The organism is Actinobacillus pleuropneumoniae, from assembly GCF_003290385.1.
In the GTDB taxonomy this organism is placed as follows: domain Bacteria; phylum Pseudomonadota; class Gammaproteobacteria; order Enterobacterales; family Pasteurellaceae; genus Actinobacillus; species Actinobacillus lignieresii.
Map to the genome: position 1 here is coordinate 403,701 of NZ_CP030753.1, position 57,671 is coordinate 461,371.

Genomic DNA, 57,671 nt, shown 5'->3' on the forward strand with positions numbered 1-57,671 from the left:
TTTAACCGAGCAAAAAGGTGCGGATTTTATTCTGGATCGTATCGATGAATTAATGGAAGAACGTGTTCAATTAGTCGTTTTAGGAAGCGGCTCGCCTCATTTGGAATATTTATTGAATGAAGCGCGTAGTCGTCATCCGGAACAAATCGGTATTTACATCGGCTATAATGAAGCGCTTTCTCATCAAATTATTGCCGGCGGGGACGTTATTTTAGTGCCGAGCCGTTTTGAACCTTGCGGATTAACCCAGTTATACGGTTTAAAATACGGTACGCTTCCTTTAGTGCGTCGTACCGGCGGATTGGCCGATACGGTGGTGGATAGTAATAAAGAAAGTATTGAACAACGTACTGCAACGGGGTTTGTGTTTAATTATCCGAGCAGTGACGATTTCCTTGAGGCTTTCCGACGAGCGGTCAATTTATGGAAGAAAAATAAATTATGGTCAAGCGTTCGTCAAAATGCATTGGCTCAAGATTTCGGCTGGGCGAGAGCGGCGGCTTCATATCAGGCGATTTATCAAGAAATCGTATAACGGATTTTATTTATATTTAGGAGTGACAAATGGGCAATAAGGCTTTAAGTCCGGAGAATATTCAACAAGTTAAAGACGCTATTTTATATAAAATGGTGTTTGCGTTAGGGGTCGAGCCGCGTGAAGCGAGTAAACGTAACTGGCTGAATGCAGCATTACGTGTCGTACGTGATCTCTCGACCGAATCATGGTTACAAACTCGCCGCAGTCAAGTGGCGAACGGTAGTCGTCGCGTATATTATCTTTCAATGGAATTCTTAATGGGACGTACTTTCTCCAATGCGATGATTGCGGAAGGCGTATATGAGTTGATTGACGCGGCGTTAAAAGAACTCGGTCAAAATTTGGAAGATATTATTAACGAAGAGGGTGATCCGGGTTTAGGTAACGGCGGTTTAGGTCGTTTAGCGGCTTGTTATATGGACAGCCTTGCTGCAATGAAAATTCCGGCGATCGGTTACGGTATTCGTTACGAATACGGTATGTTCCGCCAAGAAATTCGTAACGGCGAGCAGGTAGAACAGCCGGATCAATGGTTGGAAAACGAATTTGCGTGGCCGTATTTACGTTCCAGTAAACGTTTCCCGATTCGTTTCGGCGGACGAGTATGGAATGAAGGTTCAAAAGTCGTATGGCAACCGGACGAAGAAATTGTTGCCCAAGCACACGATCAATTGATTCCGGGTTTCGAAACTACCGCAACCAATAGTTTACGTTTATGGTCTGCGCATGCTTCAGGTAAGGGGTTCGGTTTAGCGGACTTTAACCGCGGTGATTATTTCTCTGCAATGAGCCACCAGAATCTTTCAGAGAATGTCTCTCGCGTACTTTATCCGGACGATTCAACTTATAACGGACGTGAATTACGTTTACGCCAAGAGTATTTCCTCTGTTCCGCTTCCGTGCAGGATATTATCCGTCGCCATGAAACGGAATGCGGTTCTTGTGTTAATTTAGTCGATAAAGTGGCGATTCATTTAAACGATACTCACCCGACCCTTGCCGTGCCGGAACTCATGCGTATTCTGATTGATGAAAAAGGTTATAGCTGGGAGCAAGCGTGGAGTATGACGCGCAAAATTTTCTACTATACCAATCATACGCTAATGAGCGAAGCATTAGAAACATGGCCGGTAGAAATGTTAGGGCGTATTTTACCTCGTCATTTAGGCATTATTTTTGAGATCAACGAATGGTTCTTAAACGAAGTACGTGAAAAATTCCCGGGCGATGAAGATTTGGTGCAACGTGTATCATTAATTGATGAACACGGTGATCGCAGAGTACGTATGGCCTGGGTGGCGGTAGTCGCTTCAACCAAAGTAAACGGTGTAGCGAAAATTCACTCGGATTTAATGGTCGAATCCATTTTTGCCGACTTCGCGCGTATTTATCCGGATCGTTTTACTAACGTAACAAACGGGGTAACGCCTCGCCGTTGGTTAAGAATTGCCAACCCAGGCTTAGCGAATATCTTGGATAAACGTATCGGTACGAATTGGCTGACAAACCTGAGCGAATTAGAAAAATTCAACGTATTTATCGATGATGCGGACGTCCAAGCCGAAGTTGCGGCGGTAAAATATGAGAACAAACGTAAATTAGCGGAGTATGTTGAGAAAAACTTAGGGATTACGCTTAACCCTGAAGCGATTTTTGACGTACAAGTAAAACGTATTCATAAATATAAACGCCAACAGCTAAACGTATTACACATTATTACGTTATATAACCGTATCTTAAAAAATCCGAATGCGGATTGGACGCCTCGTGTGTTTATCTTTGCCGGTAAAGCGGCAAGTGCTTATTATGCGGCGAAGAAAGTGATTCGTTTAATTAATGATGTCGCAAATGTCATCAATAATGATGAACGTATTCGCGATTTAATTAAGGTAGTATTTATTCCGAACTACGGCGTATCACTGGCGCAAATGATTATTCCGGCGGCGGACGTTTCAGAGCAAATTTCATTGGCAGGTACCGAGGCATCAGGTACTTCGAATATGAAATTCGCACTTAACGGCGCTTTAACTATCGGCACGTTAGACGGTGCGAACGTAGAAATTCTTGATTGTGTCGGTAAAGATAATATCTTTATTTTCGGTAATACGGTTGAGCAAGTGGAAGAATTGCGTCGTAACGGCTACTCGCCGTATCATTATTATGAAACGGACGGGGAGTTAAACGAAGCGGTTTCACAAATCTTAAACGGTAAATTCTCGCCGGATGATCCGTATCGTTATCAAGATCTGATTCTCAATTCGGGCGACTATTACCAAGCTTGTGCGGATTTCCGCAGCTATGTGGAAGCGCAGGAAAAAGTCGCGGCGGCTTATCGTAATAAGAAAGCTTGGACGCGTTCGGCAATTATCAATATTGCGAATATGGGTTATTTCTCATCGGATCGTTCGGTGCTGGATTACGCTCGTGATATTTGGCATATTGAACCGATGGACGAATTACAGCTTAAAGATAATGCCGATCTCAAAAGCATTCTTGAAAGTTCGAATAAACTGTTAGGTTCTCGTAAATAGCAGATATTTAAGCAGTCTGTTTTTGTAAGATTTTGGGGATAGTGGACAAAATTGAGTCTACAAAATGGGTTAAAACCTTGTACTATAAGGCTTTAACCCACTTTTTATAAAAATGACTAAAAAATTGTATTTTCTGCTCATCTTTTAACCTCAAAAAATATGGCAAAATTAATGGTGTTCAACGCTATAAATGTCTCGATTGCCATCGTAATTTTGTTGCATCCAAACGACTTAATTCACAAGAAATTTGGTTTAAGTATACCTCGCTAAAACAAACCATTCGGCAGCTTACTATTGAATATCAATGTTCTGAAAGAACCATCAGAAGGCATCTTCAAAAATCCATAAAAGCTGAGCAACAACCTTTATCCGAAACCATTAACATCGTGATGGATACCACACATTTTAAACAGCGTTTTGCCGTATTGGTTTTAGTGGATTCACTCTCTTCCAAACCGGTCTACTTTCGTTTTATTCCCGCTGAGAAAAATCAGTATTATTTCGAAGCTATATCAGAATTAATGGAAAAAGGCATTAAGATTCAATCGATTACCTGCGATGGTAGGAGAGGATTACTCAATGCATATCCTGATATTCCAACTCAGATGTGTCATTTTCATCAAGTTGGGAGAGGGATATTTTATTTAACGAAATCCCCCAAATCTCCGGCTGGGAAAGCGTTATTGGAGCTATACTATTCACTTAAATCTTATACAAAAGAGACGCTTAATCAAGCATTACTGCAATGGCGGAATGAGTATAAAACTTACTTTAACGAACGCTCGGAGCATAATGCAAAACGGTTTAAACACAAACGATTAAGAAGTGCCTATTGGAGTCTAAAACGTAGCATAAATTATTTATTTACCTATCAAGATTATCCTGAACTGCATATTGCACATACGACGAATTTAGTCGAGTCATTTTTTAAGCTGATGAAAGCAAAATTAGCCCCTCACCAAGGATTGACTGATGAACATAAGATGGTGTTTATAAAGGATTTTATTTGCCAGCGAAGTTAAAAATAAAGCCATAACAGACTCAAAAATGTCCATTATGGCTATATCATGGGGAAATTAGACTCAATTTTGTCCACTATCCCAGATTGCAAGAAACGGACCGCTTGTATAAGTGATAAAAAAGCCGTTTGTGTAAGGCAAACGGCTTTCTTTTTAGCTATCGTTTAGAGAATTTCATTCGGCGTGAAGAAATAAGCGATTTCACGTTTTGCCGATTGCTCGGAGTCCGAACCGTGTACCGAATTTTCACGTCCGCTGATAGCGTAAAGGGCGCGAATCGTACCGGCTTTACGTTGTTCCGGATTGGTTGCGCCCATTAATTCACGGTAGTGAGAGATTGCATTTTCGCCTTCAAGCACGACCGCGACAATCGGTGCGGAAATCATAAATTCCACGAGCGGAGCAAAAAATTCCTTACCTTGATGCTCGGCGTAAAAACCTTCCGCTTGTTCTTGATTAAGCTGTACTTTTTTAAGTGCTTTAATAGTTAAACCGGCTTCTTCCAGATGGCTAAGAATTTTACCGATAAGATTGCGTTGTGTCGCATCGGGTTTAATTAAACAGAGTGTTTGTTGAATCATTTTTTCTCCTTGTTCGCAAAAAAAGCGGTAATTTTTACCGCCTTTTTTACTATAGCTATTATTTTACTTGCATACCCGGGCGGATACCTTCATCCGCTGAAAGTAGGAATAAATCCGCACCGCCTGTGCCTGCGGATAAAATCATCCCTTCCGATACGCCGAATTTCATTTTACGTGGTGCAAGGTTTGCTACCATAATCACAAAACGACCGACTAATTCTTCCGGATTATTGTAAGCCGCTTTAATACCGGATAATACTTGGCGTTGGTGATCGCCTAAATCCAATTGGAATTTCAATAATTTGTTTGATTCCGGTACGGCTTCACAGCTAATTACTTTTGCCACACGTAAATCTAATTTTGCGAAATCATCAATCGTAATTTCCGCTGCGATAGGCTCCACAGCCGTATTTTCAGTATTTTCCACTTTTTGTTTTCCTTTTTCTTTATTTTGTGCTGCAAACAGTGCTTTGGTTTCTTCAATCACCGCATCAATTTGTTTTTTCTCAAGACGAGAGAACAATGATTTAAACGGCGCAACATTTTGACCTAATAACGGTTGCTGAATGTTATCCCAGGTTAATTCCGTTTTTAAGAAGGCTTCGGCACGTTCCGCTAACTGTGGCAACACCGGTTTTAAGTAACTCATTAACACACGGAATAACTCGATACCCATTGAACATACCGCTTGTAATTCCGCCTCACGACCTTCTTGCTTTGCGATCACCCAAGGGGCTTTATCATCGACATATTTATTCGCTTTATCGCAAAGATCCATAATTAAACGAATCGCTTTGTTAAATTCACGATTTTCATAATGTGCGGCGATTTGCTCCGATTGTGCGATAAATTCTGCAAAAAGTGCTTCGTCTTCTAATTGATCAGCCAGTTTACCTTCAAAACGTTTGGCAATAAAACTCGCATTACGTGAAGCGAGGTTCACTAATTTATTGACGATATCGCTGTTTACACGTTGTACGAAATCTTCAAGGCTTAAATCCAAGTCTTCAATGCGCTCGTTCAGTTTTGCCGCATAGTAATAGCGTAAACATTCCGGATCGATATGTTTTAAATAGGTGCTTGCTTGAATAAAGGTACCGCGTGATTTGGACATTTTCACACCGTCCACCGTCACATAACCGTGTGCAAATACATTAGTCGGCTTACGTAATTCACAACCGTCCAGCATTGCCGGCCAGAAAAGACTGTGGAAGTAAACGATATCTTTACCGATAAAATGATAAAGCTCGGTTTCTGAATCTTTTTTCCAGAATTCGTCAAAGTTTAAACCGTTGCGATCACATAAATTTTTAAATGACGCCATATAGCCGATTGGCGCATCAAGCCATACGTAGAAGAATTTATTTTCCGCATCCGGAATCGGGAAACCGAAGTAAGGTGCGTCACGGCTGATATCCCATTGTTGTAAACCGCTTTCGAACCATTCTTGCATTTTGTTGGCAATTTCCGATTGTAATGAGCCGGAACGCGTCCATTCTTTCAACATACCTTCAAAACTCGGTAAATCGAAGAAAAAGTGTTCGGATTCTTTCACGATCGGTGTTGCACCGGAAACTGCAGAACGAGGGTTGATAAGATCCATCGGACTGTAGGTCGAAGCACAGACTTCACAGTTATCACCGTATTGATCTTCCGCTTTACATTTCGGGCAAGTGCCTTTGACAAAACGATCCGGAAGGAACATTTGTTTTTCAGGATCGAATAATTGAGAAATCACACGACTTTTGATAAAACCGTTAGCACGTAATTTTTTATACATTTCGGTAGTAATTTCACGGTTTTCTTCACTGTGTGTCGAATGATAGTTATCGAAGCTGATATTAAAGCCTTTGAAATCCGCAATGTGATCGGTTTTTGCTTTTTCAATCAATTGTTCAGGGGTAATGCCTTGTTTTGCCGCATTAAGCATAATCGGCGTGCCGTGTGCATCGTCCGCACAGACAAAGTAAATTTCGTTACCGCGCATACGTTGGAAGCGAACCCAAATATCCGCTTGGATATGTTCGAGCATATGACCTAAATGAATTGCGCCGTTAGCGTAAGGCAAGGCACAAGTAACCAGCATTTTTCTAGACATTATTTGTTTCTCTGCAATCGGAAAAAATCCCCCTTTTGTGTAAAGAGGGGGAATAGGAAATTTAAAAATATTCTTTTAATTTTAGCTCAAACGGGCTTTTTTTTCCAGTTTCAATTATATGCGGCAAGCGGTAGAATTTAGGCAAAATTTTACAAACGGACAGAAAATGAGAAAAGCCGAACTTTACCGCTATGCGATTCCTTGTCAAACCGGCGTGGTATTACGCAAGCAACCGCTCATTCAACGAGAAGGGCTGATTCTTAAACTGGAAGAAAACGGCAAAATCGGCTTAGGCGAAATTGCTCCCTTGCCCGGTTTTAGTCAAGAAACATTAACCGATGCGGAAATGCAAGCGAAGATGTGGTTAGCGAATCAAACCGATGATTTGGAAGGATTATTTCCTTCGGTTGCGTTTGGTATTAGTTGTGCATTGGCTGAATTGCGTAATGAATTGATTACTCAGGGAAAGTTTGCTTCGGCAATTTTATGCGACGGTAATTTTACGCAGTTTGCGCAAAAAATCGCACGAATTCCGCAGCCGCTCGGCAAAATCAAAATCGGTTTCGAGCCGGAAAAGGAAGGCGAGTTGGCAAATAGGTTGTTGGAACAATTCCCACATCTTACCTTGCGTTTGGATGCCAATCGCAGTTTTTCGTTGGCGCAAGCGATCGAATTCGGTAAAAAAATTGCAAAATCGAACCGCTTGCGTATCCAATTTATTGAAGAACCCTGTTTTACCCCCTCGTTCTCTCGTCAATTCGCACAAGCAACCGGTATTGCGATAGCGTGGGATGAAAGCGTACGTGAAGCGGGATTTAACGTAAAAGCGGAAGATTATTTGAAAGCGATAGTGATTAAACCGACCCTTACCGGCTCGCTTGCCAAATGTGTGAATTTAATCAAGCAGGCACATACGCAAGGATTGAAAGCGGTTATCAGTTCCAGCCTTGAAAGCAGTTTGGGATTATCGCAGTTGGCAAGAATTGCCGCACAATACACACCGGAAACGGTAGCGGGGCTAGACACGCTCGGCTTAATGCAAGTGCAGCTGGTTCGAGCGTGGCAGGGGTCGGATTTACCTTTAACGGGATTACAAAGTCGGTTTTTGCAAAAAATTGCTGAAATTTGACCGCTTGTTTTATATAAGTTAAGACCGGCCTAGTGTTATTTTTTCAACACGGTTTGAATTAACAGCAAAATTGCCGCCGCATCATCAACCAAACCGAGCGGACCTAATACCGCCTCGGGCAGAATATCAATCGGGCTGAACAAATAAATTAAGATGATTATAATTTTAATCCATTTTTGTTTCGGCATATTCAACATTGCGAATCCTTTTACTTATAAGAAATCAAGTGCCAATTAGGTTATTTTCTGCGGAAAAAGTTCACGCTTCACCACGCTAAAGCGTATAATAAAACAGTATAACAAAAGAGGAAAATATGCGTTTAGATAAATTTATTGCCGAAAATACGGGATTAACTCGTTCTCAAGCGGCAAGAGCCTTAAAAAGCGGTTTAGTTACCGTAAACGGAAAGTTAGAAAAAAGCGGTTCGGTCAAAATTGGTGATACGGATGAAATTTGTTACGAAGGCGAACGTTTGGAATGGGTCGATGAAGGTCAATACTTTATGCTATATAAGCCGCAAGGCTATGTGTGTTCGCATGATGACGGCGAATATCCGACCGTATTCCAATTTTTTGACTATCCGCTGATGACCAAACTGCATACCGCAGGGCGTTTGGATGTGGATACGACCGGTTTGGTGTTATTAACCGATGACGGTAAATGGTCGCATCGCATCACCTCGCCGAAACATCATTGTGAAAAGACCTATTTGGTGACGCTTGCCGATCCGGTGGAAGATTTTTATGCGAAAAAATTAGCGGAAGGCATTTTATTACGTGGTGAACGCGAGCCTTGTTTACCGGCACAAATGGAAATTATTGACGATTACAATGTGAATTTAACTATCAGCGAAGGGCGTTATCATCAAGTAAAACGTATGTTTGCCGCTTTAGGCAATAAAGTAGAGGCGTTACATCGCTGGCGTATCGGTGATGTGGTGTTAGATGAGAGCCTCGAAGAAGGGGAATATCGTCCGCTTACCGAGCAAGAAATAGGGAGCTTTTAATGGTAACAGCAAGACCGCATCCGTGCTTTTTTATCATCTTAGGAATGATGGCAATGCTGCCGCCTTTGGCGATTGATATGTATTTGCCTTCATTCCTTGATATTGCACGAGATTTACAAGTATCCCAAGAAAAAGTGCAAACCACATTAGCGGTTTTCACCTTCGGCTTTGCCGTAGGGCAACTTTTTTGGGGGCCGATGGCGGATAGTTTCGGACGTAAGCCGATTATTTTGTTCGGTTTAGCGTGTTCCGCATTAGCAGCATATTTCTTGACGCAAGTCATGACCATTGAAAACTTTTACTTACTTAGGCTGATTCAAGGGCTTTGCGCGGCGGCACCGGCGGTAGTATTAGGGGCTTTAGTACGAGATCTGTTTGATCGTAATATGTTTGCGCAAATGATGTCGGTCATTATGATTATTTCAATGCTTGCGCCGTTGTTAGCTCCGATTTTAGGCGGCTATATTGCCAAATATTTTCACTGGCATTCGATTTTTTATACCTTAGTTTTTATGGGCATCAGTTGTGTGTTGCTCATTAGTTGGAAGATCCCGGAAACACTTGCTAGCGAAAAACGCCAACCGCTTAGATTCGGTATTGTCTTTAAAAATTTTTGGACGCTTTTATCGGATAAAGCAACCTTAGGTTATGTTTTAGTCGGCGGCTTGACCTTTGCCGGGATGTTTTGTTTCTTAACTTCCGGTTCATTAGTGTATATTGGCATTTATGGGGTTTCCCAAGAGTATTTCGGCTATTTCTTCGGCTTAAATATGATTGTAATGGTGTCTATGACGGCATTAAACGGAAAAATCGTAGTCAAAGTCGGCTCGGAAAAAATGTTGAAAATCGGATTACTTGTTCAACTGTTAGCCGGTATTTGGTTGGCGTGTGTTGCTATCTTTAAATTAGGTTTTTGGGCGATGGCGATTGGGATTCCGTTTTATGTCGGTATGCTTTCAACTATCGGTAGCAATGCGACTGCGGCTATTTTGGATCGTTATCCACAGATGGCTGGGACGGCAAACGGCGTTGCCGGTACCGCCCGTTTCGGTATCGCCTCTTTAGTCGGCGCGACGCTTTCTCATATTGCCGTCACAAGCGAACGACCAATGTTATATGCAATGGCGATTTGTACGATAGCCGCTTCGACAATTTATTACGTATTATGTAGAAATAGTACGAAGCAAGTGGTTTGATTTTATATGAAAATAGAAAAGTGGACACCTAAGTGTCCAGTTTTTTTACCAACAGGCATAACAATAATGCCAAGGGTGGAAGCGAGGGCGTTCTAGATCGTAGTAACGTTGTATTTGTTCCAGTTCTTCTTGGTGTTTATAGTTTTCCCAAGCAAGTTTATGGCACGCCTGAAAAAGCGGGTCATTAACTTTTTTCTGATAACGCTGAGTAAATTCGGCTTTTTCTTTTTCGGTTTGAGATATTGGCGGATTATACAATTGCGCCATCATCTCAGCCGTTTCTACGTCACATTGTTTAGCAAGTGCTACCGATAAATCCTGCTGCGCTTTGATTTGCCTAGCCTGCCGTTCAGCCTGTTGTTGTGGCGTGACGGCACAAGCGGAAAGTAGTAATGAAATCGTAATTGCGATCGTCCATGCTGCTTTTTTCATTTAAGCCTCCTGTTATGCTCAAAAATTAAGCTCTCTGAGTTTATCATTCAAAGAGTTTAGATCAATAGCATTATTCAATTTCCGTTTCAAATACTTCTTCTAACTCATCCGCCATGGCACTAAGCGCATCACGACAAAGTTGTGCTAATGCTTTATAGAACCCGTTATCATACGCTTCGATTTGCCCTAAGAATTTCGCTGCACAAGGCAGTAAAAACTGCTCAAAAAAGGCTTGTTGTGCGATACTTGAATCTAAATTATCTTCAATCCAAGAGGCGGTAAGAAGTAAAAGTGCAACATGATCAGGTTGTTCTAACACAGGCATTGCGCGTGTTTGACGGAAGTTGATGAAGTCCTCAACCGAAATTTTATAGGCGGAAATTGTTGTAGCAATAGATCCAGCCTCACCAAAAAGTGCTTGATAGCTTGCTTGTAATTGCGTAGGGTTAGCGTTTTTCTCTAACATAGTTAAGGCTAATTCACTTTGCGCATCGGTCGATAACGCCCATTGTCGGCGTAAGCCGCCTTGTGCGAGCCAAGTAAAAGTACCGGCAAGAATCGGATCAGTCGGAGAACGGTAGAATAAATTGCCGAATAAACGGCAGAGAAGTGAGAAATCGTTAATGGTTGTTTCGCTCATAAGTAATGATTTATAAAGGTTAAGAAGTTAGTCATTTTACACGAATAGGATAAGAAGATGAAATATATTGGTGCGCACGTGAGTGCTTCGGGCGGTGTGGAGAACGCCGTATTAAGAGCGGTTGAAATCGGCGCAAATGCTTTTGCATTATTTACTAAAAACCAACGTCAATGGAAAGCACCGGCATTAAAGGCGGATACGATTGAAAAATTTAAGCGTTTTTGTAAAGCGCATCAATTTTCGCCGGAGCATATTTTACCGCACGACAGTTACTTAATTAATTTAGGTAATCCTGAAGCGGAAAATTTGGCAAAATCACGCGAAGCCTTTATCGATGAAATGGAACGGGCAAATCAGTTAGGATTAAAATTACTGAATTTTCACCCCGGCGCACATTTAAATAAGATTTCGGAAAGTGAATGTTTAGCGCGTATAGCCGAGTCGATTAATATTGCGGTGGAAAAAGTACCGAATGTGGTTGCGGTAATTGAAAATACAGCCGGTCAGGGTTCTAATCTTGGCTATCGTTTTGAACATTTAGCCGAAATTATTGACCAAGTAGAGGATAAAAACCGAGTCGGTGTTTGTTTAGATACTTGTCATCTCTTTTCAGCAGGTTATGACATCAGTTCTTTAGAGTCTTGCGAACAAACATTTTCCGAATTTGAACGGACGGTCGGTTTTCAGTATTTACGAGGTATGCACTTAAACGGTTCAAAAACGCCGTTAGGTAGCCGAGTAGATCGACATCACAAATTAAGAGAAGGCACAATTGGAACGGATTTTTGCAAATTTATCATGCAAGACGACCGCTTTGACAATATTCCGCTTATTTTAGAAACAATTCAGCCTGAAATTTGGACAGAAGAAATAAAATTTTTGCGGACATTAGCAAAATAATCCGTTATACTGCCAAAGTTTGATTGTTGCGACCTAGGTAAAATAGGTCGCCAAATTTATTAACTTTAAGATTTTTAATAGGAATCAACCGCTGTAGTTGTTCTGGCGAGACAAATTATTATGAAAAAACACCCTGCTTTAACAAGGCTAAAGCCATTATTTATTACATCACTGTTTGCAATATTCGGTAGTTATTCTTCAATCGCTTCCGCTAGTTTAAGTAGTCATCCCGCCACGTCAAGCCAAATTAAAATCGTCGCTAAAGCAGCGAGCGCCGAGCAAATCGAAGCTCAAATTTCTTATAAACAGGGTATGAAAGCCCGTGTATCTCATCGTGAAGAACTTTCCACCGACGGCGGTAATGCCGCTAAAAAAGTCCACAGCATCTATCGTAAATGGGCGGGAACTCGCTATCGCTTAGGCGGTGAGGGTCGCGGCGGTATTGATTGTTCGGCTTTCGTACAGAAAACCATGAGCGGTGCTTTTAATCTTGATTTACCTCGCTCTACCGCAGAGCAACGCCATTTAGGTCGTTCTATTTCCAAATCGGATTTACGTCCCGGCGATTTAGTTTTTTTCCGCCGCAATAATCACGTCGGTGTTTATATCGGTGCAGGTAAATTTGTTCATGCCAGTACCAGCCAAGGAGTAACTACCAGTTCTCTTTCTGAACGTTATTGGGCGAGAAATTATACGCAATCTCGTCGCGTTCTCTAATTACGTTTATATGAAAAGTCGTCAAAGAGGTTATTTGACGACTTTTTTCTATGCCGCATATTTTCTTGCTGCCGTTTGTGCGGATTTATGGCGCATTTGGTGTACTACATTCGTGATCACGCCTGCAATCTCAATTTCCTGCCAGTCGGTAATGCGTAAATTAGGTTCTCTGACATCCAGTGAGAAAAGAATGATTTCTCGAGTTCCTACGCTATTCTCAATTTCGTTAAAAAATTGATAAAACTTATATTCTCCATTTTTCTCAATCACAATCAGATCATTAACTAAATATTGTTCGGATTGCTCAACGATAAGTAAATCGTCCAACTCGATTCCCCAAGCGATTAAATTCGGGTTTTTCACTTGAATGAAAAAAGTTTCGGTCGGACGTTTAATACAAAGTGAATTCAGATCTAATTTGATTGAACGTTCACTATTCATATCTCGGTACATCGGTAACGGTTGATATGGTAACTCACGGGTAAGCGGTCGAATTGAAGCCATTTTTTACATCCTCTAAAACTGTGTGTTTATACAGGTGATTTTACTGATTAAAAAAACAGTGTCAATCCTGTTTTTACTATTTTTTGTAAAAATATCCAGTATGTTAATTCCGTTTTGGGAGGCGTATTTAGCAAGCGGTGGAATTTGAGGGAAGATTTGTAAAACAGAAGCAATAAAAAAGCACCCGAAGGTGCTTTTTTAAGAAAATGAACAGTAAAGCTGTTATTATAAACTTTCTGTGAAAGTACGAGTGATTACGTCACGTTGTTGTTCCGGTGTTAATGAGTTGAAACGCACTGCATAACCTGAAACACGGATAGTTAATTGCGGATATTTTTCCGGGTTTTTAACCGCATCTTCTAATGTTTCACGACGTAAAACATTAACGTTTAAGTGCTGACCGCCTTCAACTTTGATTGTCGGAGCAACGTTTACCGGCACTTCGCGGTATGCGATTTGACCTAATTCGCTGATTGCGATAACTTGGTCTTCTTTATAAACGTCGCCTTTAGCCGCGATACAACGCGCTTCGTTTTTCTCTTCGTCTAATAACCAGAAAGAGTTTACTAAGTTGCTGTTTGAAGATTCTGTAATTTGTACGCCTTTGATCATTTTGATACTCCTGAGTATTGGCTGGATAATTATAAAAATTTTTGATAAATTCAAATTTTGTTGATGCGGTGGATTTTATCACTTTTTTTGAAGATTTCTACTAAAAGTTGAGTGAATATAGTTTAAATATTATTGATTGAATAAAAAATAAGCTAAAATGTGAAAAAAACTTAAAAATTTTTAACACGCTTTAACAGGAGAAGTAATGAATAACTGGACAGAAGCACTGGGCGAAGAAAAACAACAACCTTATTTTCAGCATATCTTACAACAAGTACATCAAGAAAGAATGAATGGTGTAACGGTTTTCCCACCGCAAAAAGAAGTATTTAGTGCCTTTGCTTTAACGGAGTTTAAAGATGTGAAAGTGGTGATCTTGGGGCAAGATCCTTACCATGGTCCAAACCAAGCGCACGGTTTAGCATTTTCGGTAAAACCACCGGTCGCGCCGCCACCTTCTTTAGTTAATATGTATAAAGAATTGGCGCAGGATGTTGAGGGCTTTCAAATTCCAAATCACGGATATTTGGTTGATTGGGCAAAGCAAGGCGTGTTGTTGCTGAATACTGTACTCACAGTGCGTCAAGGACAAGCACATTCACACGCCAATTTCGGTTGGGAAATTTTCACCGATAAAGTGATTGCTCAACTTAACCAACACCGTGAAAATTTAGTCTTTTTATTATGGGGGAGCCATGCGCAGAAAAAAGGGCAGTTTATTGACCGCTCTCGCCACTGCGTATTGACTGCACCGCATCCATCACCGCTTTCTGCTTATCGTGGATTTTTTGGATGTAAGCATTTTTCAAAAACCAATAGATATTTGCTTTCGAAAGGAATAGCTCCGATTAATTGGCAATTACGACTAGAAATAGATTATTAATAACAGTATTGCATAATATTTACGTAAAAGACCAATCTAATAAAAGATTGGTCTTTTACGTAAGAGAAATAAATTTGTCTAGATTATTATATGTATATTAATAAAACATTAAGTTTATTTTTTCTTTAATATCATCGAGCAATTGGTAACGTTTCTTATACATAGAACGTTTTTTGCTCGGTATGATATTTAATGGTTTTCTCTCAATGTTATTACTCAATGACCAATAATCATTTTTTGTAAGAATAGCATTATTGTCTTTCCAAAAAATATCGTAATTAAATAATAATCTGGAGTGATCATTCCAGCGATATTTTGCTTGTCTTTTATGAGGGATTCCGAGTAATTCTAAATTAAATTTCTCAGCAATTAGTTTAAATATATAAATCAGCATAAACATAGGGCGAATACCATATAATTGTTTAGTAGCTGATTTTATAAGATCCTGTGCAGATTTACTGTTAGGTCCTTGTATTGAGGAAATTAGAATTTTATTTTCCTCTAGTAAGGTAAAAGAAGCATCGTAGATATGTTCTTTTTGATTATTTTTAATATTTAATGAAAAGAAACCTTCTAGGGGATCGATTTGATTAATGCTAAGATATAAATTCAGTTCATCACTTAATTTGGCAATACAAACCTCTTGCTGTGTCACAAGTTGATTGCAAAAATGTATTCTGAATAAATTTTCAAAACGCGTAAAGTTTTCTTTGATAGCTTTTAATCTTTGTTTTTTATTAAAAGTTTTATCACAGTAAGTATCTAAAAGTGTATTAACCCGATATAAGTTTTGATTAAATAATTCTGCCCATAAAGGTGAATTGTTTAAGTAATTTGTCAATTGAATACATTGGGTTGAACACCATACCTTGCGGAAGCTATAACGAAAATATTCTCTTAGTAGCTTAGATGGTCTTTTTTCATTTGGAAATGCTTCACTAAATTTGGGGAAATGAAAGAACTTCTTCATAAGATTGTTTGAATGTAAATACTATAATTAGAGTTAAAAGGATATAGGCACAAGCAAAGCAAGCCTGTGCCACTTTTAGGTTTGGAATAATTAGTTAGAAAGTTAAGCCGATATTGGTTTTCCAACCAAAAGCATTCGTTGATTTTATGCGATCATAATCAACATTCGCAGAAACGAACCAATTTTTATATTGGAACTGCATGCCGGCTTCAAGATTTAAAGCATGGTTACGTTTTTGTGTCGCATAGCTTTGTAATGGGTAGCCATTGAGTTGGCTGGTAATTTTACTTTCTTTTCCTTTTACTCGATGTAAGTAGTTCAAACCAACATAAGGTGAAATGCTGCCTTGCTCAAATTTAACGGTGTATTTTAATTTCACACTCGGTGTGAGATTAATATCGTTATAGTGAAGAGCCGTGGTATTTGTTGCAAGTTCACCTTTTTCATTGAGAGCTTTCATTCTCGTTTGAATGAACTGAACCCCTAGGCTTGGTTCAATTATCCAAGTTTGTGGCATAAATTGATAACCGACACGAATTTCTCCCCCCATATGATGCCCTTTGTTTTGAGCCTGGCCGAGCTGAGATTTTTTGTACCAACGGCGTTGGTTGTATTTCTGCTGCCCAAATTGTAGTGCTAACTCACTAAACCAATGATCGGCTAAAGGATAACGTAATCCAATATTTAAGCTTGTCTGTTTTAGGTCTGCATGAGCAAAATCTTTGTCCATATGATGATTTTTTCGCATTAATGTTGCACTCAATAATGCGTTATCATTGAACTTATGGCTCAAACCGAGAGTAGATGAGTTCTGTTTAATTGCCACTTTAGAATGTTTTTGGCCACTATGCTCAAGCCAAACTGACGTTTTTTGTGGTGAATAGGCTGCAGTAAATAAATTATGCTGAACATGGCTAAGTTGTTTTGCATTTTGATGACGCAATAATGCTAAAGCATCAGCATAAATATGATTAGAAACCGCATAATGTAGCTGACCTAATTTCTTTTGCTCTAATGCAGATTGTAGCCAGTCATTATATACCCCCTGACGATATGCAAATGAGCTGGTTCTAAGTTGATTTAATAGGCTCAGTCCAGACTTGGCATTATCACTGGCATTAGGATCAGTAAAGGCTTTATTTGAATTGACTTTCGCAATAATTTCAGACTGTTTAAAATAGAGATCTTGCATTAAGCCTTTATTGGCTAAATTTTTATTATCAATTAGTTTTGTGAACCCACCTTGATAGCTCGCCCTATCATGAAGTTTTACAACAGTAGCTGAAATACTACCTTGTTTACTATTTTCCGTTAATTTATCAGCAATTTTTAACGAACCATTTAGCTGAATAATTGCTTTATCTTTACCAATTAAACCATTACTATCCAATAAGGTTAATTGGCTATTTTCAGTAGCCATATAACCTTGCCTAATTTCAGTTTGATTTACACCTAAATGGGCATTATTTTTCACTTGTTTGGATTGAGTCATTCCGCTTAAGTTGAGTCTACCTTGTTCAACATCAATTCGGGCAATATTATTTTTTCCGGCTAAATCTAATGATTTTTCACCTTGCTTAGTAAACTTAAATTTACTGGAGAAATCGTTTTTCCAGTGATCATCTCGTGTCACATTAACCGTTTCATCATTTAAAAATTGACTCGGGCCATTAATCGCCTTGGCTATATTAATCACTCCCCAGCCATATTTATCATCTACCCCTTTTTCACCAAGATCGGTTGCAGTGGTTAATAAAGTATCACGAATTTGCGTTGGGGCTAGATAGTTAAAACGTTCTTTTAAGATAGCTAAAGCTCCCGTGACTACAGGTGCAGCAAGGGACGTTCCTTCTTCTTTATCAAGACTATATTGCGGTTTAAGTTTATTATCTGGAATTGCATTGAGGATCGCAAGATTTCCGGGAGCGGCAACGCACCAATTTTTACTCACACCACAATGGTTAGAGTATTTCGTGAGATTATTTTTATTATCTACAGCCACAACTGATAGGTAGTGTTTTTCCAGTTCGGGTAGGTAACGAGGTAACATTGCCATCACACCAACTTGCTTTTTACTCTCATTTCCTGCCGCAAAGACTAATAACGTATTTTTCCTTTTGGCATTTAAGACTGCTTGAAGCAGTGAATTTTGTTTATCTGTTGATAGAGAATGATAAAGTTTATCGAAATCGGCAATATTATCGCTGATAGGATCAAGATTCCAACTATTATTAATGGCGAATAGATTTCGTTCGACAAGCTTATTTAAAGCGGTTGCCCACTCTAAGCGTTCAAATGAGAGCCTTTTTTCTTTAGTGAGTAATAAATCATCTTTGGCAAGCTCATCAAAATTAGGTTTTTGGTTTTTTGAATCCCCCTGACCTTCGTCCTCACTTTCTGATTGCTGTGCTTCAGCAATTAATTCAGCTAAGCTTCGGTTTGGAGTATTTGTTGCAATGTGAATCTCAGCATCTTTAGCTACACCACCTTTAAAGCCATTTTTTTTGGAAGCTTTCGCTGAAATAACGCCGGATACCCCTAAGCCATGAGTTTCAAATAGAGCTGTTAGATCTTTTTTTCCATTCTGTTCGACGGGTTTTACTTCAAATTGCAAGTAACTCGGATCATAGGTTAGCACTTTTCCATCTGGTGAAGTTAGTTTAAAACTAGATGGGTGAAGTTTTGATGAATTCAGTGGATGTTGAACAACAAACCCACCATCGAGTACACCTAATTTCACTCCCTTACCACTATATTTAGAACTGATCTCATCCGAAAGCTTAATGCCTGAATGAGGCGATTCCAAAGAGTCTGCGTAGGCTACGCTAGTAGATAAGAAAGTGGAAATGGCGATTGCAATACAGCTTTTATTAAAATAATATTTTTCAAGCATTTATTTATAGTCTCCTTATAAAAAAATGGGATTATACTTATGATGTCTATTATTGCAAATAGTTCTCATCTTTTTTGATTTACCTCAAGTTTTTTATGGATAATTAAACTTATATTTTGAGAGTGAAAGAATTTATGTGGGATGCTTGATATAAGGTAAGAGATCCAAGCGGTCAGATTTGCAATATTTTTTGCAAATCTGGCCGCTTGGATGCTATAGGAATGTTAATTTATTGCAGAAATGACATTCAAAATCCGCTTATCGGAAATAGGATATTTGGTGCCGAGTTGTTGGGCGAACAGACTGACACGTAACTCTTCAATCATATAACGAATTTCTAACACTTCATCTGGAATTGCTTTAGATTTCGGCAGTTTGGTGAGTAATTGCTTATAAGCGTTTTCCGCCTGTTCCACCCGTAACATCTTCGCTCGGTCGGTGTTGGTATCCGTGCCGAGTTTATCCAATCGCTTGTCGATAGCGGTTAAATAACGGTGTAAATCGGCAAGGCGTTGGTAGCCGGTTTTGGTTACAAAATCCGGATAAACCAAACCGCTTAATTGTGCTTTAATATCCGACAGGGCAAACGCCATAGTGAAGTCCATTTTGCCTTTCATTCGTTTGTTGAGTTCAAAGGCAAGTGTGAGGATTTTCTCCACTTGTAGCGCAATTTCTGCGGTGGTGTCGTTTAAGTTGCCTCGTACAAATTCATGCAATTCATTGAATTTTTCTTCGGTCCAAACAAAGCCGCCGAATTCATCCACTAATTTGTCTACCGCACAAGCGATACAGTCATCGATCAATTCCAACACTTTACCGAATGGGGCAAAGTAAAGTCCAAGTTTTGCTTTGTTCGGCAATTTTTCGTGTAAGTATTTGATTGGCGAAGGCACGTTGAGCAATAGCAAACGGCGTAAACCAGCTTGCATTGCACGAGTTTGCTCAAATTCGGTTTCAAATAATTTTACGCCCACTGCGGTTTGCTCATCGACAATTGCCGGGTAGGCTTTTACGCTGAAATTGGCTTTTTTCTGCTCGTAGAATTGCGGTAAGTTAGCGAAATTCCACAAATGTACACCGCTTTGTTCAATACCGTCATCGGCAATCGTCGAAAGGCTTTCTTGCACCTGATCTTTCAGTGCAAACTTCAGTTCGTCCAAGTTTTCGCTTTCTTGTAGTTTTTTGCCTTTTTCATCCACCACACGGAATGTCATACGCAAATGCGGCGCAAGTTGCGACAGATCCCACAATGCCGGATCAATCGTTACACCGGTCATACGGCGAAGCTCGTAAGCCAGACTTTCGATCAATGGTTTTTGATATGGCTCGGCTCTGGCTAAGAACGCATCCGCATAGTTCGGTGCCGGTACAAAATTACGGCGAGCAGCTTTCGGTAATGATTTAATTAACGCTACCACTAGCTCGTGGCGAAGCCCCGGAATTTGCCAATCAAAGCCTTCCGGTTCCACTTGGTTGAGCAACGGCAACGGAATATGCACGGTTACGCCGTCGTGATCTTTACCGATTTCAAATTGGTAACTCAATTTTAGTTTAAGCTGACCTTGATACCAGAAATTCGGGAAATCCAAATCGCTGACCGTATTGGCGTTTTCATTCATTAAGAATGATTTTTCAAAGTTGAGCAATTCAGGATCTTTTTGACTCGCTTTTTTCCACCATGTATCAAAATGGCGACTGGATACCACTTCCGTTCCGATACGTTGATCGTAGAAGTCGAATAGAGTTTGTTCGTCCACTAAAATATCTCGGCGGCGAGATTTGTGTTCGAGGTCTTCCACTTCTTTGATCAAGCGGTTATTTTCTTTGAAAAATTTGTAATTATTGTGCCAATCACCCTCAACCATTGCCGAGCGAATAAAGATTTCACGGCTGACAGTCGGATCAATTGAACCGTAATTGACAAGACGATTCGCTACCACCGGAATACCGTAGAGCGAGACTTTTTCATACGCCATTACCGCCCCTTTGGATTTCGACCAATGCGGTTCGCTGTAACTGCGTTTTATTAAATGTCCGGCGAGTGGCTCAATCCATTCCGGTTCGATTTTTGCCACAGTTCTTGCCCATAACTTGGTGGTTTCTACCAGTTCGGACGCAGTAAGCCACTTCGGCTGCTTTTTGAAAAGCGCCGAGGTCGGGAACACATAAAAATGCGCATTTCTCGCCCCGAGGTAGTGCATTTTTTCGCTGTCTTTCATCCCGATATGTGACAGCAAACCGGTTAGTAAGGCAGTGTGAATTTGCTGATAGTTTGCTTCTTCACTATTAATCGGCAAGCCCATTTCACGCACGGCAAGCCGCAATTGATGATAAATATCCTGCCATTCACGCACACGTAAATAGTTGAGAAAATCTTTCTGACATTGCTTGCGGAACTGGTTTTTGGTCAGTTCTTTTTGTTGGGTTTGAATGTAATGCCACAAATTCACAAACGCCAAGAAATCGGAATCTTTATCGGCAAAACGGCGATGTTTTTCATCCGCAGCCTGTTGGCGTTCTTGCGGGCGCTCACGCGGATCTTGAATCGAAAGTGCGGAGACAATCATCATCACTTCGTGTAACGAACCGTTTTGTGCCGCGGCAATGACCATACGGCCTAAGCGAGGATCGATGGGGAGTTGAGCAAGTTGGCGACCGATTGGTGTTAATTTATGTAGGGACGCACTGTGTACGTCCGAGGACACACGCAGTGTGCCCCTACCAATCGCCCCGAGTTCTTCCAACAATCGCATACCGTCCTGCACCTGTCTGGTATCCGGACGATCAACAAATGGAAACGCCTCAATATCCGACAGCCCAAGCGAGGTCATTTGTAAAATCACCGAAGCGAGATTCGTACGCAGAATTTCTGGATCGGTAAATGCCGGACGTGCGTTAAAATCTTCCTCTGAATAGAGGCGGATACAAATCCCTTCGCTGGTTCGTCCGCAACGACCTTTCCGCTGGTTGGCAGAGGCTTGAGAAATCGGCTCAATCGGCAAACGTTGCACTTTAGTGCGGTAACTATAGCGAGAAATACGTGCCGTACCGGTATCAATCACATATTTGATATTCGGAATGGTGAGTGATGTTTCCGCCACGTTGGTGGCTAAAATTACTCGATTTAGACCGCTTGGCTGGAAAATACGTTGCTGTTCGGCAGTCGAAAGGCGAGCGTAAAGCGGTAGAATTTCAGTAAATCTTAGCTCTTGTTTTTGTAACGCTTCGGCAGTATCACGAATTTCACGCTCACCGCTCATAAAAATTAAAATATCGCCACGACCTTCGGCTTGAAGTTCATCAACAGCGTTGAGAATCCCCTGTAATTGGTCTTGATCATCTTCTTCCACAATTGGGCGATAACGTACTTCCACCGGAAAGGTGCGTCCGGAAACCTCAATAATCGGTGCATTGTTAAAGTGGCGAGAAAAACGTTCGACATCAATGGTTGCCGAGGTAATGATCACTTTTAGATCCGGGCGTTTATGCAGAATTTGTTTCAGATAACCCAAAATAAAATCGTTGTTGAGCGAGCGTTCGTGCGCTTCGTCAATAATTAACGTATCGTATTGATTGAGATAGCGGTCGTTTTGGATTTCGGCAAGCAAAATACCGTCCGTCATCAATTTCACAAGCGTGTTTTCACCCACCTGATCGTTAAAACGCACTTTATAACCGACAGTTTCCCCCATTTGGCTTTTTAATTCTTCGGCAATACGGTTCGCCACCGAACGAGCTGCCAAACGGCGAGGCTGAGTATGTCCAATCAAGCCTTTTACGCCACGCCCGAGTTCCAAGCACATTTTCGGGAGCTGAGTGGTTTTACCCGAACCGGTTTCACCGGCAATCACCACCACCTGATTTTCCGCAATCAGTTTTAAGATTTCTTCACGGCGAGCGGAAACCGGTAAATCGGGATAAGTGATTGCAAGGCTGGAATGTTGTGCTTTTCTAGCTTGAAAAGTCGTTTTACAAGCGGTTATTTCCGCCTCAATTTCTGCAATTACACGACTTTTAGCTTCTTCTTTTTTAATCGTGGAAATGCCGTGAATCCGAGAACGTAAACGGCGGTAATCGGTATTGGTGAGTTCTTTTAAATTTGCGATTAATGCTTTCTGACTCTCATCAAGCGGTCTATTTTTGAAATTTTTTTGCGAAGGTTTCATTGTCTTGTCTTAACTATGTATTGCCTTAACGATATTCGGCATTATGCGAGATATTTTGAGGAAAATTATAGCCTAAATTGAGGGGAAACAGTAGGTAGAAGAAACCGCTTGCAGTGCTCACTTAATAAGAGAGGGGAACAAGCGGTCTAATTTTGAATCAATTTTACCAGTTAGCCTTTGCCGATTAGCAACGAAAGGATACCTGCGGCGATTAACGGACCGACCGGTACGCCGCCAAGTAATGCCACGCCGATAATAGTGCCGACCAGTAATCCGGTGACGAGCAACGGCTGACCACCCATTAAACTTACCCCTCTGCCACCTAACCAAGCCACCGCAATTCCTGCAACCACGGCAAGCAACATTTTCCAATTTAAAAATTCAGAGAAGGAGGGGAGGGAAATTTTGCCGGAAACAATCGGGCTTAATACGCCGATAGTTAAAATGATAATCCCGATGCTTAAACCGTGCTTATCTAAAAAGGGCAGATATTTGTTGAGAAAAGTTTGTTGTACCAGTAACAGTACCGTCGCAGCAATAGTAATGGAATTGTTGTTTCCGACCACACCGAGAAAAATCAGTACGACAAGGAATAGTGAAATGGGGTTGAATTGTAGGGACATAGCTTGATATGAATGAGATTAAAATATTATCCTCGTTTCTCGCAAAAGTGAGTAAATGAGGGAGCCGAAAATCAGTGATTTTCAGATAGAGAGGGATTTGCTGATTTTATCGAATTTAGACCGCTATCCCTCTCTCTGCCGGTTCGCTGAACGCTTCACCGGCGGTCTCTCTCCCGCAAGCGGGCGAGAGTAAAATTTAACCGGCAACCATGACCATTGCCGGGCGAAGTACGCGACCTTGTAGGGTGTAACCTTTTTGTAAAACCACGCTGATATGATTTGCTTCGATACCTTCCGCCGGCTGCATTGAAATCGCTTCATGTACTTCCGGATTGAACGCTTCGCCGACGACACCGACCGCTTCCACACCGAATTTAGCCAGAGTCGAGATAAATTCTTTATGGGTCATTTCCACTCCGTCCACCAACGCTTGTGTTTTTTCATCGGTGACTGCCGTATCAAGCGCATTTAAGCCGCGTTCAAGATTATCCACCACGGTTAGTAATTCTTTGGAGAATTTTTCGAGTGCGAATTTATGCGCTTTTTCAACATCTTGTTCGGCACGGCGGCGGATATTTTGGATTTCCGCTTGCGCACGTAATTGAATATCTTTTTCACGGTTGTCCGCTTCCGCAATATAAGTTTCTAACTCATTAATACGTGCATAAGCCGCTGCTAATTCAGCTTCGACAGGTTGTTCTTGTTGTACTTCGGCTGTTTGTTCTAATTGCGCTTCGTTTGCAACTTCAACTTGTTCGGCTTGAGCTTGTGCATTTTCGTTTTGAGCTGTCATTTTAAATCCTCTTCGTTTCAAATATATAAATGAAAAATCATTACTAATATAGCGTTAAATTTGCTGATTTCAAGGTAAAAGCGGTAATGTGAATAAATTATTAAAAATAATTTGCAAAAAATTGCCGTTTTGATTAGAAAATCCTTGCAAAATCTAGGGGGTGGCTTAAAATCGCCCTCGTCTTTTAAGCCCTTAGGCAAGGCTATATTTTTTACTCATCTTTTCTTTAACGGAGAAAACTTAAATGAAAAAATTAGCGGGTTTATTTGCAGCAGGTTTAGCGACAGTTGCATTAACAGCGTGTAATGAAGAAAAGCCAAAAGCGGCTGAAGCAGCGGCTCAACCGGCAGCAGCGGGAACAGTTCACCTTTATACTTGGACTGAATATGTGCCTGAAGGCTTGTTAGATGAATTTACAAAGCAAACCGGTATCAAAGTAGAGGTTTCAAGCCTTGAATCTAACGAAACCATGTATGCGAAATTAAAATTACAAGGTAAAGACGGCGGTTACGATGTTATCGCACCTTCTAACTACTTCGTTTCAAAAATGGCGAAAGAAGGTATGTTAGCGGAATTAGATCACGCAAAACTTCCTGTAATCAAAGAGTTAAACCAAGATTGGTTAAACAAACCTTATGACCAAGGTAACAAATACTCTTTACCGCAATTATTAGGTGCACCGGGTATCGCATTTAACTCAAATGACTATAAGGGCGATGCGTTCACTTCTTGGGGTGATTTATGGAAACCTGAGTTTGCGAATAAAGTACAATTATTAGATGACGCACGTGAAGTATTTAACATTGCGTTATTAAAATTAGGTAAAAACCCTAATACAACCAATCCGGAAGAGATTAAAGCGGCTTACGAAGAGTTAAGAAAATTACGTCCAAACGTACTTTCTTTCACTTCAGACAACCCAGCGAACTCATTTATCGCAGGTGAAGTATCTGTAGGTCAATTATGGAACGGTTCTGTACGTATTGCGAAAAAAGAACAAGCGCCGGTAAACATGGTGTTCCCAAAAGAAGGTCCTGTACTTTGGGTTGATACGTTAGCCATTCCGGCGAATGCGAAAAACAAAGAAAATGCGCATAAGTTAATCAACTACTTATTAAGCGCACCGGTTGCGGAAAAATTAACGTTAGAAATCGGTTATCCGACTTCAAACGTAGAAGCGTTAAAAACATTACCAAAAGAGATTACCGAAGATCCGGCAATCTATCCGACAGCTGATGTGTTAAAAGCGGCACAATGGCAAGACGATGTAGGTAATGCAATCGAACTTTACGAAAAATATTACCAAGAGTTAAAAGCGGCGAAATAATTCGTTAGCCTAACGGATAAAGCCCTCGAGAAGCGATTTTCGAGGGCTTTTCGTTTTTACAAGCGGTCTAATTTTGCAAAATTTTTGCGAAAAACAGCCGCTTGTTGCCGTATAATAACCTCCGTATTTTGAAAGAGGTAATTATGAATCTGCAATGGCAAAGATATCCGGAAAACACACGTAAACTATTTAAACTCACGCTGCCGATTTTTATTTCTCAGCTCTCGGTAGCGGGGATGGGGCTTGCCGATATTGTGATGGCGGGGCTGGTGAGTGACGATGATGTGTCTGCGATTGCGGTGAGTAATTCCATTTATTTCCCTCTCTTTTTATTTGTATTAGGTTTGCTTAATGTGATTACCCCGACCGTTTCTTACTTAAACGGCTCAAATCAACGTCATTTAATTGCCCATCAAATTCGCCAAGGCTTTTGGTTGGTTTTAGTATGTTCCGTTCCGTTGATTATCGTATTTCTAAATAGCCATTGGATTTTAGACTATATGAATACGCCGCAAGCCTTTTCGACTAAATCGCAGCAATATTTGGCGATTATGGCGATTGGGGTAGTGCCGGCATTATTAGGCATTAATTTACGTTGTATGAATGACGGCTTATCCAATCCGAAGCCGGCAATGCGTATTATGTTCTTCGGGTTATTGCTGAATATTCCGCTTAATTATATTTTTATTTTCGGTAAATTCGGTTTACCGGAAATGGGGGCGGTCGGTTGCGGTATGGCGACTGCGATAGTGAACTGGATAATGTTCTTATTACTATTTCATTACAGTTATACAAACAAATCCCAAAAAGATATCGGCTTATTTAACCGTTGGTTTGAAATGCCAAGCGGTCAAACTTTGTTGAAAATTTGCAAATTGGGTTTACCGATCGGCTTTGCAACGTTTACCGAAGTGATGTTGTTCTCCACATCTGCTTTACTGCTTTCACCGCTCGGCTCGCAAGTGGTGGCAAGTCATCAGGCGGCACTGCAAACCAGTTCGTTATTATTTATGATCCCGATGTCTTTCAGTATTGCGACCACGATTGTGGTAGGAAAAACCTTGGGGCAGAAACAAGTTGAACAGGCAAAAATTATTAGCTATCACGCGCTGATTACCGGAGCGCTATTTGCGTTAGCGGCAGCGGTCGTGATTGTTATTTTAGATGAAATTATTCCGCTGGCGTTTACCAGCGATCCGGTGTCGATTGCAATTGCGGCGCATTTATTGTTGTTTGCGGCGGTGTATCAAATTCCGGATTCGTTACAAGCGGTGGCAAACGGTATTCTGCGTGGCTATAAACATACCAAACCGATTTTATATGTCACGATGTTCTGTTACTGGGTGATTGGTATGCCGTTCGGCTATATTTTAGCGAGAACGGATTGGATTGTTGAACCGATGGCGGCATCAGGCTTTTGGTTTATTTTCTGCGTCAGTTTAAGTATCGCTGCCGGTTTGCTAATTTACCAAATGCACAAAATTCAACAGATTCCTGCAGAACAGCTGCTGGCAAAATTAGAACGAATTAAGTAAGAAGTATTGAGAGTCATGAAAACCCTTTCTCCGATTGAATTGCCGTTAAATTGTACCGCATTAATTGAAGCGTCCGCCGGTACCGGTAAAACCTTTACCATGGCAAACTTATATTTGCGTTTGTTGCTGGGTGTCGGTTGTGCGTCTTTAACCGTTGAGCAGATTTTGGTGGTAACCTTTACCAAAGCGGCAACCGAAGAATTACGTGATCGTATTCGTAGAAACATCAAAGCCTGCCGCCGCTTTTTGCAAGAGTATGATGCGGAAAAATCCTATGATGCCAATGATTTCTTCTTCCAATTACACCAGCAGATTGAAAGTGTGGAAGAGGCGATTTTACGCTTACGCATTGCCGAACGAGAGATCGATTTAGCCAGTATTTTTACCATTCACAGTTTTTGTCAAAAGATGCTATTTCAATTTGCGTTTGATTCGGGGATGCGTTTTGATAACGACTTGCAGCCGGATGAAAGTGATTTGTTACGCCGTTTAAGTGAAGAAGTTTGGCGTGAAATGTTCTATCCGATGGGACTGACCGAAACGGCGGCGGTGGCGGAATATCTTGGTACGCCGTACAATGCTTTTGAGGCAATTCGTGCCTTTGTGCCTGCCGAATTGCCGCCATTGTCAGATGAACAACATTGGTTGAACGGCGAGCTTGCTGTTCATTTGGCTGCCTTACAGCATTTTTTAGCGGATGCTAAACGGCATTGGTCGGCACACGGAGAAGAAATCAGTCGCTTAATTGAAAGCGAATTAGCGAAAAAATATAAAACCGGTGAGAAAAAAGCACTTAATCGCCGTTCTTACCAAACTCGTTACTTAGAAAAATGGCGTGCTTCCGTGGACGAATGGGCAGCAAGTTCGCTTTCCTATTTGCCGGAAGAACAGTTTGAACGTTTCTGTCAGGAATTTCTAAACGAAAAAGCGGAAGAGGGCGCAGAACCGTTGGTTCATCCGCATTTTGCAAAAAATCAGCAAATTTTGACCGCTTATCAACAGCAGTTTGCGAATAAACAGAAGCCGTTATTGCTCTATCAATTCTTACTCGCAGTGAGAACAAAGCTCGCAGATTATAAAGCGACGCATAGTGAGAAAAGTTTTAACGATATGCTCACTTTACTCAATCAAGCTTTAAACGCTGAAAGGGGGGCAGAGTTAGCCGCACAAATTCGTGCGCAATTCCCGTTCGCAATGATTGACGAGTTCCAAGATACCGATAAAGAGCAATATGAAATCTTCCATAAGATTTTTATGCAGGAAACGCATATGAATCACGGATTTATTATGATTGGTGACCCGAAACAATCGATCTATAAATTCCGAGGTGCGGATATTTTCACTTATTTGACCGCTTCTCAACAGGCGCAACAAAAACGCACGTTAGCCAAAAACTGGCGCTCGTTGCCACCAATTGTGAGTGCAACTAATCGCTTATTTGAATTTCCGGAAGCTGCTGAAAACAGTCCTTTCTTGTATCAAGGTATTCAGTTTCACTCGGTGGAAGCGAAAGCGAGCGAAGCTGAATTAATCGGCGCCGACTATGTAAATTGTTATCTACAAGCAAAATTTGATGAAAAATTAGCGGCAAAGCAGTGTGCTTACCAAATTCAGCAGCAGCTTAAGCAAATGGAAGCGGGTGAATTTGGCTTAAAATTTACCAATACTACGGAAGAGATTAATGCGTTTCAGGCAAAAGATATTGCAATTTTGGTGCGTAGCCACTCGCAAGCTACATTGATAAAAAGTGCATTAGCTGAACTGGGCATTCGTTCGGTATTTTTGTCGGAAAAAGAAAGCGTCTATCAATCGGAAACCGCTAAAGAATTATTGTGGGTGTTGTATGCCTGTTTAAATCCGTATCATCAACGCCATTTACTCAGTGCGTTAGGCACAACCCTCTGGGGGCTGTCGGCGACGGAGATTCATCAACTGAAAAATAGCGAATTGCAGTGGGATGAACAGGTAGGGCGCTTTATTACATATCAGCAAATTTGGCAACAACAAGGTATTTTACCGATGTTGCATAAGTTATTTATGCAAGAGGGAATTATTGAGCGCTTACGAGCCAACCCGCGCGATAGCGATCGCCGCTTAACGGATTTATTGCATTTAACGGAATTACTACAAAATGCCATGCCGAGCTTAGAAAACGAATCGGCGTTAGTGCGTTGGTATGAACGTCAATTGGCAAAAATAGATAGCACGGAAGAGCATATTTTACGCTTAGAAAGTGAAGAAGAATTGATTAAAATCGTGACCATTCACGGTGCAAAAGGTTTGCAATATCCGATCGTTTGGTTGCCGTTTATCGGTAAAAAAAATCAGGGTGCTAAAGCAAGCAATTTGGCTATCTACCGTGATGAGCAGGGGCAAGCGCATTGGTATTTCGGGAAACCGTCAGAGCAAGTACAAGCACTGATGGATCGGGAAGAATTGGCTGAAGATCTGCGTTTGCTTTATGTAGCGGTTACGCGAGCGGAATCACAGCTTAACTTGATTTTGCCGCAACGATTTGAAGACGGTTGGAATGCGGTGCATTATTTACTGAGCAATGGAGAAATCGGTTTAGATAAAAGCTATAAAGCGGAAATAAGTACCTCGGAATATTTGCAACAAAAAGGGATTGATTGCCAAGCGGTCGAATTAGACGAAAAAATTGCAAATGATAAATGGCGACCGGCTCCGTTTGTATCAGAGACTTTATCAGCTTATCATTTTTCCGGACAGATTCAGCAGACGGGGCTAGTAACCAGTTTCAGTGCATTGCATCAACAACACGAGTGGGCGATGCAACATCATACGGGATATAGTATGCCGAAAGTATTTGAGAATGCCGGACAAGATTATGACCAGCAACAAGTGCTTACACCCGAAACGGATAATCTTTTTGCTTTGGATAATGAAGAAACAAATGCCTATTCGTCTTATCAATTTCCTCATAGCACCAAGGTTGGTAATATTTTACATAGTTTTTTTGAACACAGTGACTTCCAACAAGCGGTCGATTTTGAGCAAATTCTTACCATTTGCGAACAGCTAGGTTTAGATGAAAATTGGCACGAACCATTGCAAAAATGGTTTGAAAAGGTGCTTGCAACGCCGTTTAGTGAGACGGAATTTGCGCTAAAAGATGTTCCGATAACAAAACGTTTGAACGAATGGCAGTTTTATTTACGCTTAAAAAATTCGGACGGATTACGTAAGTTAAACCAGTTGTTAAAGCAATACAGTGCGGTTTCGGCAAAATTACCGGATTTGAATTTACCGCAGTTGGAAGGCTATTTACGCGGTTTTGTCGATTGTATCGTGCAAGTAAACGAGAAATTTTATCTGATTGATTATAAGTCCAATTTCTTAGGCTATTTAGCACAAGACTATAGCCGACAAAATCTGGAAAAAACGATCGGGCAATATCGTTATGATTTGCAATATCTGCTTTATACATTAGCGTTACATCGATATTTACGAGTACGTTTGGGCGAGCAGTATGAGTATGAACGTGATTTTGGCGGCGTGGCATATTTATTCTTACGAGGAATGAACGGCACACAAAATAGCGGTGTATTTTTTGAAAAACCTTGCAAACAGTTAATCGAAGGTATGGATGAACTGTTCGGTTAATAACCTTCACTACATTAAGCTGAAAAATAAAGCACTAAAATAATAAGTTTTAGTGCTTTATTTTTTAAACAAGCGGCCTATTTTTTCCGATTTCTTACAAAGGCAAAAATAAAGCAAAACAGACTTAGCGCATAAATCAGCCGGTTACCTGTTTTGGTAAATAAGGTTTCTCCCTTAGTCGGTTGAATTTGAGCGGTCAATACGTTCGCTTCAAATTGCGGAATCTGCTCAATGACTTCGCCTTTGGCGCCGATAATTGCCGTGATTCCCGTATTTGCCGCACGCAGTAGCGGCTTGCCTAATTCAAGCGCACGCATTCTCGCCATTTGGAAATGTTGCCAAGGGCCGATAGAGGCGCCGAACCACGCATCATTGGTAATAGTTAATAAATAATCCGATTGTTGTGCCTGTTGGTTTTGTTGCATTTGATTGCCGAAAATCACTTCATAGCAAATCGCCATATTAAACTTACGATTTTTGGCAAAAAGTGCCGGTTGCACGAATTCGCCTTGCGATAAGTTAATCGGTAGAATAAATACATCACGCATCCAATCCAATACCGAGCCGAAAGGCACATATTCGCCGAACGGCACTAAATGGTGTTTGTTATAACGCTCGGTATTGTGTAAGTCATAGGGTTGTAATGGATTTCCCAACACTACCGCACTATTAAATAATTGCTCGCTTTCGTTTTGGTAAAGCGTACCGATAATTACCTCACTGCCTTTGTCCGCAGCAACTTGTTGAAGTTGGCTAAGTAGCGGATAAATTTGCGTTTCTAACGCCGGAACAGCGGATTCGGGCAATACAATTACATCACTTTTACCTAATAGCGGGCTAATTAAACGTTGATAAGTTTGCAGCGTATAATCGAAATGCGCCGGATCCCATTTCATTTTTTGCTCAATATTGCCTTGTACAAGGCTTACGGTAAGCGGTTGTTTTTGCTCGTCAATTTGCACAAACGGAATGAACTTGGCGGCAAATGCTAATCCGCACAGTACCGCTAATGTGGCAAGCGAAGCGGTCGTTTTTGCGGATTTTTTTATCAATAACGCCAGATAACCGCTCACCGTCATCACAAAGAATGTTAAGCCCTCAACACCTAACAGCGGGGCAATGCCGGCAAACGGACTGTCAATTTGCGTATAACCGAATTGCAGCCAAGGAAAACCGGTAAATACTACTCCCCGCAGATATTCGGTAAAGGTAAAAATCGCCGCAAGTGCAAAGGGATTTTGGATTCGGAACTTATGTGCAATATAGCTGAACAGCAAATTATAAAGCGCGAGATAGCAAGCCAATAAAAATACTGCAATATAGCTCACTACCAGCGGAACACCGCCGAATTGAGTCATACTGACGTGTACCCAATTTACCCCGATACAAAAACAGCCGAGCGACCAAGCAAAAGTTGCCCAGAGTGCGGTTTTCCGCTGCGGAAGCGTTGCCGCCCAAATTAAACCGGCGGCGGAAAGATAGACGATTCCCCAAAGATCAAAAGGGGAATAAGCAAGCGTACCGAAACCTCCGAGGGCAAAGGCAAGTAAACAAGCGGTTAAAATTGACGGATTTTTTACAAAGTTCATTTTAAAGAGATAGATTAACTAATATTAAGCGAAATAACACAAACAAAAGGTGAGGATAAAACCTCACCTATATATTATTCATTATTCTTCGTTGCTGACCAGCTGTTCCATTTTTTCCAGCTGCTCGTCCGATACGGTGACACGTAATTGAATTAGACGGCGACTGTCGGCGGAAGTTACTTTAAAATCGATACCTTCCAATTGAATTTGTTCGCCTCGTTTCGGTAAATGTCCGAACGCTTGCATCACTAAACCACCGACCGTATCCACTTCTTCATCGGTAAAATCGGTGGCAAAAGTTTCGTTAAATTTCTCAATATCCGTCAGTGCCGATACCGCATAAGTATGGCGAGAAAGCTGGCGAATCGGCTCGATTTCTTCTTCGTCGAATTCGTCTTCAATATCGCCGACGATTTGCTCGAGAATATCTTCAATCGTGACTAAGCCGGATACCGCACCGAATTCGTCCACTACCAGCGCCATATGAAAGCGTTCGGAGCGGAATTCTTTCAACATTCTATCGACCCGTTTACTTTCCGGCACAATCACTGCAGGGCGTAGAATGGTTGGCATTTCAAACTCTTCGGAATCGGTTCTGAGGAATTTTAAGAGATCTTTGGCATGTAAAATACCTAATACGGTATCTTTGCCGTCGTCTAAAATGACCGGAAAGCGAGAGTGAGCGGATTCAATGATTAAATCAACACAAGCGGTAAGATCAAGATTGGCGTCAATATAAACGATTTGCGGACGAGGTATCATAATATCCCGCACACGCAGTTCGGAAATCTCCATTACGCCTTCGATCATATCTTTGGTATCACTATCGATCAGTTCGTTATCCAGAGAATCTCGAATTACTTCAACCAAGTCTTCTCTATTTTTCGGTTCGGATTGAAATAAGCCGCTGAAAATCGATTGTAAAAACGATTTTTTATCCTGTTGCGTATTGACGCTCTGTTGTTCATCACTCATTGTATCTACTCTTAAAAATAATATTTACCCGATTTTTATCTGTTGATTGGATATAAGAGAAAATTATCACAAATTCATCGCTTTGATAATAAATTTATTTCTATTTTTGAGAAATTAGCATAGCATAAGCTATAGATATTCATATTGATTTAAGTTAAGGAGCTTCTTTATGAAATTAACCAAAATGGCGGTTACGGTTGCAACATTAGCGGTCAGTGCGTTTTCGGTTGCAGGCACTTTAACCGCATCGGATAGCGTAGAATTATTGGCTTTTGACGGACAGAAAGTGGCGAGAGGTACGGCGGGATTATCGATTGACGGCAACGTGCACCAAGTCGTAGTCAGTGTAAGCGATATTGTGGACGGAAGCTATTTCTCCATTGATCCGATTATTCTTACTTTTAACGGTACCGATGAAGACGCCAAAATTGTGACTCCGAAATTTACGTCTAATTTTACGGTAGATAAGTTTAAGAAAGAATTAAACTTTAAAATCGAAACCGCATCGGGCAAAGAAATCGCATATAAGCGCGATTTCTTAAAAGGAGAAGGTTTCGCACCGAATTCTCGAGTTGAAGATAATCTCTCCAAATATAACGCAAGTAAAGCGGTCGCTTCCGTTCCGGCTTTTGCAAATGCGGCGTTGGAAGCTAAAGGACAAATGGTGATTGAAACCAATAATGTTAAAGAAGAGCAGTTGCAAGTTTTATTTAAAAAGGCGGATAAAGAAACGCAAAAACGTTTCTTGGAATGGGCTAAAAAACAACAGTAACGTTTCCCCTTTTTACGGATTAAACCTCAACTTCGGTTGAGGTTTTTTTGTCTGTTTTCGTCCGTAAAATTTGAAATGCGTCACATTTTTAACCGAAGAAATGTGCGTAATATCACAAATTTGCATTTTTCCGTTTGCGAAAAATGTTCGTTTTTATATAGTTCGCATCGAAAACGTTTGCGTTTTTCAACATTCAATAGCGTAATTTACTTTTCGTTATCCGTAGGAGGACTATATGGAAAGATCGTTAAAAGGTGCTTGTATCGCAGAATTTATCGGTACGGGTTTAATTATTTTCTTTGGGGTAGGCTGTGTTGCCGCCGCACAATTAGCCGGTGCGACATTCGGTTTATGGGAAATCTCCATTATGTGGGGCGTGGGGGTTGCTTTGGCGGTATATACCACCGCAGGCGTATCCGGTGCGCATTTAAATCCGGCGGTAACCGTCGCACTTTGGAAGTTTGCGTGTTTTGACGGAAAAAAAGTACTGCCTTATATCATTTCCCAATTTTTAGGTGCTTTTGCCGCAGCGGCGTTAGTTTATTTCCTTTATAAAGATCTCTTTGCCGCAACCGAAGCCGCTAAAAATATTGTACGCGGCGAAGGCGTCGGACTTGCCGGTGTTTTCTCTACCTATCCTCATCAACATATCAGCGTATTACAAGCCTTTTGTGTCGAAGCGGTCATTACCATGGCGTTAGTCGCATTAATTTTAGCTTTAACCGATGACGGTAACGGCGTACCGAGAGGTCCGATGGCTCCGTTATTAATCGGTTTATTGATCGCTGCGATCGGCGGTGCTTTCGGTCCTTTAACCGGCTTTGCAATGAATCCGGCGCGTGACTTCGGTCCGAAAGCCTTTGCATTCTTAGCCGGTTGGGGTGAAGTTGCCTTTACCGGTGCGCGCGATATTCCGTATTTCCTCGTTCCTTTGATTGCGCCGATTGTCGGCGGACTTGTCGGTGCTTGGGGCTATCGTCGTTTTATCGGTAAAAACTTACCATGTAATTGTAAATAATTGCGTCATTCATTTAATAGAGAAGGTGATTACTATGACTAAAGAATACATTATTGCGTTAGACCAAGGTACGACAAGCTCTCGTGCGGTGTTACTCGACAAAAACGCCAATATCGTAGAGGTTTCTCAACGTGAATTTACCCAAATTTATCCGCAAGTCGGTTGGGTGGAACATAACCCGATGGAAATTTGGGCGACGCAAAGTTCGACATTAAATGAAGTGGTGGCAAAAGCGGGCATTACTTCCGATAAAATTGCGGCAATCGGTATTACCAACCAACGTGAAACCACGATTGTTTGGGAAAAAGAAACCGGTAAACCGGTTTACAATGCGATTGTATGGCAATGCCGTCGTACGGCGGATATTTGTGCGAAACTAAAAGAAGACGGGCATGAAGCTTATATTCGTAAAACGACCGGTTTAGTGGTGGACCCGTATTTCTCCGGTACGAAAGTAAAATGGATTTTAGATAATGTTGAAGGCGCAAGAGAAAAAGCCGAGCGCGGCGAGCTGTTATTCGGTACGGTAGATACTTGGTTGGTTTGGAAATTAACCCAAGGTCGCGTGCACGTTACCGATTACACAAACGCTTCCCGTACTATGATGTTCAATATTCATACCAAACAATGGGACGATAAAATGTTGGAATTATTAAATATTCCGCGTTCTATGTTACCGGAAGTAAGAAATTCATCGGAAGTTTACGGCGAAACCAATATCGGCGGTAAAGGCGGCGTACGTATTCCGGTAGCCGGTATGGCGGGCGACCAACAAGCGGCGCTTTACGGTCATTTATGCGTAGAAGCCGGTCAGGCGAAAAATACTTACGGTACCGGTTGCTTTATGTTGATGAATACCGGTAATGAAGCGGTCGAATCGAAAAACGGTTTGCTGACTACCATCGCATGTAACGCAAAAGGCGAACCGTGCTATGCGTTGGAAGGTTCGATTTTTATGGGCGGTGCTTCGATTCAGTGGTTACGTGACGAACTTAAAATCGTACATGACAGTAAAGACTCCGAATATTTTGCAACAAAAGAAGACAGCACAAACGGTGTGTATGTCGTACCGGCGTTTACCGGCTTAGGCGCGCCGTATTGGGATCCGTATGCTCGAGGTGCGATTTTAGGACTTTCTCGCGGTGCAAACCGTAACCATATCGTACGTGCGACATTAGAGTCTATCGCATATCAAACCCGTGACGTATTGGATGCGATGCAATCGGATAGCGGTAAACATCTTGCGACTTTACGTGTGGACGGCGGTGCGGTTGCCAATAACTTCTTAATGCAATTTCAAGCGGATATTCTCAATGCTAACGTAGAACGTCCGGTCGTGCGTGAAGTTACCGCTTTAGGTGCGGCATATCTTGCCGGTCTTGCTGTAGGATTCTGGAAAGATTTGCAAGAATTACGCGGTAAAGCGTCGATTGAGCGTACCTTTGTTCCGGATGGCGACGAAGCAAAACGTACCAGACGTTATAAAGGTTGGAAAAAAGCGGTTAAACGTGCGTTAGAATGGGCAAAAGAAGACGCAGAGGAATAATTTAATTATTCTGTAAGCGGTCTGATTTCTGGTAAATTTTGCAGAAAATACGACCGCTTATTATAGAAAAACAAAGGGCTTCAAATAATTTGAAGCCCTTTTTACGTTATATTATTACGATTATTGAATTGCCGCTTTTGAGCGAGTTTTTTTCACTTTAATCGTTTGTGATTTAGGAGAGATCACCTCAATCCCCATCGGCGGATTTTCTAGTGCAATCGCTAACACTTCGTCAATCGTTTCCACCGAATGAATAGCCAATGCCGCTTTGGCATTTTCAGGAATCTCTTCCAGATCTTTTTCGTTGTCTTTCGGAATAATCACAGTAGTAATGCCGCCACGGTGTGCCGCCAATAATTTCTCTTTTAAGCCGCCGATCGGTAATACTTTACCACGTAAGCTAATTTCACCGGTCATCGCCACTTCTTTGCGAACAGGATTGCCGGTTAAACTTGAAATTAATGCGGTACACATTGCAATACCTGCACTCGGGCCGTCTTTCGGCGTTGCGCCGTCCGGCACGTGTACGTGAATATCACGTTTTTCATAGAAGTCATCCGCAATGCCTAATTGTGCGGATCTTGCACGTACCACCATCATTGCCGCTTGAATCGATTCTTTCATCACATCGCCTAATGAACCGGTAAATGAGAATTTACCTTTACCGCCGACCGAAGTGGTTTCGATGGTGAGTAAATCGCCGCCGACTTCCGTCCAAGCTAAGCCGGTTACTTCACCGACACGGTTTTGGCTGTCCATTTTACCGTAATCAAAACGTTTTACACCCAAGTAATCGGCGATATTGTCTTCGGTTACTGTAATTGATTTGACTTTTTTGTCCAACACCAGAGTTTTCACCGCTTTACGACAGATCTTAGCAATTTCACGTTCAAGACTACGCACACCAGCTTCACGAGTGTAGTAACGAATAATGCTTAAAATAGCACTATCTTCGATAGTTAATTCACCCGCTTTTAAGCCGTTATTTTCTTGCTGTTTGGCAATTAAGTGGTCACGGGCAATGTGCATTTTCTCATCTTCGGTATAACCGGAAAGACGAATCACTTCCATACGGTCGAGTAATGCCGGCGGAATATTCATTGAGTTTGACGTTGCTACGAACATTACGTCGGAAAGATCGTAATCGACTTCTAAATAATGGTCGTTAAACGCTTTGTTTTGCTCCGGATCTAATACTTCAAGTAATGCCGAAGCCGGGTCACCGCGCATATCTTGCGCCATTTTGTCGATTTCATCGAGCAAGAACAACGGATTTTTCACGCCGACTTTTGCCATTTTCATCATTAATGAACCCGGCATAGAACCGATATAAGTACGGCGATGACCGCGGATTTCCGCTTCGTCACGCACACCGCCTAACGCCATACGAACATATTTACGACCGGTTGCATTAGCGATAGATTGCCCAAGAGAGGTTTTACCCACACCCGGAGGACCGACTAAGCAAAGAATCGGGCCTTTAAGTTTGTTTAAACGGCTTTGTACCGCAAGGTATTCGACAATGCGCTCTTTAACACGCTCCAAACCATAGTGATCTTTGTCTAAAATTTCTTGCGCTTTCGCCAAGTCTTTTTTCACAGTTGATTTTTTGTTCCACGGCATTTTTAAGACCCAATCGATATAGCCGCGTACGACGGTCGCTTCGGAAGAACTTTGCGGCATCGCTTTTAACTTTTTAAACTCGCTATCTAGTTTTTCTTTTACTTCGAGCGGTAGCTTCGCTTCTTCGATCTGTTCTTTTAATTTATCCAGTTCGGTTTGTTCGGCATCTTCACCGTTACCAAGCTCTTTTTGAATCGCTTTAATTTGCTCGTTTAAATAATAATCGCGTTGGTTTTTTTCCATTTGCTGTTTCACACGATTACGAATACGCGTTTCGGTTTCTAGCGAATCCAACTCGGTTGCCATCGCAACTAATAATGCTTCAAAACGAGCAATTAAGTTAGTTTCTTCTAATAATGCTTGTTTTTTCTGTACGGATGCAATTAAGTTTGAAGCCATTGTGTCTGCAAGGCGGTCTTCCAATGAAATTTTTTGTAACTTAGGTAGAATTTCCGCCGGAATTTTCTTGTTATTTTTTACATAACCTTCAAATTCATTTAATGCAGCTCTTGCAATTGTTTTTAATTCGTCGTTTTCATCTTCGTATTCAGAAATTAAAGGTTGTACGCCCGCCCAGAAGCCGTTTTCATCATCATGGATATGCTCGATTTTAGCGCGTTGCTGACCTTCAACCAGTACTTTGACCGTACCGTCCGGTAGATTCAACATTTGAATAATATTAGCGATCACGCCAACTGAATACACATCTTCTGTTGTCGGTTCTTCTTTATTAGGATCTTGTTGTGTAACAAGAAATAATTGTTTATTTGAATCCATCGCCGCACGTAAAGCCTGAATGGATTTTTCACGACCTACGAATAACGGCATAACCATATAAGGAAAGACCACTACATCACGTAATGGAAGAAGTGGCAATTCAATTGCTTTCTTTTTTCTTGGTGCCATATATATCTCTCTTATTTTTCTATCAATGATTAGCCCATTATGGGGCTGATTTTTGGAAAAACAAGCGAAAATTTGATTAAAATTAAAAAGAGAGGAAATACCGGATAGTATTTCCTCTCTTAAGTTTTAACGATGTACGGTAGGATTATTTACCGTAGTGATCACCTAATTTCGCTTTATGTTTACCTTCTTCAATCATCACGATAAACATTAAGAGTACGGCTAATACGCCGCCGGCAATCATTACGTAGAAACCGCCGTCCCAGCCGTAATATTCAGCCGCCCAACCTACAACGGCCGATGCCGAAACAGTACCGCCTAAGTAACCGAATAAACCGGTAAAGCCCGCTGAAGTACCCGCCGCTTTTTTCGGTGCAAGTTCAAGTGCGTGTAAACCGATTAACATTACCGGACCATAGATTAAGAAACCGATAGTTGTCATTAAGATGAAGTCCATTAATTGATATGGGTTTTCATACCACGCTTTACCTGCATATTGCGCTAATTCCGCTTCAGGCGTTGCCGGGTTTTTCCATAATGCGAACACGGCGATAGTCGTTAAGATCATGAAGATAAAGCCGGTTAAACCGCGTTTACCTTTGAATAATTTATCCGATACCCAACCGCATAATAATGTACCCGGAATCGCAGCTAATTCATAAATGGTATAAGCCCATGCAGTTCCTTTAATGTTAAAGTGTTTTACTTCACCAAGATAAACCGGAGACCATTTTAATACGCCGTAACGGATTAAATACACGAATACGTTAGCGATTGCGATGTACCATAATAATTTGTTTTTAAGTACGTAAGTCACAAAGATTTCTTTGGTACTTAAGTCTTTTTCCGCCGTTTCTTCATTATAATCATCCGGATAGTCGTTACGCCATTTTTCTACCGGCGGTAAACCGCAAGATTGCGGTGTATCTTTCATCACGAAATAAACCGGAATCGCAGCGATCATTGCGGCAATACCCGGATAGTAAAGGGCTTGTTGCCATACGTCTTTCGCTGTAGCGTGTTCGCCGGTGTTGCTGAAGTAAATCGCACTGGCTAATAATACCATCGCACCCGGTACCATACCGCCCACGTTATGCGCACAGTTCCAAATAGAAACGATAGTACCGCGTTCGGATTTAGACCACCAGTGAACCATGGTACGACCGCACGGTGGCCAACCCATACCTTGGAACCAACCGTTTAAGAAAATCATGATGAACATCACTGCAATACCTGAAGTCGCCCACGGCATTAAGCCCATCATCGTCATACAAAGACCGGAAAGTAATAAACCGAACGGTAAAAATACTTTCGGATTCGAGCGGTCTGACATACCCGCCATTACGAATTTAGATAAACCGTAAGCCAAACCCGCACCGGTACCGATAATACCGAGTTCCGCTTTATTATATAAACCCGCTTCGATTAAACCTTTTTGCGCAAGGTCGAAGTTCGCACGCACAAAGTAATAGGCGGCATAGCCGAAAAAGATACCTGCAAAAACTTGCCAACGTAAGAATTTGTATCTGGCATCTATTTTATCTGCCGGTAATTCCGCAATATGCGGAGCCGGTTTGAATGGACCAAACATAGAAACACTCCAAATTTTATATTTATTGATAAAAAGTTCGATTACGAACAATCGAGTATATTCTATATAAAAAAGAGTAATACTCCATAAAAATTATTCAAATTTGTGAATCTACTCACATTTTTATGAGGGTATTTCAACATATTCAATCAAAACATGGTCGATTCACAAATTTATTCTTCATTTTCGCTCAAAATTGAGATTATTTTGTTCCTTTAATAAATTGTACGCCGGTATCCGGGAAGTCGGTAAACACGCCGGTTGCTCCCGCTTTATTTAATAACGCATCGTACATTTGATTTACATCGCTAAAAAATTCCGGAAGCGCATCTTTACGTACTGTATAAGGATGTAATTCCATTTTCGTTTTCGCAATATCTTTCACCATCGGCGTATATTTGATATCACCTAATTTTGAATTTTTGTCATCAACCAACATATACCAACCTGGGCCTACACCGTCGGCATATTTAGCCACTTCAGCCATTGCACCGTCTTTAAACATCCAATCGTAGTTATAGTTTACCCATTTACCCGAAGCATCTTTTTCTTCGGTTTCATGCCAATCGGTATAAGCGACTAATTGAACGAGTTTTACGTCCATACCGAGTTTCGGCAATAATTCGGTTTTAATACGTTTTAACTCGTTAAAATCGAAAGTTTGTAAATAAACTTTGTCCGATTTTTGGTCATAGCCGTATTTTTTCAGTACTTTTAAGGTTTCTAATGCAATATCTTTACCTTCTTGGTGATGTAGCCAAGGTGCTTTGATTTCCGGATAGATGCCGATTTGTTTACCGGTTGATTTTTCTAAGCCTTGAATAAATTCGATTTCATCTTCGAAAGTGTGAATTCTGAAATGTGATTTCCACATCGGGAAACGATTCGGATAAACCTGTACTTGTTGGCCGTTTTCGGTTTTGAAATTTTCCGTCATTTCAAGCGTTTGGATTTCTTTTAAGGTGAAATCCGCCACATAGAAACGTCCGTCCTTACGCGCACGTTTCGGGAATTTTTTCGCCACATCGGTTAAGCCGTCTAAGAAATGGTCGTGAATAACAATTAAACGGTTGTCCTTTGTCATCGCAAGATCTTGCTCTAAATAATCCGCTTGTTGAGCGAAAGCAAGCGCTTTGGATTCAAGCGTATGCTCCGGTAGGTAGCCGCTGGCACCACGGTGAGCGATAATCAACTTGTCGGATTTAACCGGCTCAACAGGTTGCGTATTAGAACAACCGGCTAATACCGCCGTAGTAATAAGGCTGACAGCTAATGCTTTGATTGTTTTCATAGATTTCTCCTCATGATGATTGCTTAAAAAGCCGGCTCAAGGTTATCCGAAAAGTACAAATATAAAAGATGATTTATGTAAATTTGTGATCTATGCCACAAACAATTTCGTAAATCGAAAGAATTTGTGATGTTATTCACACTTCTGATTTCTTTTTTGCTCATTTACTTGTTCAAAAACGCTCATTTTAATACAATGCAGTTATTTTAATTTGTTCGTTTCATTTCATTTAAGTGTGGGAGAGGTTGAGTATGAACATTTCACCTCAGATGTATCAAAATGTTGCAGACTTTTCGCCGATTAATACCGATGTGATTATTATCGGTGGCGGCGCAACGGGAGCCGGTATTGCGCGAGATTGCGCATTACGCGGTTTAAAATGCGTATTACTTGAACGTAGAGACATTGCAACCGGTGCGACCGGTCGTAATCACGGTTTACTACATAGCGGCGCACGTTATGCGGTGAATGATAGGGAATCTGCCGAAGAGTGCATTAAAGAAAATCTAATCCTTAAACAAATCGCCCGTCATTGCGTAGATGACACCAAAGGGCTTTTCATAACCCTGCCGGAAGATGATCTTAATTATCAGAAAAACTTTATCCAAGCCTGTACCGATTCTGGTATAGAAGCGGTCGAAATTGAGCCGGATCTTGCAAAATATATGGAGCCGTCCGTTAATCCGTCGTTAGTCGGTGCGGTGGTTGTGCCGGACGGTTCTATTGACCCGTTCCGCTTAACCGCTTCCAATATGTTGGATGCAACCGAAAACGGCGCGCAGATTTTTACTTATTGTGAAGTAAAAGGTTTGATCCGTGAGGGCGGACGAGTGATCGGGGTAAATGTGTACGATCACAGAAATCGTATTGATCGCCAATTTTTTGCGCTAATTGTGGTGAATGCAGGCGGGATTTGGGGGCAGGGTATCGCCGAATACGCTGATCTTAAAATTAAAATGTTCCCAGCGAAAGGTTCGCTACTGGTAATGGGACACCGTATTAACGGTATGGTGATCAACCGTTGTCGTAAACCGGCAAATGCCGACATTTTGGTGCCGGGTGATACCATTTGTGTTATCGGTACCACTTCTGACCGTATTCCTTATGATCAAATTGACAATATGGCGGTAACACCGGAAGAAGTGGATGTGTTATTCCGTGAAGGGGAAAAATTAGCACCGAGTTTACGTCATACCCGTGTATTACGTGCTTATGCGGGGGTTCGTCCATTAGTGGCAACGGATGATGATCCGTCCGGTCGTAATGTGAGCCGCGGTATCGTCTTGCTGGATCACGCGGAACGTGACGGTTTAGATGGTTTTATTACCATTACCGGCGGTAAGTTAATGACTTATCGTTTGATGGCGGAATGGGCAACCGATTTGGTTTGCAAAAAATTGAATAAATCCGACCGCTTATGTAGCACGGCGGAGCGTCCGCTTCCTGGGTCAAATGAAAGCCGTGAAGAGACCAGTAAAAAAATCATTTCGCTACCGAATACGATTCGTCATTCTGCGGTTTATCGTCACGGTTCCAGAGCATTACGTTTACTCGAAACCGAGCGTTTAGATAAAACTTTAGTGTGTGAATGTGAAGCGGTGACCGCCGGTGAAGTTCGCTATGCGGTTGATGAGCTGAATGTGAATAACTTAGTCGATTTACGCCGCCGTACTCGTGTCGGTATGGGAACTTGCCAAGCGGAGCTTTGTGCTTGCCGTGCTGCAGGTCTGATGAGTCGTTTTAAAGTGGCGACACCGAAAGAATCAACCACACAATTAGCCTCATTTATGGAAGAACGTTGGCGTGGAATTCAACCGATTGCATGGGGGGATGCAATGCGAGAAGCGGAATTTACCAGTTGGATTTACTACAGCCTACTCGGATTGAATGATGTGCCGATGGACAAAGGGCAGGGAGTGAATAGCAATGAATTTTGATGTAGTGATTATTGGCGGCGGGCTTGCCGGTTTAACTTGTGGGATTGCGCTTCAAGAACAAGGTAAACGCTGTGTGATTATCAACAACGGACAGGCGGCAATTGATTTTTCTTCCGGTTCAATGGATTTACTTTCTCGTTTACCAAGCGGTCAAAAAGTCGAAAATGTTTACCAATCGCTTGATGAGTTAAAACTTCAAGCGCCGGAACATCCGTACAGCATTCTTGGCAAAGATCAAGTATTGGCAAAAGCGCAGCAGTTCGAACAATTAGCGCAAAGTTTAAATCTACACTTAGAAGGCTCAACGGTGCAAAATCATGAACGCATTACCCCGCTAGGTGGGCTTCGTGCGACGTGGTTATCGCCGAATAGTGTACCGACCGTAAAACATTTAACCGCTTTAGCAGATAAACAGGTCGCTATTTTAGGTATTGAAGGCTATCACGATTTTCAACCGCAATTATTAGCGGACAATTTAAAACAACATAGCCAGTTTGCTGATTATGAGTTTACAATCGGTTATTTGAATATTCCCGAGTTGGACTATTTACGCCAAAACTCTCGTGAGTTTCGCAGTGTAAATATTGCGCAATTATTAGAACATAAATTGTCTTTCCAAGATTTAGTACAAGAAATTAAACAAGCGGCAGGCAATGCGAAAGCGGTCTTTTTACCGGCTTGTTTCGGCTTGGATAACCAAGATTTCTTCAATAGCTTACAGCAAGCAACCGGTTTGGCATTATTTGAATTACCGACGTTACCGCCGTCTTTATTAGGTATTCGCCAACATCGTCAGCTACGTTCACGTTTTGAGCAATTAGGCGGCATGATGATGAACGGAGATCGTGCGGTTAAAGCAGAGTTTGAAGGTAAAAATGTTGCACGTATTTTTACTACATCACACCAAGAAGAACCGATTAGTGCAGATCATTTTGTGTTGGCGGCAGGTAGCTTCTTTAGCAACGGGCTTGTGGCGGAGTTTGAACGAGTGAAAGAGCCGGTATTTGATTTGGATATTTGCGGTTGCAAAAATTTTGACAGTTCCGACCGCTTTACTTGGACAAATAACCGCTTTGCGGCACCTCAACCTTATCAATCTGCCGGTGTGGTGATTAACTCAGCTTGCCAGGTGCAAAAAAACGGTGAGGTTGTGTCGAATTTATATGCGGTGGGCAATGTCATTGGTGGCTTCCAAGGTATTGAGCAAGGTTGCGGTTCGGGTGTTGCTGTGGTAACGGCATTAACCGTTGCAGAACAAATCGGAGGTACAAAATGAATATTCAACAATTGATTGAAAATGCACGTCAAGGCGCACAATCTCCGGTTGTTCATCAACATTTTGATCCGAGTTTTGAAAGTTGCTTGAAATGTACCGCTTGTACGGCGGTATGTCCGGTTTCACGTAATAATCCGTTTTATCCGGGGCCAAAACAATCCGGTCCGGACGGCGAGCGTTTACGTCTAAAAAGTCCGGATTTCTACGATGAAGCTTTGAAATATTGTACTAATTGCAAACGTTGTGAGATCGCTTGCCCGTCAGATGTCAAAATCGGCGATATTATCGTGCGTGCGAGAAATCGTCACGTTGAGCGTCAAAATAAACCGTTGATTCATAAATTGCGTGATGCGGTATTAAGTAATACCGATATTATGGGAACGATGAATACGCCGTTTGCACCGATTGTGAATACGATTACCGGTTTAAAAGCGACCCGATTCTTACTGGAGAAAACCTTAAAAGTCAGCCAACACCGTACCTTACCGAAATATTCATTCGGTTCGTTCCGTAATTGGTATATGAAAAAAGAAGCGAAACGCCAGGCGCAATTCAAAGAGCAAGTCGCTTATTACCACGGTTGTTATGTGAACTATAATAATCCGCAGTTAGGGAAAGAAGTGATTGACGTAATGAATGCACTGGATATAGGTGTGGTCTTGCTTGAAAAAGAAAAATGTTGCGGTTTACCGTTAATGGTGAACGGTTTCCCTGAAAGAGCAAAAAAACAGGCGGAATTTAACCTTAAATATCTTGAAAAAACCGTTAATAAACAGTTGGAAGTGATCGGTACTTCCTCAAGCTGTACGGCAAATATTAAAGAAGAGTACAGCCACGTACTCGGTATGCCGAATACTAACGTGAAATCTCACATTAATATTGTGACCCGCTATTTGTACAAATTACAAAAAGCCGGTAGAAAATTACCGCTTAAACCGATGCGTTTACGTGTTGCTTATCATACTGCTTGTCACGTAGAAAAAGCCGGTTGGGCGCCTTATACGTTGGAATTGTTAAAACAAATTCCGGAGTTAGAAGTAGTAATGTTGCCGTCACAATGTTGCGGTATTGCAGGAACTTACGGTTTTAAAGCCGAAAACTACGAAACGTCACAAGCGATCGGACGTACTTTATTTGAGCATATCAATGAAGGAGGTTTTGATTATGTGATTTCAGAGTGTGAAACCTGTAAATGGCAGATTGATATGTCGAGCAATGTGACTTGTTTACATCCGATTACTTTATTATCAATGGCATTGGATAAACGCTAATTCTTGCTTGACTTTGACAATCAAAAGTCGCAAAATTTGCAACAATTTTTTAATAATCTTCAGGGCAGGGTGAAATTCCCGATCGGCGGTAAAGTCCGCGAGCCGAACGAAAAAGGTTTGGCAGGAACCGGTGAGATTCCGGTACCGACAGTATAGTCTGGATGGAAGAAGATGAAATAACCGTGTAAGCGGTGGTTTTTCCTATCTTTTTTACAAGCCTTGAGATCGAAAGATTTCAAGGCTTTTTTCATCATTAGGGTAAACACGCCTGTAATGTGTTTTCCTCTGCCCTCAAATAGTTTCAAAACAATGACTGATTTAGACTATATGCGCCGTGCCATTGCACTGGCAAAACAAGGTTTAGGCTGGACGAATCCCAATCCGCTTGTCGGTTGTGTAATTGTCAAAAACGGTGAAATCGTTGCCGAAGGTTACCATGAAAAGATCGGTGGTTGGCATGCGGAACGTAATGCCATTTTACATTGTAAGGAAGATCTTTTCGGGGCGACTGCTTATGTAACACTTGAGCCTTGTTGTCATCACGGACGCACGCCACCTTGTTCGGATTTATTAATTGAACGGGGCATTAAAAAAGTGTTTATCGGTTCAAGTGATCCGAATCCTTTAGTGGCGGGGCGTGGTGCAGGTCAGTTACGTCAAGCCGGTGTGGAAGTGGTGGAAGGTTTACTCAAAGAAGAATGCGATGCGTTAAACCCGATTTTTTTCCACTATATACAAACTAAACGCCCGTATGTGCTGATGAAATATGCCATGACGGCAGACGGCAAAATTGCAACCAGTACCGGCGAATCCAAATGGATTACCGGTGAATTGGCAAGAGCAAGAGTGCAGCAAACACGTCATCAATATAGTGCGATTATGGTCGGTGTAGATACGGTACTTGCCGATAACCCGATGTTAAATAGCCGAATGCCGAATGCGAAACAACCGGTCCGGATTGTCTGCGATAGCCAATTACGTACACCGTTAGATTGCCAGTTAGTGCAGACAGCGAAAGAATATCGCACCGTAATTGCAACCGTTTGTGACGATTTGCAAAAAGTTGAGCAATTTAGACCGCTTGGCGTAGAAGTTTTAGTGTGTAAGGCACGAAACAAGCGGGTGGATTTGCAAGATCTTTTGCAAAAGCTTGGTGAAATGCAGATCGACAGCCTGTTATTAGAAGGCGGTTCAAGTTTAAATTTCAGTGCGTTAGAAAGTGGCATTGTGAATCGAGTACATTGCTATATCGCACCGAAATTAGTTGGCGGAAAACAAGCGAAAACGCCAATCGGCGGCGAAGGTATTCAGCAAATTGACCAAGCGGTTAAATTAAAATTGAAATCGACCGAACTTATCGGCGAAGATATTTTGTTGGATTATGAAGTTTTATGATGCTCTCTCTACTAAAGAGCGAGGATATATAAACAGCGGAGGAAAAATGTTCACGGGTATTATTGAGGAAGTCGGCAAAATTGCTCAAATTCATAAGCAAGGCGAATTTGCGGTAGTCACAATTAATGCGACCAAAGTATTACAAGACGTTCATTTAGGCGACAGCATTGCGGTGAACGGCGTATGTTTAACCGTAACTTCTTTTTCGAGTAATCAGTTTACCGCCGATGTAATGTCGGAAACGTTAAAACGTACTTCATTAGGCGAATTAAAGTCGAATAGTCCGGTTAATTTAGAACGCGCGATGGCGGCAAACGGACGTTTCGGCGGACACATCGTTTCGGGGCATATTGACGGCACCGGCGAAATTGCGGAAATCACACCGGCACATAATTCGACATGGTATCGCATTAAAACCTCTCCAAAATTAATGCGTTATATTATTGAGAAAGGTTCGATCACCATTGACGGTATTAGCCTGACCGTAGTCGATACCGATGATGAAAGTTTCCGTGTATCGATTATTCCGCATACGATTAAAGAAACCAATTTAGGTTCGAAAAAAATCGGCAGTATTGTCAATTTAGAAAATGATATTGTCGGTAAATATATCGAACAGTTTTTACTGAAAAAGCCGGCGGATGAGCCGAAAAGTAATCTTAGTTTAGACTTTTTAAAGCAGGCGGGATTTTAAGATTTGTAGGACACACTGAGTGTATCCTACCGACAAAAATATATATTTTAGGAAAAGAAGATGACAGATTTCCAATTTTCAAAAGTAGAAGATGCGATCGAAGCGATTCGACAAGGCAAAATCATTTTAGTGACTGACGATGAAGATCGCGAAAACGAAGGCGATTTTATTTGTGCGGCGGAATTTGCCACACCGGAAAATATCAATTTTATGGCAACTTACGGCAAAGGTTTGATTTGTACGCCGATTTCAACCGAAATCGCTAAAAAATTAAATTTCCATCCGATGGTTGCGGTCAATCAAGATAATCATGAAACGGCGTTTACCGTATCGGTGGATCATATTGATACGGGAACGGGTATCTCAGCTTTTGAGCGTTCGATTACCGCAATGAAAATTGTCGATGATAATGCTAAAGCAACGGATTTCCGCTGCCCGGGGCATATGTTCCCGTTAATCGCTAAAGACGGTGGAGTGTTAGTGCGTAACGGTCATACCGAAGCAACAGTGGATTTAGCTCGTTTAGCCGGTTTAAAACACGCCGGTTTATGTTGTGAAATTATGGCGGATGACGGCACGATGATGACTATGCCGGATCTACAAAAATTTGCGGTAGAACACAATATGCCGTTTATCACGATTCAACAATTACAAGAATATCGCCGTAAGCATGACAGCTTGGTGAAACAAATTTCCGTGGTAAAAATGCCGACAAAATACGGTGAGTTTATGGCACATAGCTTTGTTGAAGTGATTTCAGGTAAAGAACACGTTGCGTTAGTCAAAGGCGATTTAACCGACGGTGAGCAAGTATTGGCGCGTATCCATTCGGAATGTTTAACCGGTGACGCTTTCGGTTCTCAACGTTGTGATTGCGGTCAGCAATTTGCCGCAGCAATGACCCAAATTGAGCAAGAGGGCAGAGGTGTGATTCTGTATTTACGCCAAGAAGGTCGAGGTATCGGTTTAATCAATAAGCTACGTGCTTACGAACTACAAGATAAAGGGATGGATACCGTTGAAGCGAACGTCGCTTTAGGATTTAAAGAAGACGAACGTGAGTACTATATCGGTGCACAAATGTTCCAGCAGTTAGGCGTAAAATCGATCCGTTTATTAACCAATAATCCGGCAAAAATTGAAGGCTTAAAAGAGCAAGGATTAAATATCGTTGCACGTGAGCCGATTATTGTAGAACCGAACAAAAATGACATTGATTACCTAAAAGTCAAACAGATAAAAATGGGGCATATGTTTAACTTCTAACTTTAACAACCGTATGTAGTATTAGGGAAGCAAGCGTTGCGTCCCTACTATAGAATGATACAAGCGGTCACTTTTTTATAAAATTTTGCATATTTCGAGAGGACAAAAAAATGGCAAAGATTACAGGTAACTTAGTTGCGACAGGTTTAAAATTCGGTATTGTAACCGCACGTTTCAACGATTTTATCAACGATAAATTATTAAGCGGTGCAATTGATACCTTAGTACGCCACGGTGCGGATGAAAACAATATTGATACGGCGTGGGTACCGGGTGCATTTGAGATCCCGTTAGTAGCGAAAAAAATGGCAACTAGCGGTAAATATGATGCGGTAATCTGCTTAGGGACGGTAATTCGCGGTTCAACAACTCACTATGATTACGTATGTAATGAAGCGGCAAAAGGTATCGGTGCGGTAGCATTAGAAACCGGTGTACCGGTAATTTTCGGTGTATTAACCACAGAAAATATCGAACAAGCAATTGAGCGTGCAGGTACTAAAGCAGGTAATAAAGGTTCGGAATGTGCATTAGGCGCAATCGAAATGGTAAACGTATTAAAAGCGATCTAATTTTCGTTTGACGTGCTAAAAACAAGCGGTCGTTTTTGGCTGGAATTTTGCAAATTTCCCGTTAAAAACGACCGCTTATATTTTATGTCTAGTAAAGACCTTCTTTCTCGTACCAGATTTTGTTGATATATAGCAAGCTTTTGCCAAGCGGCGTATCCACCTTAATTTCATCATCCGCTTCTTTACCGATTAACGCTCGGGCTACCGGCGAATCAATCGAGATCCAATTCTTAGCCGGATCAAATTCATCACAACCGACAATCCGATATTGCTTGGTTTCTCCTTGTTCGTTTTCAAGCTCAACCCAAGCGCCGAAAAAGACTTTGCCTTCTTGTTTCGGATGATAATCCACGATTTGTAACACTTCTAAGCGTTTAGATAAAAAACGAACTCGGCGATCAATTTCACGTAAGCGACGTTTACCGTAAATATATTCGGCATTCTCGCTACGATCACCTAAAGCTGCCGCTTCTGAAACCGCTTGTGTTACTTTCGGACGCTCATCTTTCCATAAAAATTTAAGCTCTTGATCTAAGGTTTGCCATCCGCTACGCGTAATATAATTTGATTTCGCCACAAAACATCCTTAACTTGAGAATTCCATAATACCGGACACTTTGCCTTCGTCGTTCAGCGCAATAAGCGAATGGATATGCAATTCTTTCATCATTTCTTCCGCTTTCGCCAAATAAGTATTGTCCGAAACGGTTTTCGGATGTTTCGACATAATTTGTTCCGCTGTTTTCGCTAAACTGTCCGTACCGAATTGCGCTAACGTACGACGAATATCGCCGTCAGTGATAATGCCTTGTAATTGTTCGCCTTGCATAATTAATGCCACGCCCATTCTGCCTTCATTCATCACACTTAGAATCGTACTGAAATCCGCATTCGGTTGGGCGATCGGCAACTTAGTTTGCATCACGTCTTTCACGCGATTGAGCAATTTACGTCCTAAGCTACCGCCCGGGTGGAAGCGGGCAAAATCTTCCGCTTTGAAGTCACGTGCGTTGATTAATGCAATCGCCAACGCATCGCCGAGCGCCATCGTTACTAGTGTCGATGTAGTAGGGGCAAGATTATTCGGGCAGGCTTCTCGCTCAACACCGATATTGAGAATTAAATTGGCGTGTTGAGCAAGAGTTGAATTCGGATTGCCGGTCATCGCAATAATTTTATTACCGAAACTTTTTAGGCTGGGTAATAATTTAATTACATCATCGGTTTCTCCGCTGTTGGAAATAAGAATCACCACATCAATCGGTTTTAACATCCCTAAATCGCCGTGGAAGGCTTCGGTCGGATGTAAATAAAAACTCGGTGTGCCGGTTGAAGCAAACGTCGCGACCATTTTTTGTCCGACTAAACCGGATTTACCGATACCCGCAACCACGACGCGTCCTTCACAGTTTAAAACCATTTCGACCGCTTGATTAAATGCGCCGTCTAAACGTTGATTAAGCTGGCTAATTGCTTGGGCGTAAAGGCTGAGAGTTTCGTTTGCACTCGCTAAGTAATTCATATTTGTTCCTAAATGGCAAAATAGAAGTCAATTCGCAATATTATACACAAAGCAAAATAAAACCGCTTGTTTTACGCGAACTTTAGCGGAACAAGCGGTTAAATTTTTTGGAAATTTTACAAAACGTTTATCGAGATAAAAGCAGATTCGCGAGGGTTTTCATCCCTAAACCGGTTGCACCTGCCGCCCATAAATCACTCGCCGTTTTACGGAAAGTGGCGGAAGCATCAATATGAAGCCAATTTTTTTCGTAATCTTTCACAAAGTAAGATAAAAAGGCGGTTGCCGTGCTTGCACCGGCACCAACCGGTACTGATCCGATATTGGCAATATCTGCAAATGATGACGAAATTTGTGAACGATGAAATTCTTCAAACGGTAAACGCCAGAAGGGTTCGTTTTCCGCTTTTGCCGCATTAAATAAGCAAGCGGTTAATTCATCGTCCATTGATAGCACTGAATGGTAGTCATTACCGACCGCCACTTTTGCCGCGCCGGTTAAGGTTGCCGCATCAATAAGAAATTTCGCATTTTGCTCACTGGCTTCAATTAAGCCGTCCGCTAACACTAAGCGACCTTCCGCATCGGTATTCAGCACTTCTGCGCTAACGCCGTTGCGATATTCGATAATATCGCCTAATTTAAATGCGGTACTGCTTACCATATTTTCCGCACAGCATAGGTACAGTTTTACCCGTTGTGTTAAGCCGCGACTGATTGCAAAGCCTAATGCACCGGTTAATAAGGCGGCACCGCCCATATCGGTACGCATAGTACTCATTGAATCACTCGGTTTAATGCTATAACCGCCGGTATCAAAAGTAATGCCTTTACCGACTAAACAAGCAAGCACGGGTGCATTAATATCACCGCTCGGATTAAAATCCAATTTGAGCAATGTCGGTTTATTTGCAGAGCCTTTACCTACCGTCCAAATACCGTGATAGCCTTGCTGTTTTAACACTTCACCGCTAATCATTTCGGCGGAGACTACATTTTTACCGAGATATTGCTCAGACTGTTTAGTAATAAACTCCGCCGCTTTTTGCGCTAAACGCTCAGGGGTAAGCGTTTCGGAAGATTCGTTAATCAAAGCACGTGTAAAGTCAGAACAATGCAAACGTGCATCAAATTCTGCTTGTTGTTCGGCTAAGTCGGGGTAACTTACTGTTCCGATATTGCGAACACTGATAAAACCTTGATGAAATGCCCAACATTCTTCTAATGTCCAACCTTGTCCGCTAAGCGTAACGTTTAAAACGCCTTGATTTTTAATTTTACGAGCGGCACGTTGAATCGTCGTTAGTGGATCTTTTTGTAAGTGAATCGTCATACCTTGTTGATTGGCAGACAGAATGGCATTTTTGCCCCATTGTTCGGGAGCGGGATCTTGGGAAAGCGTAATATTCATGGTAACCATTGTTATGTCCTTGTTAGGTTAAAATAAGCGGTTCAATCCTAGCAAAATTTTGTAAAGAGAGATAGAAAAAAGACCGCTTGTGGCGGTCTTCGGAAGTGAATTTGATAAGATAAATTATTTGCCGTCCCAAGCCTTAATTGCACCGTGACGAATATCTAAACGGCTTTTCGCATCGCCTTTATAGTAGTTTTTATCTAAACCGCCTTCCCAGTCGCCGTAGTTCGGGTTAGGAAGTACGATAAATTTTTTACCGAATTTGTCTTTATTTGCCGCAACAAAATCACGACGTTCCGCATTGGATTTTTTGTAGGTCGCATCGCCGAAGTCATTTAAGTTATCGCCAAGGTAAAGCACGATTTCATAACCTTGTTTTTCAATTTCTTCAAAGCGAGGGGTTTTGTTCGATTTGTCCTTTTTGAGGAAAAGGGTTTGTTCGCTGACACCGGTAAAGCCTAATTTTTTCATATCGTCTAACGTACCGGCTTTTTCACCGTTGTCTTTGCGGTTTGATACGTAGAACATCGTACCTTTGTGGCTGTTTACGTAATTATTGAATTCTACAGCACCGGCAATCGCTTGCGTTTGACGGGCATTTACCCAGCGAGTCCAGCTCTCGCCGTCGAAGGCTTTATGATTTTTGACTTGCCAGCCGGCATAGGCGCTGTTATCCACCATGGTTTCGTCTAAATCGACCACAACCGCTTTTTTCTTACCTTTAGCGACTTTTGCTTGATCAAATGCGACTTTAGCCGTGTTGAACGCTTGATGCGCAAGTGCTTGATATTCACCGGATTGTTGTACCCAGTTAAGACCTAATGCCGCTTGTTCTTGTAAGATCATTTCATCATGATTGCTCGTATCGTGATGAGCGCAAGCGGTTAAGATAAATGCGGAAGCGACCGCTAAACCGGTTAATTTAAACAATTTCATTGTTTTCTCCTTCGTTTTGTTGCTTTAAATCTCTTTTAACGTAATCAGTTAAAAGTTTGTAAAGGGTACAAAGAATGCGAATGCTTGTCTATTCACATTTCTAAAAAATTCAGGTAGCCTGTGTTTCCTTTAATTTAAATCAATATATGTTAATAATAAATAAGGACACAACATGAATTTTTTATTAAAACTGACGTTATTTGTGAGTAAAACTTTTGCTATTTGGGTGGTGGTATTTGCCTTTATTTCGGCGCAATATCCGGAGACTTTTAAGCAATTCGTACCTTGGATTCCATACTTGCTCGGTATCGTCATGCTGGGAATGGGGCTTACTTTAACCTTTAAAGATTTTGGCGAAGTCACTAAAAATCCGAAAGCGGCGATTATCGGGGTGATTGCGCAATTTGTCGTGATGCCGAGTATTGCTTTTTTATTGGCTAAAGCATTTCAGCTACCGCCGGATTTAGCAATCGGGGTAATTTTAGTCGGTTCTTGTCCGGGCGGGACGTCATCGAACGTGATGACTTATTTGGCAAGAGGAAATACGGCGTTATCCGTTGCTTGCACTACCGTTTCAACTTTATTGGCTCCGGTATTAACGCCGGCGATTTTCTATTTATTTGCAAGCGAATGGTTGGAAATTGATGCGGGCGCAATGTTCGTTTCCGTCTTAAAAATGGTATTGTTACCGATTTTTGTCGGGGTAGTGATTCGTTCTATTTTTAAACAAAAAATCGAACAATTCAGCCAAACGATGCCGTTAATTTCGGTTGTGGCGATTATCTTAATCGTAACGGCGGTGGTTTCGGTCAGTAAAGATCGTATTATCGAATCCGGTTTATTGATTTTCTTCGTAGTGGTATTACATAACGGTTTAGGTTATTTAATCGGTTATACGGTAGGTCGAGTATTAAAATTACCGATTGCCGACAGTAAAGCGATTTCGATTGAAGTCGGTATGCAAAATTCCGGTTTAGGCGCAGCGTTAGCCGCATTGCATTTTAAAGCGAATCCGGTGGTGGCGGTGCCAAGTGCGGTATTTAGCTTTTGGCACAATATTTCCGGTCCGGTATTGGCGATGATTTTCGCCTCGATTAAGAACGAAAAATAATTTCTCGGACGGTTTAATGTAAACAAGCGGTGGAAATTTACTAAAATATTGTAAATTTCCACCGCTTGCTTTTAGTCAATTAGAATCCGCCCGGTCTGCGGCGTATTTCCGCACTGATTTTTTCATCATCCGTACGTTGGGCGGTAATCACTTTTTCTCCCTCATTTAAACCGCTCAACACTTCGGTATATTGACTGTCGGCAAGCCCGATTTCGACTTTTTTCTCAATCGATTGATTATTTTCCAATACATTGATAAACACCGCATTACTTTTTTTCTTTAGCGCAGATGTCGGCACGATCAACACGTTTTCGCGCTTAACAATATCCACTTGCCCTTGCACCGTCATACCGATACGTAATCTTTGCTCCGAATTTTCAACCAAAGAATTGGCGTAGTAGTAAATCGCTTCGGTATTGCCTGATTTCTCCGCATATTTATTTGAGGCGTTATCGTCACTTAAGGTAGTTAATGCCGGATCTACGCTGTCAATTTTACTGTTGTGCGTATGATTAGGTTCCGCCAGTGTCGTAAATCGAATCGCTTGTCCCGCTTTTACTTGAGCGATATCGCCTTCGGAAATCTCAAGTTTGACTAGCATCTTGCTTAAATCCGCTACATGAATAATAGTCGGCGAGGTTTGATTCGCATTGACGGTTTGCCCGACCGAAACCGGTATGGACACAATAGTGCCGTCCATCGGCGATACGATTTGCGTATAATTTAAATTGGTTTTGGCGTCGTTTACCGAAATTTGTGCCGATTTAATTTGCGCTTTTACGTTATCTACCGTCGCTCTGGCGGAAGCTAAGGTATTTTTCGCCGTTTCAAAATCACTTTGGGAAGCGCTTTGTTGCTTATAAAGTTTATTTAAACGATTGAAATTGGATTGTGCGACTTCCAATGCGACTTGAGCGGATTTTAACTGTGCCTGATAAGAGGAAAGCGTTGCTTCCGCCGTGCTTAAACTGTTACTTTGATTACTCGAATCTATTTCGGCAAGCAAATCGCCTTTTTTAACTTGTTGCCCCAAGGTCACATAAAGATTAATGATTTTACCGGATACCTGCGCCCCGACTTCGGTCCGCTTACTGGCGCGTACCGAGCCGGTTGCCAATACATGCTTATCAATCGTACCTCGTGCAACGGGTTCGGTAATATAATAGACTTGTTGATTGTCACTTTGATTAAAAAAATAGAAATAGCCGGCGGTTATAAGACCGGCAAGGGTCAATCCCGTGATTAACGATTTTAATTTCATTTGTTTTCCGATAATGTCTAGGTAATATGCGGTCTGTTAAGACCAAAAATTTGCAATATCGTTCGGTTATCAGACCGCTTGTTAATAGATAAACGATCAGAGGATACCGAATGTAGCCCGTATATAAGCGGCAACTGATTCATGCGCATTATTGCCGATAATTTCATGTTGAGGTAACGCTTGAATTAAACGCTTATCCGCATTCCGCATAATACAACCTTTCCCCACTTTGGAAAGCATTTCTATATCGTTCATACCATCGCCGAATGCCAAACAATCTTTTAACTCGTAGCCTCTTAGTTTTACCAATTCTTCAAGCGCATTGCCTTTTGATACGGATTTGTTCATTACTTCCAAACAGAGCAGCGCGGAATAGGTCATATAAATTCGGTCGCCAAACTTCGCTTTAATATATTGTTCGATTGGGACGAGATCTTCCGGAGCCTTACCGATAAAGAAAACTTTCTCGGTTTGACGCCCGTGGTGTTTGCTGAAATCGACGACTTGATAGGAATAGCCGGAATCTTTGTGATATTTTTTTAACTGTTCGATATCGACATTGATAAACCATTCGTCGCCTTGGTAGCTGTTAAGACAAACTCTATTACTGTCGAAAGGGATATTCATCAGCTGAAATGCAATATCTTCAGGAAGGTAGTGATTTAATACGGTCTGACCGGAAAGAAAATTCGCTCTGGCGCCGTTAGAGGTAATGAGCATCGCTTCATTAACATTGACTTTACTAATGATATGTTTTACATCGGGATAATTTCGCCCCGTTGCGAAAAAAATATCGACACCTTGTTGAGAGAGTTTGCTTAACGTTTCTATCGTATATTGACCTATTTTATGGTCGGCATTCAGAAGTGTTCCGTCTAAATCGGAAACAATGGCGCAAAACGGGTGAGTCATAAAAGATCCTTATAAATTTATTCTGATTATAATTTGATTTAAGGCTAACAAATTTGACCGGTTTCTTCAAAGAAAA

45 protein-coding genes, 1 pseudogene and 1 riboswitch (1 of these 47 only partly in view) are annotated in these 57,671 nt (G+C 41.5%); of the genes and pseudogenes, 23 read left to right on the forward strand and 23 right to left on the reverse strand.

The window, feature by feature from the left end; all coding sequences use genetic code 11:
• From glgA to DRF63_RS01880, 3 genes are all read left to right on the forward strand, one after another.
• Positions 1 to 535 carry the 3' portion of a glycogen synthase GlgA gene (glgA, locus tag DRF63_RS01870; protein ID WP_005596321.1) on the forward strand. The gene continues 902 nt to the left of window position 1, outside the view, so the window shows 535 of its 1,437 coding nt (coding positions 903-1,437); its start codon lies beyond the left edge, outside the window; its stop codon occupies positions 533 to 535.
• A gap of 29 nt (positions 536 to 564) precedes the next feature.
• On the forward strand, positions 565 to 3,069 hold the full coding sequence (locus DRF63_RS01875) for a glycogen/starch/alpha-glucan phosphorylase (protein ID WP_005596322.1): 2,505 nt from the start codon (positions 565 to 567) through the stop codon (positions 3,067 to 3,069).
• Between the two features lie 128 nt (positions 3,070 to 3,197).
• Complete coding sequence (locus DRF63_RS01880; protein WP_418910099.1) at positions 3,198 to 4,091, forward strand: IS256 family transposase, variant Zn-binding type; 894 nt, start codon at positions 3,198 to 3,200, stop codon at positions 4,089 to 4,091.
• Positions 4,092 to 4,252: 161 nt separating this feature from the next.
• Here the strand turns inward: DRF63_RS01880 and ndk are convergent, their stop codons facing one another.
• On the reverse strand, positions 4,253 to 4,669 hold the full coding sequence (gene ndk, locus DRF63_RS01885) for a nucleoside-diphosphate kinase (RefSeq protein ID WP_005596335.1): 417 nt from the start codon (positions 4,667 to 4,669) through the stop codon (positions 4,253 to 4,255).
• Positions 4,670 to 4,727: 58 nt separating this feature from the next.
• Complete coding sequence (gene metG, locus DRF63_RS01890) at positions 4,728 to 6,767, reverse strand: methionine--tRNA ligase (protein ID WP_043991748.1); 2,040 nt, start codon at positions 6,765 to 6,767, stop codon at positions 4,728 to 4,730.
• Positions 6,768 to 6,885: 118 nt separating this feature from the next.
• Between metG and menC the strand changes: the two genes are divergently transcribed.
• Positions 6,886 to 7,896, forward strand: a complete 1,011-nt coding sequence (gene menC, locus DRF63_RS01895) for an o-succinylbenzoate synthase (RefSeq protein ID WP_005596339.1) — start codon at positions 6,886 to 6,888, stop codon at positions 7,894 to 7,896.
• A 35-nt stretch (positions 7,897 to 7,931) separates the two neighbouring features.
• Here menC and DRF63_RS01900 read toward each other — a convergent pair whose 3' ends face one another.
• Positions 7,932 to 8,093, reverse strand: a complete 162-nt coding sequence (locus DRF63_RS01900; protein ID WP_005596340.1) for a DUF1232 domain-containing protein — start codon at positions 8,091 to 8,093, stop codon at positions 7,932 to 7,934.
• Positions 8,094 to 8,209: 116 nt separating this feature from the next.
• Between DRF63_RS01900 and rsuA the strand changes: the two genes are divergently transcribed.
• Both rsuA and DRF63_RS01910 read left to right on the forward strand, forming a co-directional pair.
• Positions 8,210 to 8,902 carry a 16S rRNA pseudouridine(516) synthase RsuA gene (gene rsuA / locus DRF63_RS01905; protein ID WP_005596342.1) on the forward strand — a complete coding sequence of 231 codons (693 nt, stop codon included), beginning with the start codon at positions 8,210 to 8,212 and terminating at the stop codon, positions 8,900 to 8,902.
• Complete coding sequence (locus DRF63_RS01910) at positions 8,902 to 10,098, forward strand: Bcr/CflA family multidrug efflux MFS transporter (protein ID WP_005596344.1); 1,197 nt, start codon at positions 8,902 to 8,904, stop codon at positions 10,096 to 10,098. The genes rsuA and DRF63_RS01910 overlap by 1 nt, the downstream gene beginning before the upstream one ends.
• A gap of 45 nt (positions 10,099 to 10,143) precedes the next feature.
• Here DRF63_RS01910 and DRF63_RS01915 read toward each other — a convergent pair whose 3' ends face one another.
• Together DRF63_RS01915 and DRF63_RS01920 are read right to left on the reverse strand one after the other, a co-directional pair.
• The gene (locus tag DRF63_RS01915; RefSeq protein ID WP_005596346.1) at positions 10,144 to 10,530 is read right to left on the reverse strand and encodes a hypothetical protein; all 387 of its coding nucleotides are present in this window, start codon (positions 10,528 to 10,530) and stop codon (positions 10,144 to 10,146) included.
• A gap of 70 nt (positions 10,531 to 10,600) precedes the next feature.
• A complete protein-coding gene (locus DRF63_RS01920; RefSeq protein ID WP_005596348.1) occupies positions 10,601 to 11,170 on the reverse strand; it encodes a TorD/DmsD family molecular chaperone in 570 nt (189 codons plus the stop codon).
• 57 nt (positions 11,171 to 11,227) lie between these two features.
• On the opposite strand from DRF63_RS01920, the gene nfo reads away from it, so the two are divergent.
• A complete protein-coding gene (nfo, locus tag DRF63_RS01925) occupies positions 11,228 to 12,070 on the forward strand; it encodes a deoxyribonuclease IV (protein WP_005596350.1) in 843 nt (280 codons plus the stop codon).
• Between the two features lie 120 nt (positions 12,071 to 12,190).
• Complete coding sequence (locus tag DRF63_RS01930; RefSeq protein WP_005596351.1) at positions 12,191 to 12,787, forward strand: NlpC/P60 family protein; 597 nt, start codon at positions 12,191 to 12,193, stop codon at positions 12,785 to 12,787.
• Between the two features lie 48 nt (positions 12,788 to 12,835).
• Here the strand turns inward: DRF63_RS01930 and DRF63_RS01935 are convergent, their stop codons facing one another.
• Positions 12,836 to 13,291 carry a LexA family protein gene (locus DRF63_RS01935; RefSeq protein WP_005596354.1) on the reverse strand — a complete coding sequence of 152 codons (456 nt, stop codon included), beginning with the start codon at positions 13,289 to 13,291 and terminating at the stop codon, positions 12,836 to 12,838.
• A gap of 225 nt (positions 13,292 to 13,516) precedes the next feature.
• Complete coding sequence (gene grcA, locus DRF63_RS01940; protein ID WP_005596358.1) at positions 13,517 to 13,903, reverse strand: autonomous glycyl radical cofactor GrcA; 387 nt, start codon at positions 13,901 to 13,903, stop codon at positions 13,517 to 13,519.
• 196 nt (positions 13,904 to 14,099) lie between these two features.
• Between grcA and ung the strand changes: the two are divergent.
• Positions 14,100 to 14,786, forward strand: a pseudogene (gene ung, locus DRF63_RS01945) (uracil-DNA glycosylase); the annotation flags it as partial.
• A gap of 97 nt (positions 14,787 to 14,883) precedes the next feature.
• On the opposite strand, the gene DRF63_RS01950 reads toward ung, so the two are convergent.
• The 5 genes from DRF63_RS01950 to grpE form a co-directional block, all read right to left on the reverse strand.
• On the reverse strand, positions 14,884 to 15,756 hold the full coding sequence (locus DRF63_RS01950; RefSeq protein ID WP_005596360.1) for a VirK/YbjX family protein: 873 nt from the start codon (positions 15,754 to 15,756) through the stop codon (positions 14,884 to 14,886).
• A 94-nt stretch (positions 15,757 to 15,850) separates the two neighbouring features.
• Positions 15,851 to 18,649 carry a S8 family serine peptidase gene (locus DRF63_RS01955; RefSeq protein WP_043991751.1) on the reverse strand — a complete coding sequence of 933 codons (2,799 nt, stop codon included), beginning with the start codon at positions 18,647 to 18,649 and terminating at the stop codon, positions 15,851 to 15,853.
• A 224-nt stretch (positions 18,650 to 18,873) separates the two neighbouring features.
• Positions 18,874 to 22,815 (reverse strand): ATP-dependent RNA helicase HrpA, encoded by a 3,942-nt coding sequence (gene hrpA / locus DRF63_RS01960; RefSeq protein WP_005596362.1) that lies wholly within the window; start codon positions 22,813 to 22,815, stop codon positions 18,874 to 18,876.
• 170 nt (positions 22,816 to 22,985) lie between these two features.
• Entirely contained in the window at positions 22,986 to 23,438 is a 453-nt protein-coding gene (locus DRF63_RS01965; protein WP_005596363.1) for a DUF441 domain-containing protein, read from the reverse strand.
• A gap of 196 nt (positions 23,439 to 23,634) precedes the next feature.
• Positions 23,635 to 24,231: a nucleotide exchange factor GrpE gene (gene grpE / locus DRF63_RS01970; protein WP_005596364.1), complete on the reverse strand. Its 597-nt coding sequence runs from the start codon at positions 24,229 to 24,231 to the stop codon at positions 23,635 to 23,637.
• A gap of 244 nt (positions 24,232 to 24,475) precedes the next feature.
• On the opposite strand from grpE, the gene DRF63_RS01975 reads away from it, so the two are divergent.
• The 3 genes from DRF63_RS01975 (at position 24,476) to recB (ending at position 30,717) form a co-directional block, all read left to right on the forward strand.
• Positions 24,476 to 25,558: an extracellular solute-binding protein gene (locus tag DRF63_RS01975; RefSeq protein ID WP_005596365.1), complete on the forward strand. Its 1,083-nt coding sequence runs from the start codon at positions 24,476 to 24,478 to the stop codon at positions 25,556 to 25,558.
• 143 nt (positions 25,559 to 25,701) lie between these two features.
• On the forward strand, positions 25,702 to 27,093 hold the full coding sequence (locus DRF63_RS01980) for an MATE family efflux transporter (protein WP_005596366.1): 1,392 nt from the start codon (positions 25,702 to 25,704) through the stop codon (positions 27,091 to 27,093).
• 15 nt (positions 27,094 to 27,108) lie between these two features.
• Entirely contained in the window at positions 27,109 to 30,717 is a 3,609-nt protein-coding gene (gene recB, locus DRF63_RS01985) for an exodeoxyribonuclease V subunit beta (RefSeq protein WP_005596368.1), read from the forward strand.
• A gap of 77 nt (positions 30,718 to 30,794) precedes the next feature.
• Here recB and lnt read toward each other — a convergent pair whose 3' ends face one another.
• Entirely contained in the window at positions 30,795 to 32,306 is a 1,512-nt protein-coding gene (gene lnt, locus DRF63_RS01990) for an apolipoprotein N-acyltransferase (RefSeq protein ID WP_005596370.1), read from the reverse strand.
• Positions 32,307 to 32,387: 81 nt separating this feature from the next.
• On the reverse strand, positions 32,388 to 33,281 hold the full coding sequence (gene corC / locus DRF63_RS01995) for a CNNM family magnesium/cobalt transport protein CorC (RefSeq protein WP_005596371.1): 894 nt from the start codon (positions 33,279 to 33,281) through the stop codon (positions 32,388 to 32,390).
• A 169-nt stretch (positions 33,282 to 33,450) separates the two neighbouring features.
• On the opposite strand from corC, the gene DRF63_RS02000 reads away from it, so the two are divergent.
• From DRF63_RS02000 to glpK, 3 genes are all read left to right on the forward strand, one after another.
• Entirely contained in the window at positions 33,451 to 34,053 is a 603-nt protein-coding gene (locus DRF63_RS02000) for a curli polymerization inhibitor CsgI-related protein (protein ID WP_005596372.1), read from the forward strand.
• Positions 34,054 to 34,288: 235 nt separating this feature from the next.
• Positions 34,289 to 35,071, forward strand: a complete 783-nt coding sequence (locus DRF63_RS02005; RefSeq protein WP_005596374.1) for an MIP/aquaporin family protein — start codon at positions 34,289 to 34,291, stop codon at positions 35,069 to 35,071.
• A gap of 34 nt (positions 35,072 to 35,105) precedes the next feature.
• Positions 35,106 to 36,617, forward strand: coding sequence for a glycerol kinase GlpK (gene glpK, locus DRF63_RS02010; protein ID WP_005596375.1), 1,512 nt, complete (start codon positions 35,106 to 35,108; stop codon positions 36,615 to 36,617).
• A gap of 120 nt (positions 36,618 to 36,737) precedes the next feature.
• Here glpK and lon read toward each other — a convergent pair whose 3' ends face one another.
• From lon to glpQ, 3 genes are all read right to left on the reverse strand, one after another.
• Positions 36,738 to 39,146 carry an endopeptidase La gene (lon, locus tag DRF63_RS02015; protein WP_005596377.1) on the reverse strand — a complete coding sequence of 803 codons (2,409 nt, stop codon included), beginning with the start codon at positions 39,144 to 39,146 and terminating at the stop codon, positions 36,738 to 36,740.
• Between the two features lie 145 nt (positions 39,147 to 39,291).
• Positions 39,292 to 40,737, reverse strand: coding sequence for a glycerol-3-phosphate transporter (gene glpT, locus DRF63_RS02020; RefSeq protein ID WP_005596379.1), 1,446 nt, complete (start codon positions 40,735 to 40,737; stop codon positions 39,292 to 39,294).
• A 202-nt stretch (positions 40,738 to 40,939) separates the two neighbouring features.
• Positions 40,940 to 42,028, reverse strand: a complete 1,089-nt coding sequence (gene glpQ, locus DRF63_RS02025; protein ID WP_005596381.1) for a glycerophosphodiester phosphodiesterase — start codon at positions 42,026 to 42,028, stop codon at positions 40,940 to 40,942.
• A gap of 251 nt (positions 42,029 to 42,279) precedes the next feature.
• Between glpQ and glpA the strand changes: the two genes are divergently transcribed.
• The 7 genes from glpA to ribH all read left to right on the forward strand — a co-directional run bounded on the left by glpA (position 42,280) and on the right by ribH (position 50,439).
• Complete coding sequence (gene glpA / locus DRF63_RS02030; RefSeq protein WP_043991752.1) at positions 42,280 to 43,965, forward strand: anaerobic glycerol-3-phosphate dehydrogenase subunit A; 1,686 nt, start codon at positions 42,280 to 42,282, stop codon at positions 43,963 to 43,965.
• Entirely contained in the window at positions 43,955 to 45,241 is a 1,287-nt protein-coding gene (gene glpB, locus DRF63_RS02035) for a glycerol-3-phosphate dehydrogenase subunit GlpB (protein ID WP_005596385.1), read from the forward strand. Before glpA ends, glpB begins: the two co-directional genes overlap by 11 nt.
• Positions 45,238 to 46,512 carry an anaerobic glycerol-3-phosphate dehydrogenase subunit GlpC gene (gene glpC, locus DRF63_RS02040; RefSeq protein ID WP_005596388.1) on the forward strand — a complete coding sequence of 425 codons (1,275 nt, stop codon included), beginning with the start codon at positions 45,238 to 45,240 and terminating at the stop codon, positions 46,510 to 46,512. The genes glpB and glpC overlap by 4 nt, the downstream gene beginning before the upstream one ends.
• A 51-nt stretch (positions 46,513 to 46,563) precedes the next feature.
• Positions 46,564 to 46,689, forward strand: a riboswitch (FMN riboswitch).
• A 132-nt stretch (positions 46,690 to 46,821) separates the two neighbouring features.
• Positions 46,822 to 47,907, forward strand: a complete 1,086-nt coding sequence (gene ribD / locus DRF63_RS02045; RefSeq protein WP_005596390.1) for a bifunctional diaminohydroxyphosphoribosylaminopyrimidine deaminase/5-amino-6-(5-phosphoribosylamino)uracil reductase RibD — start codon at positions 46,822 to 46,824, stop codon at positions 47,905 to 47,907.
• A 46-nt stretch (positions 47,908 to 47,953) separates the two neighbouring features.
• Complete coding sequence (ribE, locus tag DRF63_RS02050; RefSeq protein WP_005596391.1) at positions 47,954 to 48,601, forward strand: riboflavin synthase; 648 nt, start codon at positions 47,954 to 47,956, stop codon at positions 48,599 to 48,601.
• 60 nt (positions 48,602 to 48,661) lie between these two features.
• The gene (locus DRF63_RS02055) at positions 48,662 to 49,867 is read left to right on the forward strand and encodes a bifunctional 3,4-dihydroxy-2-butanone-4-phosphate synthase/GTP cyclohydrolase II (protein ID WP_005596392.1); all 1,206 of its coding nucleotides are present in this window, start codon (positions 48,662 to 48,664) and stop codon (positions 49,865 to 49,867) included.
• 110 nt (positions 49,868 to 49,977) lie between these two features.
• Complete coding sequence (gene ribH, locus DRF63_RS02060; RefSeq protein ID WP_005596393.1) at positions 49,978 to 50,439, forward strand: 6,7-dimethyl-8-ribityllumazine synthase; 462 nt, start codon at positions 49,978 to 49,980, stop codon at positions 50,437 to 50,439.
• Between the two features lie 88 nt (positions 50,440 to 50,527).
• Here the strand turns inward: ribH and greB are convergent, their stop codons facing one another.
• The 4 genes from greB to DRF63_RS02080 form a co-directional block, all read right to left on the reverse strand.
• On the reverse strand, positions 50,528 to 51,016 hold the full coding sequence (gene greB, locus DRF63_RS02065; RefSeq protein WP_005596395.1) for a transcription elongation factor GreB: 489 nt from the start codon (positions 51,014 to 51,016) through the stop codon (positions 50,528 to 50,530).
• A gap of 9 nt (positions 51,017 to 51,025) precedes the next feature.
• Complete coding sequence (locus DRF63_RS02070; protein WP_005596397.1) at positions 51,026 to 51,961, reverse strand: KpsF/GutQ family sugar-phosphate isomerase; 936 nt, start codon at positions 51,959 to 51,961, stop codon at positions 51,026 to 51,028.
• Between the two features lie 127 nt (positions 51,962 to 52,088).
• Positions 52,089 to 53,372 carry an aminopeptidase PepB gene (gene pepB / locus DRF63_RS02075; RefSeq protein ID WP_005596399.1) on the reverse strand — a complete coding sequence of 428 codons (1,284 nt, stop codon included), beginning with the start codon at positions 53,370 to 53,372 and terminating at the stop codon, positions 52,089 to 52,091.
• A gap of 123 nt (positions 53,373 to 53,495) precedes the next feature.
• Positions 53,496 to 54,311 carry a 5'-nucleotidase, lipoprotein e(P4) family gene (locus tag DRF63_RS02080; RefSeq protein WP_005596401.1) on the reverse strand — a complete coding sequence of 272 codons (816 nt, stop codon included), beginning with the start codon at positions 54,309 to 54,311 and terminating at the stop codon, positions 53,496 to 53,498.
• A gap of 172 nt (positions 54,312 to 54,483) precedes the next feature.
• On the opposite strand from DRF63_RS02080, the gene DRF63_RS02085 reads away from it, so the two are divergent.
• Positions 54,484 to 55,422, forward strand: coding sequence for a bile acid:sodium symporter family protein (locus DRF63_RS02085; protein WP_005596403.1), 939 nt, complete (start codon positions 54,484 to 54,486; stop codon positions 55,420 to 55,422).
• A 79-nt stretch (positions 55,423 to 55,501) separates the two neighbouring features.
• On the opposite strand, the gene DRF63_RS02090 is transcribed toward DRF63_RS02085, so the two are convergent.
• Together DRF63_RS02090 and DRF63_RS02095 are read right to left on the reverse strand one after the other, a co-directional pair.
• A complete protein-coding gene (locus DRF63_RS02090) occupies positions 55,502 to 56,683 on the reverse strand; it encodes an efflux RND transporter periplasmic adaptor subunit (protein ID WP_005596405.1) in 1,182 nt (393 codons plus the stop codon).
• A 96-nt stretch (positions 56,684 to 56,779) separates the two neighbouring features.
• Positions 56,780 to 57,595 (reverse strand): Cof-type HAD-IIB family hydrolase, encoded by an 816-nt coding sequence (locus tag DRF63_RS02095; RefSeq protein ID WP_005596407.1) that lies wholly within the window; start codon positions 57,593 to 57,595, stop codon positions 56,780 to 56,782.
• Positions 57,596 to 57,671: the final 76 nt, after the last annotated feature.

Excerpts from the sequence above, each read along its gene's own strand:
- DRF63_RS02095 (WP_005596407.1), bottom strand. The coding sequence starts at position 57,595 with ATGACTCACCCGTTTTGCGCCATTGTTTCCGATTTAGACGGAACACTT.
- menC (WP_005596339.1), top strand. The coding sequence starts at position 6,886 with ATGCGGCAAGCGGTAGAATTTAGGCAAAATTTTACAAACGGACAGAAA.
- glpQ (WP_005596381.1), bottom strand. The coding sequence starts at position 42,028 with ATGAAAACAATCAAAGCATTAGCTGTCAGCCTTATTACTACGGCGGTA.
- DRF63_RS01900 (WP_005596340.1), bottom strand. The coding sequence starts at position 8,093 with ATGTTGAATATGCCGAAACAAAAATGGATTAAAATTATAATCATCTTA.
- DRF63_RS01935 (WP_005596354.1), bottom strand. The coding sequence starts at position 13,291 with ATGGCTTCAATTCGACCGCTTACCCGTGAGTTACCATATCAACCGTTA.
- DRF63_RS01915 (WP_005596346.1), bottom strand. The coding sequence starts at position 10,530 with ATGAAAAAAGCAGCATGGACGATCGCAATTACGATTTCATTACTACTT.
- metG (WP_043991748.1), bottom strand. The coding sequence starts at position 6,767 with ATGTCTAGAAAAATGCTGGTTACTTGTGCCTTGCCTTACGCTAACGGC.
- DRF63_RS02080 (WP_005596401.1), bottom strand. The coding sequence starts at position 54,311 with ATGAAATTGTTTAAATTAACCGGTTTAGCGGTCGCTTCCGCATTTATC.
- hrpA (WP_005596362.1), bottom strand. The coding sequence starts at position 22,815 with ATGAAACCTTCGCAAAAAAATTTCAAAAATAGACCGCTTGATGAGAGT.
- DRF63_RS01920 (WP_005596348.1), bottom strand. The coding sequence starts at position 11,170 with ATGAGCGAAACAACCATTAACGATTTCTCACTTCTCTGCCGTTTATTC.
- corC (WP_005596371.1), bottom strand. The coding sequence starts at position 33,281 with ATGAGTGATGAACAACAGAGCGTCAATACGCAACAGGATAAAAAATCG.
- grpE (WP_005596364.1), bottom strand. The coding sequence starts at position 24,231 with ATGACAGCTCAAAACGAAAATGCACAAGCTCAAGCCGAACAAGTTGAA.
- glpC (WP_005596388.1), top strand. The coding sequence starts at position 45,238 with ATGAATATTCAACAATTGATTGAAAATGCACGTCAAGGCGCACAATCT.
- DRF63_RS01950 (WP_005596360.1), bottom strand. The coding sequence starts at position 15,756 with ATGAAGAAGTTCTTTCATTTCCCCAAATTTAGTGAAGCATTTCCAAAT.
- DRF63_RS02090 (WP_005596405.1), bottom strand. The coding sequence starts at position 56,683 with ATGAAATTAAAATCGTTAATCACGGGATTGACCCTTGCCGGTCTTATA.
- glpB (WP_005596385.1), top strand. The coding sequence starts at position 43,955 with ATGAATTTTGATGTAGTGATTATTGGCGGCGGGCTTGCCGGTTTAACT.
- recB (WP_005596368.1), top strand. The coding sequence starts at position 27,109 with ATGAAAACCCTTTCTCCGATTGAATTGCCGTTAAATTGTACCGCATTA.
- glpK (WP_005596375.1), top strand. The coding sequence starts at position 35,106 with ATGACTAAAGAATACATTATTGCGTTAGACCAAGGTACGACAAGCTCT.
- DRF63_RS02005 (WP_005596374.1), top strand. The coding sequence starts at position 34,289 with ATGGAAAGATCGTTAAAAGGTGCTTGTATCGCAGAATTTATCGGTACG.
- DRF63_RS01975 (WP_005596365.1), top strand. The coding sequence starts at position 24,476 with ATGAAAAAATTAGCGGGTTTATTTGCAGCAGGTTTAGCGACAGTTGCA.
- DRF63_RS01910 (WP_005596344.1), top strand. The coding sequence starts at position 8,902 with ATGGTAACAGCAAGACCGCATCCGTGCTTTTTTATCATCTTAGGAATG.
- ribD (WP_005596390.1), top strand. The coding sequence starts at position 46,822 with ATGACTGATTTAGACTATATGCGCCGTGCCATTGCACTGGCAAAACAA.
- grcA (WP_005596358.1), bottom strand. The coding sequence starts at position 13,903 with ATGATCAAAGGCGTACAAATTACAGAATCTTCAAACAGCAACTTAGTA.
- pepB (WP_005596399.1), bottom strand. The coding sequence starts at position 53,372 with ATGAATATTACGCTTTCCCAAGATCCCGCTCCCGAACAATGGGGCAAA.
- ribH (WP_005596393.1), top strand. The coding sequence starts at position 49,978 with ATGGCAAAGATTACAGGTAACTTAGTTGCGACAGGTTTAAAATTCGGT.
- rsuA (WP_005596342.1), top strand. The coding sequence starts at position 8,210 with ATGCGTTTAGATAAATTTATTGCCGAAAATACGGGATTAACTCGTTCT.
- ribE (WP_005596391.1), top strand. The coding sequence starts at position 47,954 with ATGTTCACGGGTATTATTGAGGAAGTCGGCAAAATTGCTCAAATTCAT.
- DRF63_RS02000 (WP_005596372.1), top strand. The coding sequence starts at position 33,451 with ATGAAATTAACCAAAATGGCGGTTACGGTTGCAACATTAGCGGTCAGT.
- DRF63_RS02085 (WP_005596403.1), top strand. The coding sequence starts at position 54,484 with ATGAATTTTTTATTAAAACTGACGTTATTTGTGAGTAAAACTTTTGCT.
- ndk (WP_005596335.1), bottom strand. The coding sequence starts at position 4,669 with ATGATTCAACAAACACTCTGTTTAATTAAACCCGATGCGACACAACGC.
- DRF63_RS01980 (WP_005596366.1), top strand. The coding sequence starts at position 25,702 with ATGAATCTGCAATGGCAAAGATATCCGGAAAACACACGTAAACTATTT.
- DRF63_RS02070 (WP_005596397.1), bottom strand. The coding sequence starts at position 51,961 with ATGAATTACTTAGCGAGTGCAAACGAAACTCTCAGCCTTTACGCCCAA.
- nfo (WP_005596350.1), top strand. The coding sequence starts at position 11,228 with ATGAAATATATTGGTGCGCACGTGAGTGCTTCGGGCGGTGTGGAGAAC.
- lnt (WP_005596370.1), bottom strand. The coding sequence starts at position 32,306 with ATGAACTTTGTAAAAAATCCGTCAATTTTAACCGCTTGTTTACTTGCC.
- DRF63_RS01955 (WP_043991751.1), bottom strand. The coding sequence starts at position 18,649 with ATGCTTGAAAAATATTATTTTAATAAAAGCTGTATTGCAATCGCCATT.
- DRF63_RS02055 (WP_005596392.1), top strand. The coding sequence starts at position 48,662 with ATGACAGATTTCCAATTTTCAAAAGTAGAAGATGCGATCGAAGCGATT.
- DRF63_RS01965 (WP_005596363.1), bottom strand. The coding sequence starts at position 23,438 with ATGTCCCTACAATTCAACCCCATTTCACTATTCCTTGTCGTACTGATT.
- DRF63_RS01875 (WP_005596322.1), top strand. The coding sequence starts at position 565 with ATGGGCAATAAGGCTTTAAGTCCGGAGAATATTCAACAAGTTAAAGAC.
- lon (WP_005596377.1), bottom strand. The coding sequence starts at position 39,146 with ATGGCACCAAGAAAAAAGAAAGCAATTGAATTGCCACTTCTTCCATTA.
- glpT (WP_005596379.1), bottom strand. The coding sequence starts at position 40,737 with ATGTTTGGTCCATTCAAACCGGCTCCGCATATTGCGGAATTACCGGCA.
- glpA (WP_043991752.1), top strand. The coding sequence starts at position 42,280 with ATGAACATTTCACCTCAGATGTATCAAAATGTTGCAGACTTTTCGCCG.
- DRF63_RS01930 (WP_005596351.1), top strand. The coding sequence starts at position 12,191 with ATGAAAAAACACCCTGCTTTAACAAGGCTAAAGCCATTATTTATTACA.